This is a genomic window from Neptuniibacter sp. (assembly GCF_024231755.1).
In the GTDB taxonomy this organism is placed as follows: Bacteria; Pseudomonadota; Gammaproteobacteria; order Pseudomonadales; family Balneatricaceae; genus Neptuniibacter.
Window position 1 is genome coordinate 1 of the sequence record NZ_JAAEQH010000214.1, and the last position, 47,078, is coordinate 47,078.

62 protein-coding genes are annotated in these 47,078 nt (G+C 46.3%); 21 read left to right on the forward strand and 41 right to left on the reverse strand.

Translation table 11 applies throughout. The features are described from left to right. The 6 genes from GY843_RS11125 to GY843_RS11150 all read right to left on the reverse strand — a co-directional run. Positions 1–605, reverse strand: a 605-nt coding sequence (locus GY843_RS11125; RefSeq protein ID WP_297309540.1) for a hypothetical protein, incomplete at its 3' end; no start/stop codon positions are given. 221 nt (positions 606–826) lie between these two features. After that, positions 827–1,402 carry a hypothetical protein gene (locus GY843_RS11130; protein ID WP_297309542.1) on the reverse strand — a complete coding sequence of 192 codons (576 nt, stop codon included), beginning with the start codon at positions 1,400–1,402 and terminating at the stop codon, positions 827–829. A 394-nt stretch (positions 1,403–1,796) separates the two neighbouring features. Continuing rightward, entirely contained in the window at positions 1,797–2,000 is a 204-nt protein-coding gene (locus GY843_RS11135; RefSeq protein WP_297309544.1) for a hypothetical protein, read from the reverse strand. Continuing rightward, positions 2,000–2,662: a hypothetical protein gene (locus tag GY843_RS11140; RefSeq protein WP_297309546.1), complete on the reverse strand. Its 663-nt coding sequence runs from the start codon at positions 2,660–2,662 to the stop codon at positions 2,000–2,002. Before GY843_RS11140 ends, GY843_RS11135 begins: the two co-directional genes overlap by 1 nt. A 281-nt stretch (positions 2,663–2,943) precedes the next feature. Beyond that, positions 2,944–3,165: a hypothetical protein gene (locus GY843_RS11145; RefSeq protein ID WP_297309548.1), complete on the reverse strand. Its 222-nt coding sequence runs from the start codon at positions 3,163–3,165 to the stop codon at positions 2,944–2,946. Between the two features lie 14 nt (positions 3,166–3,179). Beyond that, positions 3,180–3,404 (reverse strand): TFIIB-type zinc finger domain-containing protein, encoded by a 225-nt coding sequence (locus GY843_RS11150; RefSeq protein ID WP_297309550.1) that lies wholly within the window; start codon positions 3,402–3,404, stop codon positions 3,180–3,182. Positions 3,405–5,124: 1,720 nt separating this feature from the next. On the opposite strand from GY843_RS11150, the gene GY843_RS11155 reads away from it, so the two are divergent. The 11 genes from GY843_RS11155 (at position 5,125) to GY843_RS11205 (ending at position 11,923) form a co-directional block, all read left to right on the forward strand. Continuing rightward, on the forward strand, positions 5,125–5,478 hold the full coding sequence (locus GY843_RS11155) for a hypothetical protein (protein WP_297309552.1): 354 nt from the start codon (positions 5,125–5,127) through the stop codon (positions 5,476–5,478). 86 nt (positions 5,479–5,564) lie between these two features. Beyond that, positions 5,565–6,065: a hypothetical protein gene (locus GY843_RS11160; protein ID WP_297309554.1), complete on the forward strand. Its 501-nt coding sequence runs from the start codon at positions 5,565–5,567 to the stop codon at positions 6,063–6,065. 83 nt (positions 6,066–6,148) lie between these two features. Then, positions 6,149–6,322: a hypothetical protein gene (locus tag GY843_RS11165; RefSeq protein ID WP_297309556.1), complete on the forward strand. Its 174-nt coding sequence runs from the start codon at positions 6,149–6,151 to the stop codon at positions 6,320–6,322. Positions 6,323–6,509: 187 nt separating this feature from the next. Continuing rightward, positions 6,510–7,331 (forward strand): hypothetical protein, encoded by an 822-nt coding sequence (locus GY843_RS11170; protein WP_297309558.1) that lies wholly within the window; start codon positions 6,510–6,512, stop codon positions 7,329–7,331. Positions 7,332–7,370: 39 nt separating this feature from the next. Then, the gene (locus GY843_RS11175) at positions 7,371–7,667 is read left to right on the forward strand and encodes a hypothetical protein (protein WP_297309560.1); all 297 of its coding nucleotides are present in this window, start codon (positions 7,371–7,373) and stop codon (positions 7,665–7,667) included. Positions 7,668–7,967: 300 nt separating this feature from the next. Continuing rightward, positions 7,968–8,552, forward strand: coding sequence for a pentapeptide repeat-containing protein (locus tag GY843_RS11180; RefSeq protein ID WP_297309561.1), 585 nt, complete (start codon positions 7,968–7,970; stop codon positions 8,550–8,552). 403 nt (positions 8,553–8,955) lie between these two features. Then, positions 8,956–9,144, forward strand: coding sequence for a hypothetical protein (locus tag GY843_RS11185; protein WP_297309563.1), 189 nt, complete (start codon positions 8,956–8,958; stop codon positions 9,142–9,144). 317 nt (positions 9,145–9,461) lie between these two features. After that, positions 9,462–10,157 (forward strand): metallophosphoesterase, encoded by a 696-nt coding sequence (locus tag GY843_RS11190; RefSeq protein WP_297309565.1) that lies wholly within the window; start codon positions 9,462–9,464, stop codon positions 10,155–10,157. 385 nt (positions 10,158–10,542) lie between these two features. Continuing rightward, positions 10,543–10,926: a hypothetical protein gene (locus GY843_RS11195; RefSeq protein ID WP_297309567.1), complete on the forward strand. Its 384-nt coding sequence runs from the start codon at positions 10,543–10,545 to the stop codon at positions 10,924–10,926. Positions 10,927–10,959: 33 nt separating this feature from the next. Continuing rightward, positions 10,960–11,508, forward strand: coding sequence for a crossover junction endodeoxyribonuclease RuvC (locus tag GY843_RS11200; RefSeq protein WP_297309584.1), 549 nt, complete (start codon positions 10,960–10,962; stop codon positions 11,506–11,508). A gap of 82 nt (positions 11,509–11,590) precedes the next feature. Continuing rightward, positions 11,591–11,923, forward strand: coding sequence for a hypothetical protein (locus GY843_RS11205; protein WP_297309586.1), 333 nt, complete (start codon positions 11,591–11,593; stop codon positions 11,921–11,923). 68 nt (positions 11,924–11,991) lie between these two features. On the opposite strand, the gene GY843_RS11210 is transcribed toward GY843_RS11205, so the two are convergent. Then, positions 11,992–12,153, reverse strand: coding sequence for a hypothetical protein (locus tag GY843_RS11210; RefSeq protein WP_297309588.1), 162 nt, complete (start codon positions 12,151–12,153; stop codon positions 11,992–11,994). A gap of 28 nt (positions 12,154–12,181) precedes the next feature. On the opposite strand from GY843_RS11210, the gene GY843_RS11215 reads away from it, so the two are divergent. From GY843_RS11215 to GY843_RS11260, 10 genes are all read left to right on the forward strand, one after another. After that, a complete protein-coding gene (locus tag GY843_RS11215) occupies positions 12,182–12,559 on the forward strand; it encodes a single-stranded DNA-binding protein (RefSeq protein ID WP_297309590.1) in 378 nt (125 codons plus the stop codon). A 1-nt stretch (position 12,560) separates the two neighbouring features. After that, positions 12,561–13,280: a Rad52/Rad22 family DNA repair protein gene (locus GY843_RS11220; protein WP_297309592.1), complete on the forward strand. Its 720-nt coding sequence runs from the start codon at positions 12,561–12,563 to the stop codon at positions 13,278–13,280. A gap of 332 nt (positions 13,281–13,612) precedes the next feature. After that, entirely contained in the window at positions 13,613–13,813 is a 201-nt protein-coding gene (locus tag GY843_RS11225) for a hypothetical protein (protein ID WP_297309594.1), read from the forward strand. A gap of 223 nt (positions 13,814–14,036) precedes the next feature. Further along, positions 14,037–14,219, forward strand: coding sequence for a hypothetical protein (locus GY843_RS11230; RefSeq protein ID WP_297309596.1), 183 nt, complete (start codon positions 14,037–14,039; stop codon positions 14,217–14,219). Next, a complete protein-coding gene (locus tag GY843_RS11235; RefSeq protein WP_297309598.1) occupies positions 14,203–14,457 on the forward strand; it encodes a hypothetical protein in 255 nt (84 codons plus the stop codon). Before GY843_RS11230 ends, GY843_RS11235 begins: the two co-directional genes overlap by 17 nt. Continuing rightward, on the forward strand, positions 14,438–14,608 hold the full coding sequence (locus GY843_RS11240; protein WP_297309601.1) for a hypothetical protein: 171 nt from the start codon (positions 14,438–14,440) through the stop codon (positions 14,606–14,608). The genes GY843_RS11235 and GY843_RS11240 overlap by 20 nt, the downstream gene beginning before the upstream one ends. After that, a complete protein-coding gene (locus GY843_RS11245) occupies positions 14,605–14,787 on the forward strand; it encodes a hypothetical protein (RefSeq protein WP_297309603.1) in 183 nt (60 codons plus the stop codon). Before GY843_RS11240 ends, GY843_RS11245 begins: the two co-directional genes overlap by 4 nt. After that, entirely contained in the window at positions 14,787–15,260 is a 474-nt protein-coding gene (locus GY843_RS11250) for a conserved phage C-terminal domain-containing protein (protein ID WP_297309605.1), read from the forward strand. Before GY843_RS11245 ends, GY843_RS11250 begins: the two co-directional genes overlap by 1 nt. Positions 15,261–15,711: 451 nt before the next feature. Beyond that, a complete protein-coding gene (locus GY843_RS11255) occupies positions 15,712–15,945 on the forward strand; it encodes a hypothetical protein (protein ID WP_297309607.1) in 234 nt (77 codons plus the stop codon). 49 nt (positions 15,946–15,994) lie between these two features. Beyond that, the gene (locus GY843_RS11260; RefSeq protein WP_297309609.1) at positions 15,995–16,213 is read left to right on the forward strand and encodes a hypothetical protein; all 219 of its coding nucleotides are present in this window, start codon (positions 15,995–15,997) and stop codon (positions 16,211–16,213) included. Between the two features lie 1,552 nt (positions 16,214–17,765). Here the strand turns inward: GY843_RS11260 and GY843_RS11265 are convergent. The 34 genes from GY843_RS11265 to GY843_RS11430 form a co-directional block, all read right to left on the reverse strand. After that, positions 17,766–17,939, reverse strand: a complete 174-nt coding sequence (locus GY843_RS11265) for a hypothetical protein (RefSeq protein WP_297309611.1) — start codon at positions 17,937–17,939, stop codon at positions 17,766–17,768. A gap of 43 nt (positions 17,940–17,982) precedes the next feature. Next, positions 17,983–18,261, reverse strand: a complete 279-nt coding sequence (locus tag GY843_RS11270; RefSeq protein ID WP_297309613.1) for a hypothetical protein — start codon at positions 18,259–18,261, stop codon at positions 17,983–17,985. An 8-nt stretch (positions 18,262–18,269) separates the two neighbouring features. After that, positions 18,270–20,180, reverse strand: a complete 1,911-nt coding sequence (locus GY843_RS11275) for a hypothetical protein (protein WP_297309615.1) — start codon at positions 20,178–20,180, stop codon at positions 18,270–18,272. Positions 20,181–20,213: 33 nt separating this feature from the next. After that, positions 20,214–22,127: a hypothetical protein gene (locus GY843_RS11280; RefSeq protein ID WP_297309617.1), complete on the reverse strand. Its 1,914-nt coding sequence runs from the start codon at positions 22,125–22,127 to the stop codon at positions 20,214–20,216. A gap of 3 nt (positions 22,128–22,130) precedes the next feature. Further along, positions 22,131–23,567 (reverse strand): hypothetical protein, encoded by a 1,437-nt coding sequence (locus GY843_RS11285; protein ID WP_297309619.1) that lies wholly within the window; start codon positions 23,565–23,567, stop codon positions 22,131–22,133. After that, positions 23,564–24,478, reverse strand: a complete 915-nt coding sequence (locus GY843_RS11290; RefSeq protein ID WP_297309621.1) for a hypothetical protein — start codon at positions 24,476–24,478, stop codon at positions 23,564–23,566. The genes GY843_RS11285 and GY843_RS11290 overlap by 4 nt, the downstream gene beginning before the upstream one ends. Positions 24,479–24,486: 8 nt before the next feature. Next, complete coding sequence (locus GY843_RS11295) at positions 24,487–25,089, reverse strand: hypothetical protein (RefSeq protein ID WP_297309623.1); 603 nt, start codon at positions 25,087–25,089, stop codon at positions 24,487–24,489. A gap of 13 nt (positions 25,090–25,102) precedes the next feature. Continuing rightward, entirely contained in the window at positions 25,103–25,786 is a 684-nt protein-coding gene (locus GY843_RS11300) for a hypothetical protein (protein ID WP_297309625.1), read from the reverse strand. A 3-nt stretch (positions 25,787–25,789) separates the two neighbouring features. Next, positions 25,790–26,203 (reverse strand): hypothetical protein, encoded by a 414-nt coding sequence (locus GY843_RS11305; protein ID WP_297309627.1) that lies wholly within the window; start codon positions 26,201–26,203, stop codon positions 25,790–25,792. Further along, positions 26,200–26,565, reverse strand: a complete 366-nt coding sequence (locus GY843_RS11310) for a hypothetical protein (protein ID WP_297309629.1) — start codon at positions 26,563–26,565, stop codon at positions 26,200–26,202. The genes GY843_RS11305 and GY843_RS11310 overlap by 4 nt, the downstream gene beginning before the upstream one ends. Before the next feature lie 11 nt (positions 26,566–26,576). Beyond that, positions 26,577–28,100 carry a hypothetical protein gene (locus GY843_RS11315; protein WP_297309631.1) on the reverse strand — a complete coding sequence of 508 codons (1,524 nt, stop codon included), beginning with the start codon at positions 28,098–28,100 and terminating at the stop codon, positions 26,577–26,579. Continuing rightward, complete coding sequence (locus GY843_RS11320) at positions 28,100–28,597, reverse strand: hypothetical protein (RefSeq protein WP_297309633.1); 498 nt, start codon at positions 28,595–28,597, stop codon at positions 28,100–28,102. Before GY843_RS11320 ends, GY843_RS11315 begins: the two co-directional genes overlap by 1 nt. Beyond that, positions 28,597–30,318 carry a hypothetical protein gene (locus GY843_RS11325; RefSeq protein ID WP_297309635.1) on the reverse strand — a complete coding sequence of 574 codons (1,722 nt, stop codon included), beginning with the start codon at positions 30,316–30,318 and terminating at the stop codon, positions 28,597–28,599. Before GY843_RS11325 ends, GY843_RS11320 begins: the two co-directional genes overlap by 1 nt. Further along, positions 30,315–31,262, reverse strand: a complete 948-nt coding sequence (locus GY843_RS11330; RefSeq protein ID WP_297309638.1) for a hypothetical protein — start codon at positions 31,260–31,262, stop codon at positions 30,315–30,317. Before GY843_RS11330 ends, GY843_RS11325 begins: the two co-directional genes overlap by 4 nt. Before the next feature lie 3 nt (positions 31,263–31,265). Next, positions 31,266–31,604 carry a hypothetical protein gene (locus tag GY843_RS11335; protein WP_297309640.1) on the reverse strand — a complete coding sequence of 113 codons (339 nt, stop codon included), beginning with the start codon at positions 31,602–31,604 and terminating at the stop codon, positions 31,266–31,268. Between the two features lie 8 nt (positions 31,605–31,612). Beyond that, positions 31,613–32,374 (reverse strand): N-acetylneuraminate synthase family protein, encoded by a 762-nt coding sequence (locus tag GY843_RS11340; protein WP_297309642.1) that lies wholly within the window; start codon positions 32,372–32,374, stop codon positions 31,613–31,615. A gap of 41 nt (positions 32,375–32,415) precedes the next feature. Continuing rightward, positions 32,416–32,901: an HNH endonuclease gene (locus GY843_RS11345; protein WP_297309643.1), complete on the reverse strand. Its 486-nt coding sequence runs from the start codon at positions 32,899–32,901 to the stop codon at positions 32,416–32,418. A gap of 195 nt (positions 32,902–33,096) precedes the next feature. Then, positions 33,097–33,759, reverse strand: coding sequence for a class I SAM-dependent methyltransferase (locus tag GY843_RS11350; protein ID WP_297309645.1), 663 nt, complete (start codon positions 33,757–33,759; stop codon positions 33,097–33,099). After that, the gene (locus GY843_RS11355) at positions 33,713–34,222 is read right to left on the reverse strand and encodes a hypothetical protein (RefSeq protein WP_297309647.1); all 510 of its coding nucleotides are present in this window, start codon (positions 34,220–34,222) and stop codon (positions 33,713–33,715) included. Before GY843_RS11355 ends, GY843_RS11350 begins: the two co-directional genes overlap by 47 nt. An 89-nt stretch (positions 34,223–34,311) precedes the next feature. Beyond that, on the reverse strand, positions 34,312–34,884 hold the full coding sequence (locus tag GY843_RS11360) for a hypothetical protein (protein WP_297309648.1): 573 nt from the start codon (positions 34,882–34,884) through the stop codon (positions 34,312–34,314). Beyond that, positions 34,877–35,674, reverse strand: coding sequence for a radical SAM/SPASM domain-containing protein (locus GY843_RS11365; RefSeq protein ID WP_297309651.1), 798 nt, complete (start codon positions 35,672–35,674; stop codon positions 34,877–34,879). Before GY843_RS11365 ends, GY843_RS11360 begins: the two co-directional genes overlap by 8 nt. Continuing rightward, positions 35,643–36,599 carry an aminotransferase class IV gene (locus GY843_RS11370; protein ID WP_297309652.1) on the reverse strand — a complete coding sequence of 319 codons (957 nt, stop codon included), beginning with the start codon at positions 36,597–36,599 and terminating at the stop codon, positions 35,643–35,645. The genes GY843_RS11365 and GY843_RS11370 overlap by 32 nt, the downstream gene beginning before the upstream one ends. Further along, complete coding sequence (locus GY843_RS11375; RefSeq protein WP_297309654.1) at positions 36,568–37,296, reverse strand: sulfotransferase family 2 domain-containing protein; 729 nt, start codon at positions 37,294–37,296, stop codon at positions 36,568–36,570. The genes GY843_RS11370 and GY843_RS11375 overlap by 32 nt, the downstream gene beginning before the upstream one ends. A 128-nt stretch (positions 37,297–37,424) precedes the next feature. After that, positions 37,425–38,444: a 6-hydroxymethylpterin diphosphokinase MptE-like protein gene (locus GY843_RS11380; RefSeq protein ID WP_297309656.1), complete on the reverse strand. Its 1,020-nt coding sequence runs from the start codon at positions 38,442–38,444 to the stop codon at positions 37,425–37,427. Next, the gene (locus GY843_RS11385; RefSeq protein WP_297309658.1) at positions 38,425–39,102 is read right to left on the reverse strand and encodes an acylneuraminate cytidylyltransferase family protein; all 678 of its coding nucleotides are present in this window, start codon (positions 39,100–39,102) and stop codon (positions 38,425–38,427) included. Before GY843_RS11385 ends, GY843_RS11380 begins: the two co-directional genes overlap by 20 nt. 22 nt (positions 39,103–39,124) lie before the next feature. Further along, positions 39,125–39,583 carry a hypothetical protein gene (locus GY843_RS11390; protein ID WP_297309660.1) on the reverse strand — a complete coding sequence of 153 codons (459 nt, stop codon included), beginning with the start codon at positions 39,581–39,583 and terminating at the stop codon, positions 39,125–39,127. A 1-nt stretch (position 39,584) separates the two neighbouring features. Continuing rightward, on the reverse strand, positions 39,585–40,046 hold the full coding sequence (locus tag GY843_RS11395) for a hypothetical protein (RefSeq protein ID WP_297309662.1): 462 nt from the start codon (positions 40,044–40,046) through the stop codon (positions 39,585–39,587). Between the two features lie 9 nt (positions 40,047–40,055). Further along, complete coding sequence (locus tag GY843_RS11400; protein WP_297309663.1) at positions 40,056–41,069, reverse strand: 6-hydroxymethylpterin diphosphokinase MptE-like protein; 1,014 nt, start codon at positions 41,067–41,069, stop codon at positions 40,056–40,058. 3 nt (positions 41,070–41,072) lie between these two features. Further along, positions 41,073–42,287 carry a DUF5309 family protein gene (locus GY843_RS11405; RefSeq protein ID WP_297309664.1) on the reverse strand — a complete coding sequence of 405 codons (1,215 nt, stop codon included), beginning with the start codon at positions 42,285–42,287 and terminating at the stop codon, positions 41,073–41,075. A 31-nt stretch (positions 42,288–42,318) separates the two neighbouring features. Further along, positions 42,319–43,146: a hypothetical protein gene (locus GY843_RS11410; protein WP_297309666.1), complete on the reverse strand. Its 828-nt coding sequence runs from the start codon at positions 43,144–43,146 to the stop codon at positions 42,319–42,321. A gap of 20 nt (positions 43,147–43,166) precedes the next feature. Then, positions 43,167–43,460 (reverse strand): hypothetical protein, encoded by a 294-nt coding sequence (locus tag GY843_RS11415; RefSeq protein WP_297309668.1) that lies wholly within the window; start codon positions 43,458–43,460, stop codon positions 43,167–43,169. 217 nt (positions 43,461–43,677) lie between these two features. Then, positions 43,678–44,040 carry a hypothetical protein gene (locus GY843_RS11420; protein ID WP_297309669.1) on the reverse strand — a complete coding sequence of 121 codons (363 nt, stop codon included), beginning with the start codon at positions 44,038–44,040 and terminating at the stop codon, positions 43,678–43,680. After that, positions 44,018–45,928 (reverse strand): hypothetical protein, encoded by a 1,911-nt coding sequence (locus GY843_RS11425; RefSeq protein WP_297309672.1) that lies wholly within the window; start codon positions 45,926–45,928, stop codon positions 44,018–44,020. The genes GY843_RS11420 and GY843_RS11425 overlap by 23 nt, the downstream gene beginning before the upstream one ends. After that, a partial coding sequence (locus GY843_RS11430; RefSeq protein ID WP_297309674.1) for a hypothetical protein occupies positions 45,929–47,078 on the reverse strand: 1,150 nt, incomplete at its 5' end.

Genomic DNA, 47,078 nt, shown 5'->3' on the forward strand with positions numbered 1-47,078 from the left:
ATGTACGCCTCTTTAAGTGGCGTCATCGTAAACCACGACGGGGCGTTCGTGACCACCTTACCACGTTCCGCCGCCTGGAGTATCGCCTTTGGTGGCGGTTCGTCCCAATGCGCCCAATGAACGTCAATCCCCTCAAAATCATCCGGTTGCTGGTCGTAAGACCTGATGAAGAACTCTGAACCACACTTCCGACCGTTGTGGTCAGTGAAGAAGGTGATGTGCTGAACCACACCCTGTGGGTTCTTCTTAGCCTTGTAGACGCAGGTTTTCGGGATTAGGGACTTCAGGACCGGCCAAATCTTCTCTGGCACGGAGTGGGACAGGGTTTCACAACCTATCAGACCGCGATTGGGCACCTGAATGTCTATCTTATAGTCAGGGTCGTCTTCGTCAAGCCATATACGCGCACCAAGGGCGTGGGCGATGTCCTCAGCGAGTCCGATGTGGGTTTTGCCGGACTTATTGCCAAGTTCGCTTAACCTTCTGCGCGGTGTGATCCCCTTCCCGTTTTTAGCCCTGACGAATCGGCTTTGAGCCTCGTTCATTTCAAGGAAAAACAGGGGGTAATCACTCTCTAATCTTTCGTCAACTTCTCGCTGGTCCAATTACCACCCGTCACCGGACGTCCAAAGACCACGTTTTTTCGCCTGTTCCTTACAATATGCTTCCCACTTGGGGTCGGTAAATTTAGCTACCCTATTATCAATCACACCCTTCGAGGTTTTTACGGGAGGGGCGTGTTTTGGTCGAGGATCTTCGGGCACATCTGTAGCGTCGGTGTACCAAATACGGTTCCCATTCTTGGTCATAAATTTGAAAACATCCATCAATGTGCCATTCCCTTCAGTTTGCCAGCCTTCTTCTTCTTCAGGTCACGGATGGCGGTAACTATTACTGCAACGTTTTCGGTAGATTCGCCCCTCTCCAAGCGTTCCTTATCAAATTTAATGCCGTAATCCACACTTATAGCCTGAAACCACGCTTTCGCCTGATTGTTGTCCATGAGCGCTATCTTGCTTACAACCTCACCATCCTTCTGGACTTCCTCACCATACACGTGGTGATCGAGTATCCGCTGCTGCGCGGTCATGGCTCTCGCCTGAGTGTAGGCCAGGAGGTCTGCTTTCTTGGATTTGTACTCGTCAACCACACCCTGATAATAGTTCAGGGTCAGCGCCTTCTCAGCGACGTGTTCCCGGGTCACTCCGTTCTTACCTAGACCAGATTCCGCCCTCTTCTTGAGTGATGCATCAATATTATAGCCGTGCCGACACTTGACGAGGTAGCCCTGCTTCTTCCACTTCATAATCGTCTGGGGGCTTTTTCCAATCGCTTCGGCGAATGCACGTTGTGTTTTGGCGTACTTTGGTATCGGTTTTGCTTCCTTCACTTCTGCTCCCATATAGCTCCGCAATCAGGGTCTGCACATTCCAAATATATAATTTCACACCTCCCATTAGTGTAGGCTCTCCACTCGGTGCAACCACATTCTCCACACTCGGATAGAAATTCTGTCATGTCTATTATTTCAGCGGTCATTCTTCTCGTCTATTACAACCAATTACTAAATTGTCCAAAATCTCATAACCAGACGAACTTGAAGTCAAAAACAGACAAATTCGGATTTTCACGACAACACCATATTTCCCCTGTTCTGACCGAAAGTATAGGTGGCGACATCCCATACATCGCGTTCCGTCCATCTTCTCCCCCCAAATTTTCAGCGTATAATTCCCCTACGACCCAACTGGTCGCAATCATTAGAGAAGTGTTATTCCCTAATTATATTAGATACCTCACTCCAGGCAGGAGGAGGGATCTTCACCTAAGTATCCTTCCTCACTCGGCTTTGTCTCAACCGTGATGATGGATTCACAGTGAACCTCAACACCATCTCTCATTATAGGAGTATCTGTGCAGTTTATACCCCTCTGATGAAGGATAAGTCCAAGTTGCTGCAAAATCTTTGACTCTTCTGGCATATACCAAGGGTTACTCATCAAAACCTCCCTGAAACACCCGTGAATACCCTCAATCCACCCGGTTTCCACTTCGTTTTCCGAAATATCTCAGACTCCATAGGGTAACTTGAGTAGTTCATCTCTAAATTAAGTCCGAAATGGTCAGAATCCACCCCTGAATTCAACCCGAAATCCCACTGATAACCCACAATCGCCTCTGGGCCGTACGCAGACAGCTTCTCAGAACCCCCTGGAACGCGATTTTTAAGGGTGGCATCACACAAACCCGCCCCAACGTAGGGGTAGAGTACCTTTCTAAGTCCGTTATCCCCTCTAAAGCGGTATTTCAGCCCTAAACCCCACCAGTAAGTCGAGGCGGAGTACTTGTAACCCTCCATCGGATACTTCGAAATACCCCTATCTTCACCGTACTTACCGTACACACCGAAATTCCTGAACCATTCAGTCACTCCAATCTGCCAACACCACCCTGAAAGCTCAGTATCACTCATCTTGTGCAGGAACGTCTTGTGTGAGTTCATTCCAGCGAATTTATAGCCGTATTGGGCGGTTACTTCCGTTTCGGCGGGGTAGGCATTTTTTGCACAAACAAATCCACAAACATAACCCATGATTCCTGTTAGGGCGACTATAAAAATTAAATCTTTTGTTTTTAAATACCACCACTTATTGTTTTTCATCACTCTACCTCCCCCCTCTTCACCACGGCGACCCCGCCTCGGCGCGTCCAAAATACCGTATATCCATCATATTCAGTCGCGTAGAGCGTATTTTCCCACATATTGGTTCTGCCATTATTTTCGGAAATTACGACGGGTGGATTCTCCGGTGTACGCTTGGCTTCAGCACAGTTACAACCCACACAGAAAAGTAACAGTAAAATACTAATCCCTAATTTTTTCATGGCTCCCCCCACTTTTACGTACGAGTTATGTGCAGAAAATCACACTTCACGCCCCAATCACGAGATGTCGTCAAGCGATATGCCACGTTCTTCGAGTAGTTCACACATCTTTTCCCTTACTAGACTGAGCCTGTATTTGTCTATATCAAAGTGTTTTATCATGCTTCTAGCCCACTGATCCAGATCCCACATAGCAAGCGCCCAGTCCATAGCCCTATCAGTCACTCGCCATTCAGACTGCTCTTCAGGTAGGTTGAATTCTAGGGTTGCTTTGGGCATTAAAGAGACTCCTTTTAAATTTTGGCTAAACGCTCCCTGACCATGGCCAACTGTGCCCGGTCTTCATCGTCTAATTCGTAGGAGACTTCGATCCACTCAATCCCAACGCCACAGTTCGGGCAGTATTTAAAGCCATCACCAATAGCCCAACCACAAATAGGGCACCTGTACCATTCACAGTACAACTCGTCCGCCCCAATACCACTGTCAGTCTTGATTTTTACCGGTGGTTGGCACATAGTTCCTAGACCTTTCTAATCCTATAATCTCGCAGTAAGTGTCATCCGGTATTCTTTCCCAAAATGGTTCATTATATCCCATTGGGGTATCTATCCTGCAACCCCCAACACATCCACATGGTTTTCTTTCTGGCTTTTCTGGCTTGGGTCCATGACCTATACTAACCCCGTCCTCCAAGTTGTGCAGGTTGCCATAATCATCTTCCCATAGACAGTCATAATACACTCTCAAGTCGTAGTGATTACATTTAGGCGTGTAGTCAACCTTTATTAGTGTGTAGGAAGTAGGCATAACCCTTTTGAATTTTTCAGTTTCTTAGGCAGACATATACACATATCCATCCCCCCCATCCCCCCAAGCCGCCCCATCGCCTACCGGATATCGCCTCTATATTATTATAATGGTATCCAGATCCCTCTCTATATACTGCCATCCAGCTCACATGAACATACAGCTCACATACTTCAGAGTATGGGCCACTGTTTTACACATATGACAATAAGCCACTAGTACGCATGGTACATAATGAGTAAGGCTCAGTGATAGGCTGTATAGGTACTGCTATCAACACTGGATCACAGCACACACTATCACACTAACCAGACAACACGCTAGTGTGAGTAATATAGCTCCCCATATAACCCCGATTATTCGTATTGCAACAGGAACCATAATATAGCCTCTATATTATAGATATGATAATAAGCCACTGGTATGCATGGTACATAGTGAGCAAGGCCCAGTAATAGGTCGTAGGCTATAAGAGCCATATAACCAGTAGTATCATAATAATACATCCGATAATCAAGTCAAGTAAAGGAGAGTAAAGCATTGTATCACCTGATAAGCAGAAGGATATCAGCATGCCTACGGTCCAGCCTATGAATGTTCCTATTATAATAGCTGAGAGCATGATAACCACCTTTTTTGTTTGGTATCAACGAGCCGGTGAAACATATGATCCAGTCCAACCCCTATAACTTTAGTTATACCTAATGTGTAAACTAACTGAACACTTGCGCCCCATTGTTACACTTATGTAACCTAACACTTATAACCTATGTTATAGCTATACACTAATATAATCACTAAAAACAGTTTGTCAAGGGGTAGCTGCAAACTATTTGCATAAAAGCCTGATATACTTGCTAATAAAAATGCACTTCAGCCCGGAACACAACTAAACGTCAATACCTCAAAACCGGGCCTTGAAATGATTGCCTTCATTGTTACCTTGTTATAATGATATACTGGCAGACTGTTTTAAAGGTGTAGGCTTGACAAGAATAGAAGTCGAGCTTGCTAAAGAATTAGCTTTCAGTAGCTATTCTTTCAAGCTACTTAAAGATAATCATTGTTTAGTCGTTTGTCAAGTACCTAAAGTAAAATAGTTGGCACGCTTCTTGCGTTTTAGCCATAAACCTATGATATCAGGGACAATAAAAATTACATTTATTTTCACTACAACACTTAAAGTATCACTTCAACCCAGGTGATTCTCACTAGTGATTTTCACCGGTCTGCATTGCTAATGATACTTGATAGTTAGCATGGTTAGTACACAAAAGGATACGTAATTCTCACCAGGCAACCCCCATAACTTTAGTTATACCCAAAATAATACTAAACAATATCAACACCTTGTATTCACCTGCACTATTGGCACGTATCTTGCTAGTAATATTATCAACTATCAATTATAATAAAGGAGAGTGAACAATGAAAACAGATAAATTTTCAGACCGGATAGACATGACAACAACTATATCTTTATATGAGTATAAAATTATCCGTAACCCAAAAACCGACAAATGTATTATCTGCTATAATTGCCATGCGCTTGAAAATATTGGCAGTGTTGTAGACTATGACAAGGCGGTTAAGCCGGACATCGGTGTTGAGTATATATCTTTTGATGACGTTAAGGAAGAACTTGAGAATGTTGAGCCGGGATACTTTGACTTTATTGGAGCTGATAGGCAGACTGAAATAGATGATTTAAACAACGACTATCTGACTAATCATATTTTTTCGCTTGATATGTATAATGGAGCGTTCCGGCTTGTAAGATAACCTCTCAATTTCAACACGCTCTGAGGCAGTGTGTTGAGATGGCAAGGTTATTGAATATTAATCATTTATTAAAGGGAGAATGAATAATGGCAAACCAAAACGTAGGCATTAACTATGCTGGAAAGTATGATATGACAGTGAATAGGGATGCCGAAGCTGGAATCAGGTTTGGAGTGATACATCAGAACGAAGTCATGGAAGTATGGTGCGAAGAAAGTGAGGCTGAGTATGGGGTTATCGAATGTTCATCTTGCGGTGACGATTTGTCCATCGACATGGATGAATGCCCTAATTGTGAAGCAGATTTGGTTTCTGAATTTGACTTTGCAGAGCCGATAGCGTTTAGCTATATTAAAGACGGTTATAAATGCTTCTCAAATGAATATGGGGATATATTTATTGAAAAGGCTCCATATTACACTTACGCCCAATTCTGCTCGCCTTGCGCTCCGGGAGCATGTCACTTGAGTAACCCGCTTGATATGCCGAATGACAATAACAAATGCTACTGTTTTGGGCATGATTGGTTTGATAACGAGAAAGCACCATATCCTGTTTATGACGTGGAAACTGGACAATTAGTGTAATAACCTCTCAATTTCAACACACTTTCGAGTGTGTTGAGATGGCAAGGTTATTAACTATTAATCTTTAGATTGGAGGGTAAACAATGAACTTTTTAGTCGAATTTAATATTGATAATGATGCGTTTAAAATAAGCCCAGAAGAGGAAACCGCTAAACTGTTAAGGTTGGTTGGTGAAAGAGTCCTTCAGGGTGAGGTTGTTGGCCGGATTAGAGACACTAACGGAAACACTGTCGGGGAATTTGAGTTTATAGACTAATGAAACACAACGCCACATATAAAGCGCGATTTGTGGTTTGGTTGAGATACCTGCCACAAATCCGCCAACATTTAACAAACGGAATTCACGTCTATTGCCGCTTGTGTGATCTTGGTTTGTGTCCTAAAAGAGCGTGGAAGGTTGCACGGGTGCTAACTTATAACCTTATTTAATGGAGGGTTAAAGCATGGAAACAACGATCCACTATTATTATTACAACTTAGACAAAGAGGCCGACAGGAAAGAGTATTCTGCTTTGTGTGATGCACTATTGAGAAGAGGTTCAAAGCTGTTTGACTCAATTTCAGCAGACCATTATACATATTACCGAGATAAAATAAAGCCGCTTGACGGTCAAACAGTGACGCTCGAACCTAAACACCTATTTGATAACCAATGGAACACAGCACCGACATCAACAAGTGAGTCAGGTTTACGTGTGTTTGATTGGGCTGAAGGTATCCTGCCAAACAGGAACATAAAGCAGGGCCAATGGTTAGGGCTAACACCTAAAATGGTAGCTATCAGGAAAAACACCTTGAAATGTGGTTATTGTGGCAAGCAATATCAAGCCCAGCAGGGGTATGTATTCTGTGGTGCGTGCCTTGACAGTGAATACCTGGAAGAAAAAGAGTTGCACTTATTGCGTCTTATGCCAATCTGTGAAACATGGGATAACCGGGCCAAATTGACACAAGCTGAGAGGGGGTGGCTTGTTCCTCAATATGTTAAAGCACAAACAGAGGGTTTGACTGCCAGGGGCAAAGCAAGAATTAAAAAGAAATATTCAGACATTAAAAAGCATCGGGACAAAACAATCCAGAACGCTAACAGAGAATATGACGGCTTCAAATGGTTGATGGACAGGGGCGTAAACACAGATAACTGTATCTACTACGATCACACGGGGCGCTTCTGTTTTGGTTGGCGGAAACTGGTTGAAGGTGATACCAGAATCGCACTTCTGGAAAAACTCTCAGACTTCCCTTTCGACTATGATATTAAATAACTGGACTGGAGGACAAATAAAATGTTACAAGGAATTTTGATGGCAGGTGAAAAGAATAGGGATATGGTTTTGAACGGTTCAAAAACCGTCACAATCAGGGAGGGCGAACGGGCATGTGTTTGCGGGCCTGTTTTGATTGGATGCCCTGAATTGGGGTGGTGTGTGCTGAAAAACATTATATCAGTGAAACATACGACTATGGATAATATATTTATTGATGACGTTTGGAAGGGTGGGCATCGGACTGAAGATGGATATATTGAAGAACTAAAGCAGTATTATCCTGACTTTAATGAATATTCTGTTATTACTGTAATAGAATGGGAGGACAAATAAAATGATGACAATAATAAAATGCTCTAATTGTGGCAGGGAATTGAAAGCGGGCGAACGGGAGTATTGCGAAAAAACCTGCTCGTCAGAGTGCGCTGATTGTGTGTGGCACTCTTTAAACCAGTCGCGCATAATAGGAGATTACAATAAATGGTTGAGGGAGGACGAATAAAATGTTTCAACAATTTATCGAGTTGTCTCTATTCCTGATAGCGGTAACACTGTTCTGGTGTGCTGTTTTGGTTCCCATTTTTAAATGGGTAGGGGTTTGGATATAATCTAATTTAATTGGAGGTGTTTAAAATGATTGAGATAAAAGATTTTAGTGGTAATGTGTTGAAGGTGGTCGATGCCGATACGCTTTACGGAGCGAACCTTTACGGAGCGAGCCTTAACAGAGCGAACCTTGACGGAGCGAGCCTTTACGGAGCGAGCCTTAACAGAGCGAGCCTTAACAGAGCGAGCCTTGACGGAGCGAACCTTTACGGAGCGAACCTTTACGGAGCGAACCTTAACGGAGCGAGCCTTAACGGAGCGAACCTTTACGGAGCGAGATTGCCCCATTTTTCAATCGTTCCAGAAGTGGGTGGTTTCTACGCATGGAAAAAAACCACGAAAGGCATCTGCAAAATATATATTCCTGCCGATGCTGAGCGCATTTCATCTTTGGTGGGCAGGAAATGTCGTGCAAGTAAGATAAAGATTGTATCCGGTGGCGGTTGCGGTGGTTCAAGCCCTACACATACAAAACAAAACACATATTTTAAGGGTGAAACATATCACAGTGAAAACGATGCCGGTGAACGTGCTTTCGATCCTGACATTCGTGTCGAGTGTGCCGTTGGTATCCACTTTTTCTTGACTAAAAGAGAGGCTAAAGAATGGTAGACATACAACCACGTTGTGCAAAATGCGCACGACCTGAAATGATATGTCTTGACGGTGCCAAAGTTGAGTATCGGCATCCTAAGACTGCCAGATCAGGCCGGAAATCGACAACCTATATTAAACAAATCCTCTGCTCACAGTGTTGTCAGAGGGTTAAGGGGGAGATAAAATGGGAAAGCTGAAAAAAGAATGGCTTTCAGAAGGGGGTGAATAAGATGTGGGTGAAAGTGGTTGACCAACACCGGGTAGCACTCCAAAAAGTGTTTGACAATAGACACAAATTTGAAATATTGGGGCAGGAACTCACTACACACTGTATCGGGATATTGCTCGGCAGAGAGGTTGAAACTGAACGTAAGCGTCTTAGAAACCGCAAATATAGCTGGAAATACAGGGGGGTAAAATGAAACCGCTGAATATACATCAAATGGCACAAGTAGCCATGCAGATTCATCACGTCACATACTTTGCCGGGCTGGAAAAAGCCAATCTCGATTTAGAGTCGGTGGGTGAGTTTGAAACGGTGCAAGACTATTTTAATTACTTGGAAGGTGAGAAAAATGGTGTTAAGGGGTTGACAAACTTTAAGTAAGTCTTATCTTTAAATAGTGGAGGGTGAAATATGGAATATATACTGGTGGGATTGCCAGAATATGAACTTGTGCATTTAGAGGGTTGGTTGAACAGTGTAAACAATTGCCCGTTTTTTAGGTGTTCTAATTGCCTAAAAGTTCTCCCCACGATGTCGTGGAGAGATAGCGAAATCTTGGGATGCCAAATCTGTGATGAATCTCCATGTGACGAATTTGGTTGTTCCGCGCTAGTTGACCTGGCCCTGGAATTATTAGAATATAACAACTATGAACTACGGTCAGATAATCCTAAAGATTACCCTAGACTGGAGGCAGTATGAAAAAGCACTTACTATTCGGAGATGTCCACGGAGAGTATTCGGCAAAAGATGTGTTGAATATCATTCACGCCTTCAGTCAGGATTGGCAACCGGACAGGGTATGGGCGATGGGTGATATTGGTAATTTTGATTGGGCTTCGAAGTATAATGACAGGCACGAATTTACAGCCCGAGAGGAATATGCGTTTATTGATGAACTGTTTGAGAGCTTGGGTGTCACTGATTTCTACTTTGGGAACCATGAGGAACGGTTAGAACGTGATGACATCCCATCTGATTATCGAGAACTGTTCAAAATCGGTGAGCATGTCAACCTGAAAAATGTCAACACGTATCCATACAGTATAGAGTGCATCCCAAAAATTGGGAGGGTGAGTGTGACACATGGCTTTAACTGGAACAAGCATGTCGCCTGTACAGCTTCGGAGGACTTCGGGCGGGTTATTGTGTGGCACGCACACAGGTATCAGGTTTACACTCACTGGAAAACCGGCATGAAACAGGCGGCATACTCGATACCGTGTTGTTGTCGGTTGGTGATGCCATTTGAGAAGAAATTGAGGCCCAGAGGACATTCACACGGTTTCTGCATCCTCTATGAACACTCAGACGGCATTGTGGATGTCAGGCCGATTCCAATCATTGGTGATTCGGTTGTAATCGAGGGGCGAGTTTATAAGCGAAAGTCGTAATGTAAATCTGCGCGGCTAACTTTACATGAGGATTAAATGCCAAGAAAACCTAAACCACCCAGGGTGGTGAAGTGTCTCAACTGTGGTTTCAAATATACGCTGAAACCCAAACTTCACTCCACCAAATATCCGTACTGTGCGAAACCTGAGTGTCAGGAGGCACAGAGGAAGCATCAACTGGAACTATTGAGGAAAGCCAGTCGTGAGTATAAAAAAAGGAAAGAGAACGGCACGGCAGCTACATACAACAGAAGGCGGGTGGAATATACGGGGAGAATGTGTCACCAGTGCGGCAGGGAAATATATCGGCAGAAAAAGGGTGGAGTGTGGTTTGACCCGTGGTATAACTGTCTCGACTGTAGGCCACTAACGGAGGGTTTTTCATATGGAATTGACCGAAATCAGGACGCATTTGGTAACAGCGTTAGACGCTTGCAGTCCACCGGAGAGGCAGACGATGATCGAGAAGGTGGAGCAGAGTGTGACTTTTTTGAATGGCTCGAATCGGAAAGGGAACGTTTTCATATTCCAGAACATGGATGTACAGGTGGCTGTGATTGGTGGGATAGTGAAGGCGATGAGTGGGATTGATGAGTTAATGACGGCAGAGAGGGTTAACATGCCGCTTAAAGAGGAAATCGCAGAACTCACACGGACCAGGGTTCTGGGTATGCTGGATGAAACCGGAGGAGCCAAAACGGTATCAGCAGATAGACTTGGCATCCCACGGAAGAGAATGACTGAACTTTGCAAGAAATATGGAGTGTGAAGATGGCGACAAGGTATAACACAGGAGGGTAAAATGCTTTTATCATTAGATGTTGGTTTCAGTAAGTGTGGTTGGGCGGTTTACAAACACAGACAACCTGTCGCGTGTGGTTGCATTATCACTGAAAAATCAAAGAAAAAACAGACCCGTGTGAGCGATGATTATGCGTACAGAAGTGCCATGATTGCACAAGGCTTGCAACAAATAGTCGGGCATTATGGAAGTGGTGGCATTGTTGGTGAATTGCCGTCAGGTGGGGCGCAAAGTGCGAAGGCGATGGTACAGATGGGCATGGCTACTGCTTCTGTTGCCTCTGCCGCAAGTATTATGGGTTTACCGGTTGAGTGGACAAGCCCTAGCGATGTTAAGTTAGCGGTTACAGGGTCAAGGAAGGCCACGAAAGAAGAAATTATGGATGCTATTGCAACTAAGTATGATTGGGAAAAAATGGTGAAAGGGAACAGAACGAGCTATATTGTTCTTGGTGACAAGATAACTAAGGGTGTTTTTGAACACATTGCCGATGCTTGTGGTGCGTACCTTGCTCTTATCCACGGTAATCTGGCAAAAATGTTCGGGTGAGGATACCAGGGAGAAAAAACCGAAGAAAAAGCCTTGACAACCGGCTTTGAGGTCTTAGATTAAGTGTAAAGGAGATTCAACCATGAAACTAGACGAAGATATTCAGACATATGTAGACGATTTCTGCGGGGATAATCCCGGTGAGAAAGCTGGCCCCATAAAAATGATGGGTCAGTTGTGGCAGATTGACAGGGACGAGAAGAATGCCACAATTAATGAGAAAGACGAAACTATCGGACGATTAACTGAGGCACGTCAAGCCGACCTGCTGGAAACCGAGAGGAAGAGGGAGGTTATCAATGAAGTCACTGATGCAATTAATGCTGAGAAGGCTCGTCTTGGCGGTGATCCTGATACTCTCACACCTAGCGGCCTGCGCAGGGGTATTGGTCGTGTGTTCGGTCTTGACGACTGACCTAGACGTAAGACACATGCCGCCTTCGCCGGGGGTGTGTCTGGATTGGGAGGATTATAATGGAAAGACTACAGGGTAGCAATAGGGCGTACAACACGCCACCGGGAGTGGGTAATAATCTCTGCATTTGTAAGCGGTGTGTCCACAAGGGTAGTCAGGAAGTCGAGGTCAGGAGGGGTGTGATCCACACAGAATATTTTTGCACCCACGAAGAATCTCCATGTTTCCATATTATTCCGCTGGACTTGATGGAAACGTGTGAACACTGTAAACTTTTTTGAGGAGGGTGAGATGCCAGGGATAAATAAGGCCGTGTTGATTGGCAGATTGGGGGGTGATCCAGAGGTCAGATATATGCAGGACGGAACTGCGGTCACGAATTTTAACATCGCCACATCGGAAGAGTGGAAAGATAAGGAATCTGGTGAGAAGAAAGAGAAGACCGAATGGCACCGGATTGTGGCGTGGCGCAGATTGGGCGAAGTCTGCGGTGAATATCTCAAGAAGGGCAGTCTGGTCTACATTGAGGGTAAAATCCAGACGAGACAGTGGGAAGATTCTGACGGCAACAAGCGGTACACCACTGAAATAAACGCCAACCAGATGCAGATGTTGGGGGGCAAGGGAGGAAATTGATATGGAGGGGAAAATAAAAACACTCCCAAAAGATGTCAGGGAAAAACTTAGAGAACCAATGCCACCTGAGTCTATTTCACAGCATCAATCTAAGAAGTATCTAAGCACTATAAAGGCTATCTATATTGTCGAGAGGTTGAACGATGTTTTCGGTATCGGTGGTTGGACGTTGGAGCATGATGTCTGGTTTGATGAACCGGGTTACGTTGTCACACGTGGGTGTATTATAATCGGGGAGCCATACAATTTTTCCACCCCTATGCAGTATGGTGGGCATAAGAAAACTGGAACCGGTACAGAATTGGCAGACGGGTATAAATCTTCTGTCACGGACTGCCAGAGTAAGTGCGCGTCATACTTGGAAGTGGGCATAGACGTTTTCAAGGGGCAGAAGGAGCAACCCAAAACACAGGCGAAGAGGGATACCCCACAGACACAGCAACAACCTGCCAACGCGCAAGACGATAAAGAGTGGGACGATGGCGAGAGGAAAAACTTCTTCGGGCATTGTGCCCACCATAAAGTGGAAGACAAGGACGCTTTCAAGGAATGGTTGAAGTCTGCCACTGACCTTGACGGCAATCCGATTGTCGCTGTTATCATGCGGGATGGTCTTCCAAAGATATCTCAGCGTGGTTTCAGGTATGTGATGAAAAATTTTCAAGACCTACTTTCTCAATACAAACTGTCTAGGGTTCCAGAAGATGACATACCATTTTAACTGAGCCAACCCACGGAACCGTGGGCATCAGGCAAGAGAGTGGTGCCTCGTTTAATGTCTGATGTCGCACGGTTCCGACTAACTAAATATATTTGTGGGGATTGGAGTTGCCATCCAATCTTAGGGGAGCCTTGTACTAGCTAGTGTCCCGGGAGACACGTGAGAGCATCCTCCCAACCGAAAGGTTGAGCGCCAGGAGGGTAATGCGGCAAGCAAGCTCAGGTGACGAAGCATTTATTTGGCATGGACCGAAACGTCTTGACGGGCGGTTGTTAGGTGAACTGAGGACTGCGAAGATACCCCACCCGCAAATAATTTTATAGGAGTAACCTATGTGGACATCAGCAGATGATAATCGGAAGGCGTATGTCAAGGCTTTGGAGAAGTTAATCGTGAAACATGCCGGGAGTCTCGCCAATGATTCTGACATGAAGCAGAAGATTGACGGGAAGTTGGTTAGTTGTGCCCACATCCTGTTCGATGAACTGAAGGAAGAGGCTGTGACCATTTCACAGAAGAAGAATGTTGGCTAAAGGATCACCCTGCCCTGAATGCAGTCTAGGCTTCCCCTATCCGATACTTACTGAGGCGGGGGTGGACACACACCTGAGATGCCCTAGATGCAAGAAGGTTTGGACACGTAAGGGTGAGTTGTGGAAGAAACCGCCGCCTAGAAGGAAGACAGCCCTGGAGAAGTGGTGGGATGAGAATGGTTGGGCATAGGAGATTAACAGAAGTGTTAACTTGGAGTATCCGATGACAATGCTTGAATACAATATAGCCGACCACTTCCCACCCGTCAGTTTTGATGATGTCACAGTGGAACAGTGGAGCTACCTCTACGGTTCCCTGTATGGTGACAGGCTCTATCGAGCTAGGCGTATTGAGAGGATGGCTAGGCGGATTGAGGAGGAGAATAACGATGCCAACCGGGACTAAGTTTCTTGTTTTTAACTATCCATCAAGCGAAGATACGGACAAATATCGCAAACCATCTCTTTTCGCCTTCACGAAAAGGGTTAATGGGTTTTTGGAAACCCACGAAATTATTGATGTGCAGTTTAGCCATAAAATTGCCCAAGCCTCAACAAGTTTCTCGTTTGCTGCTGATGCGCGGGATTTTGTTTCTTATGTTGTGCGATATAAGGAGAATGACGATGCCACTGTCAGGATTTGATAAGAAAATAGAAGGGTTGAAGCAGATAGTTAAAGTAATCGAAACCTATGCCCCAGTTAATGACAGAGGGGAGAGGGTAGCCGTCTACCAGAGGGCTTTGGACGCGGCTACTGATACCATCAAAAAGGCCGGTAGGTGGACTGCAAAATGATAGACTTCGAAGAGTTGGGGCAACAGGCATTCACTGCTGGTAAAACTAGGGAAGAGTGGATCAGGGAGCGGCTTACTGCCGTGGAGAGGACGTTCACCATACTGAGGTCGCGCCTACTTGACCTGCAATCAGACAGAGATGAGCTGAGAGCTGAGGTGGAAAGCTGGAGGACTAAATAATGCAGTGGCCGATATTCAGAAGTGAGAAATCAATGGCAATACCACTAAACTCACAGGTTAAGGTAGCCAAGAAGGTTCTAGCCTACCTGAATGAGCGCAAGGGGTCAGGGTATGAAAACTATAGCTTCATACTTGCCCGTATTAAAAGTGGTAGAACTTACGATGATTGTGTGAAGGTGATAGAGACTAAGATGCAAGATGATTTCTTTATCAAAAATCCGAGGAATCTTAACCCTGAAACCCTGTTCAGACCGGGTAATTTTGACAGATATGTGAACGAAACAACCGGTTCTTTTGGACGTGAACCGTCTAAAAAGCAGGGTAAAACTCAGAAGATATGCGACAAGTGCAGGGCACAGTTCATAAATGGCAAGTGTGAGTGTGATTTACTGTCGCCTGAAGAGTTGGCGGCGGGCAGGAAGAGACTTATTGAGATATTGGGCGGCGTTGGGAAGTCAATTGAATGGGAATAGCCATGTTGACGGCGTGAGCAAACCACGCGGACATAAAAGGCGCGTTCCTACAAGGGCGGTTCCGTGGGAGGGGTGAGGTATGATTTTTCTATATATCACCCGATTTCGGACGCTATATAGACAAATCGCGGGATAATCATTGTTCGGTTTCTCGGAGGTTGAAACAACAATGGGAGATGCGCTAACAAGGTTTTTGGCGAAAGCAGAGGATCATTATTGGGACTCTTTCGAGGAAGACAGGCGAATAGTCTTAGCCCATATCAACGAAATAGCAATACAAGTTCGGAGGGAAATCCTCAACGAAACCGAACCCATCGCTGAAGTGGATGCTCGGGGATATCTTGATAGTTGTAGCCACTGTGAGGGGTGGCATAAAGACGGAAACATTTGCGGGTGTTGTGGGACCCCTCCCACCACTTAGCTCTAACCGTTATACAGTGGGAGGTTTGGAATGAATGGTATCAAAATTAGCGAGAAGGCGTTGAATCGTGCGAGGCTATATACAAAAAAGCCGCTACCGGTTCAGGCGCAACAAATTAATCAGACCTTTTGGGTGGAATCATTAGAGGGCGACTTTCAAGGTAAAGAAGGTGATTATTTAATGCGCGGTGTTCGTGGGGAATTATATGTTTGCGACAAGGGAATATTCGAGGAAACTTACGTACTGTATAACCCGCCAGTGTAGCCGACAGGAAGACACTGCGGCTAACCGGCAATCGTTAGGAGGCAGAAAAATGAGTACTTGGGGTGAGGGATACAAGTCTGGTTTTCAGGCAGGGGCAAGAAAAGCTCTGCGACTATACAGGGCAGACAAGTCCAAAGGGGACAGGGAGAAATCTATTAAACTGGTGGTAGCCCAGATTGGTAAGTCAGAAGATGGTGGGCCGTCTTTCTATGCTGTGGCAAATAAATGCTGTGGTGGTGTCGATGCTCACGATGTAGGTTGCAAATAACCCAAGCGTCCAGTCCGACCGGCAGAACACTACCGTTGCTGGCGGCTGACGCTAACCGTTATGAGGCAAAGAATATGGACAGATTAATGGTTATACATAACTGCCATGAGTGTAAGCATTCCAGTGTTGAGGTTGGCAATGAGAAAGGGTGTTTTTTGGAAGACAGGCGGATAATAAAAACAAATTACTTTCAAGAGATCCCCGGTTGGTGTCCTTTACCAACTGCGCCTCATAACCCAGCTCGTTGTCAACATTGGTATTATAAAAACAAGTGTATCCACTGCGGGGAGATATTTGAGGATTATCCCCGCGCCTGACCAGCAACGTTAGAGGGACGAGGTGAAATTACTTAAAATAAATTATTGTGAAAGTTGTACCTTCTTCGATGAGGTGTCAGCAGTATGCACAAAACTATGGAAGGATATAAAACCTGATAGTGGTGGTACGATAATCCCCTCTTGGTGTCCCCTGGAAGATGCCCCTCTAACCCAAGAATCGACCGGACAGGATATAAAGTGCGGTTGTCCACATGAGGATAATTGGGATTGTAATCACAATGAAGACGGTGTTTGCACAATAGCCGGTCATTCTTAACCGTTATGAGGCTAAGCGTGAGTGACATACCACAGAATGGAAAACGTTATAGTTTAAGATCACGACCTTGGGATGTAAGCTATCTGGAAATAATTGAAGATTCAGGGGGGGACTGGGTTTATAGCCCTCACACTGAACCACATGCGCCTCATAACCCTGCGCTTGAGTCTGACGGGGCTAATGAGTGCGAGTGTAAAGTTCCTATCCCTTCAAAATACCACCCAGTATGTCGTAATTGTGGTGGTGATTTACCGCCCCGCAGCACAGCTTAAACCGTTATGGACTAAACCCAATGGTTACAATAGTGGGTTTGTCAAGGATAGCGCATGAAACCTCATCCGCATAGCCAGACTCTCCATACTGATTTGATGCCGTTACGGTAAAATAATATACCCCGCTATCTAGGGGCACTGTGTAAGTTTGCACGTCCCCTACCGGTATGCCGGGGTTGTATTCGCCCGTGGCATGACCCCAATAGACCGTGTACTCTTGGGCATTGACTACCGGATTCCATTTTAAGGTAACCTCGGCACCGTGGCAAACTCCAGTCAGCATCACAAGGCCAATAAACAGGAAGGCAATTACCCTACACATTTGCGAACCCCCACTCGACTGTTATGGTGTCACCGATCTCTGGTAATTTCATCTCCGCCTCCTAGTGTTCTCGCAAACCTGAAAGTGGAAGTGACAGCCCGGTGTGTCCCGGTTCTCATGCCACAGGCACACGTCATACTTCCCAGGTCTTGTCGGGTCATATTCCCACCGGTCGTTCATGGCTTCCTCAATAACTTCAGGCGCATCGTATTTTTTACTGCTGCCATCAAAAGACCTCAGTGGTAGAAAACTGTGCATGGAACCGTCCCGTCTGAACCCGCTCGTTATGACAGGATTATTGACAATTTTGCACCAGTCAGAATAGACTTCGAAAAGTATCGGACTCCACGGAACCAGGAAGCACTCACCGGCTACCTGAAGGTTTTTTATCTGTAGGCTCATAGTCCATCACCTCAAATTGTGTCTCATCGTCTACATCACACCCACGAATGTAGATTGATTCCACCAACTGCATGGCGTGACCCTCACATTTGACCACAGTACCTCTCGGAACCTTAATAATGTGCGATTTATCCATAGTAAGGGTCGCCTTCCACTGAGTTTTACGATTGTCGTTGATCCTACGGCTTCGGTTTCTCCTGTGATTTCGGTGAGTTACCGTTTTGCTCAATCTTTAAGAGAAGGTCATACATCTTGTCCTGTTTTCGTTCCAAACGGTCAATATGTGTCTTGACATTGTTTTCAGACAGCATCAATCTGCTATTGCACCTCTCTTCCACCCTGATAACGTCCGTCTTGCTCGCCTTACCCGCCACGATACCGCCGCAGGTTATCATTAGGGCTATTATGCTGAGAATCACTACCATCTGTTGCCACGTCACACCATTTCCGTTTGGCATTTAGTCTCCTATGAATTAGTGCTTCTTGATACTTCATACCAGTTTGTGCCATTGCACAATAGCCTGATTGTTGAGCCTGCCGCTGTAGTAAAATTTGCGGCACCGGCTAAAACCAAGTTATTGCCGTGTGTGACATCTAGTATCCCGGCGAAAAGTAGGGTCATCTCTCTCCCCGCCCTCACTGGGCCTATAGATGTTATATTGACTGTACCAGTCACATAGAATACATCCCCGACATTTGGTAGGGCGCTTAGTGAAGCGTGAGAAGCCACCGTCTGATAGCTGGAGATTAAACCCTGCTGTATCTTACAGGCGATGCCCCCTGCATCGGTGAAATTGTTGCAATGTATGAGGGTGATTGAATCGCCTGAAGACAGATTATTGGTATTAACATTTCCACTGTTGTTTATAAATATGTATGCGTCACCTGTGGCCCCGAATGTTTGCAGGAGATTGCTATTTATTGATGTCACCCTGTTTGTATCCCAAACATTCGTACCAATACCCGTTTGGTAGACCACATTGGAGATATAAACATTATTGCCAACCGTGCCAGACGCCGTGATAAAATTGAATGTATTTTGCACCTTTATCCAGACATTCTCAATTATGATACCTCTTGGTGTGTCCTTTAAGACAACCATGTTTCGCCCTGCGGTTACTGCCGCCGCCGCATTATCTTTGATATCTAAATCCCTAATTGAAATATCGAAACACCCATCTAAGATAAATAGTTCTTGATCTTGGTCGCCAGTATCCCCGAGTGCAACACCTTTGAAGTTAATACCCCTGCACGCTGTCATCACCTTTATCAAGGCATCGGTATATTTAGTTAGGCTTTCAAACTTTACTCCGTTAAAGTCCACATTGTATGATGTGTCTACGTAAATTGATACGTCATCCAGCGAGTTTTCAAACCCAAAAAAATCAAATGTCAACTTTTCGCATGCCGTGACGTGGAGAACATATCCACCTATCCCGCCCACCATCCAGATGTGTCTGAAGTTTGAATATAATGTTGTGTCAACCTTCATATTGTAGCCGGATATGCTGTCGAAGTTGGCTATATTTCCGCTATATGAGTGTAGGGAATATCCAGTTGCACCTTGATTGACTATATTGATATTAGAGGTTGTCGAATAGTGGCTCGTCACGTAGAGTCCATCCCCCCCCAGGGAATTATTATCTATCGTGAGATTTCTGACAATGCTGTAGTCTCCAGTTTGGGTGAGGTCGTCAGTCGTCCCAGACAGCTTAACCAACCTAGTGCCAGATACATCAGATGATATGGTATCGTTCTTCCCACTACCTTCAAATATCTGCCCGAAATTATTTACAGACAACCCCCCAGTGTGACCATATTTGGTGTCTAAAAGTCTAACGTGCCTGTTCGTATTTATTGCCGATGTTATGGCGTCTGTCATATCCGTGGTGCCAGGGGTGGTGTTGACCCCAAACCATTCTGCGTAAACCCAGTCAGTGGCCGCTGCACTAAGCGCGAAAGTCCCAGAGTCCGTATCATCAATCCAGTAGAACGGTCCTGTCGGGGCTAGCTTGTTGATTGTCAGGTTAAACGTCACCCTGTCCAGCACAGCACCGGGTAGTGGTTTGAGAATAATATTCGAAGGGATAGTCAGCGCACTCGTCAACGTCCAAGTCCCAGGCTCTAAAACTATTGTCCTAGTATTAGAACCCTGCGCCGTGATTGCCGCTGAAAGTGTGGCATGACTCGTAGTATTGTCCCCATAATACCTCGCATTAACCTCCCCCGGCAGGTATTTGTATATGTTGGGTGACTTGGTGATTGTGTTAGTCCCACCCGCAGAACTTGTCCTGTCAAATGTCTCAGTCGGATAGCCCTCAGTCACCTGTATGGCGAGGTCTTCTTTACCGATTAATCCTTTTGTTATTGTGCCCATTTATATTCCCGTTAGTATAAATACACCCACTTTTTAGTTATTGTCAACCCACGCATCGGCCACTGCGTTGGTGTTGCTAGAGCCGGTTACAACCCAATATGAATCTGTAACAGCCCTTAATGTTATGGAGTTCCCAAGTCCAGCGCTCTGTATGGAATCACCATTCGCATTGGTTAACCCATATATCCTGTCGGCATCATCGGGATTAATATTCAGGAATTCAGCAGTTAAAACTACAAACGTAAACTCTGCCCCCCTACAAGTAGACGCCTCTGGTAAATTAAATATGATAGCGCCACCTGCACCCTGGTTTGAATGAGTTGAACCCGACTCAGTGAGAGATAGGGTGTCTCCTGCTGTGTGGTGTTCAACAGTGCTTGTCATCCCATCTATTGACCCCAATCCATCGCCAACAATGTCACCATCAATGTCGAGATTAGCATCTATCGTAATTTTGCCGGTGCTAGAGCAATGTTTTATTGATTCTGTACTCGTTGTCACACTGTTCCCGGCGTAAGCGCTGTTCCAATAAAGATTGCTTGCTGTTAAGGTGTCTATCAACACCTTCGTGAACTCTCTGATATTGGAGAGAGTAAGCGTACCGACATCAATCCCCAATCCTCCACAACTGTTATGCTCAAAATCTAATTGTTGAATCGTTAGCCCAGCGGGGGTGGACAGGGCGTATGTCGCCGGATTCCAGTAACCGTTTCTGATGCTCCAGTGGGTGCATGTTGTAGTGTCTCCGAAAAGCACACCATAATCAGGTCTTTTAGTCCCATAGATTTCACCACGGAAGCCGTCAATATTTATAAAGTTACATGCCGCCGATGCTTCATCGTTGTCAACATATATATATGACCTCGCGTTTTGTTGTGTGCATATGAAAAATGACCCATACATATTAATGTTTAATGCACCTCGCAGTATTATATTGTCAACCTCTCCAGCGTTTTTTGATCCTGAGTGCTTAAATGTGCAACCGAAGAACTGATTGTCTGAATTGGATTGATCCCCCGTAACGATTGTGATATTGGGACTGCTTAACCCTTCTTTGTTGTCGTGCGTTGACCAAAAATTACATGAATCATCTTCGGAATTATTAAAGTAGCAATTATAATATCTGCACTCCTCTGCGGCATATGAGTAAACGTTCGCTTTTGAAAACGCACCGCTAAAGATAATGTTATAAAAATAATGGAATAAGCCGTTCAACGCTGCATCTCTAGCGAAAAAGAATCCTGTTTGCGGTGTGGTTGTCGTATCACCGATTACAGTAAAATCTTTAAATGTAATATGATTACTCCCCGAGCAATCTATGCCATGAGTAGCTACAGCAAACGTTATTTTGGTGCTATTACTTTCTCCCACCACTTCCCAATAATATCCCTGTAGTGATGTCATATCAACGCATGTTGTGGAGGTAGCTGCACCACCCGGAAGTCTGACCGTCCCACCAACTGCGCTGATAGATGCTATAGCATTAGTCCATGCGACTCCGGCAGCAGTTGTCCAGTCGGGCCACCACCCTGCGTAGACTTCTCTTGCTGTGCTGAACACTACGTCACCCACACCGGCGAATATCTGATAGTCACCAGCCAAAATACTACCCGATATAGTGAACGTTCCCCCATTCACGGTCAACACGGCACCCCTCGGGATGCTCAACGTCACATATGACGGGATGGTCATACTGGTCGTAATCACCCATGAACCGTGACTCAACTCTATCACACGTTCCTCGGAACTCTCGTTAATGGCATTCTGAAGTACAAGCTGGGTACGTGTCGTGCCGTCACCAAACATTACGGCGTCAACCACATTACCCATTCTGGTTAGAGCCTGAGTGCTACCCGTGGATGTACCCCTGTCATACGTGTAGGTGGTGCTACCCGTCCATCTGGCTAGATCCTCTCTACCGATAAATCCTTTGGTTATTGTTCCCACATTCTATCCTTCTGGCATTACTGGTGATGTTGGTTTTTTGGGTTTCCGTTCGTCTGACCAACCTTCTTTCCACTCTTTAGCCGCCTGACCTGTCTGCGAAATCCCTAGTCTTGCGAAGGTTGTTTTGGCGTTAATTTTGTACCCCTTCTGTCTCATTCTATTGATGAGAAGGGCTAAATGGGCCTTGATTACTGGTGTATCGTAGATGCCAAGTGCTAAGCCTAGCACTCCACCGATTTTTCCACCCGTCGGTCCACCCATCCAGTAACCCACACCAGAGCCGATACCCATCTTTACTGACAGTCCGAATGAAATCACATCACGATTTGAAAGCGTCATCGCCTTTGTTTCTAGCGCATCCCACAGGTCTATTAGGGCACCCTCATTCTTGTTGAGAGTTTTGATTTCAGGTATGATATCCTGTAACATTTCCTTAGTGTTTCTCGCCACACGTTTTTGTAGTGCTACATTGGCAGGAGATGACTTTACTTTTTCATAATGTGTTGCAAGGTCCGTGTAAATCTTTTGTTTTATTTTTTGCATCTCCATTGGTGTTCTGTAAATCCCGACTCGAAACGCTTCCTGCCATTCTTTTCTCATGCTGGCAAAAGCTTTATCCACTTCTGTTGGTTTTGCAGTAAGCCTTTTCATTTGATTTTTCATGTCTTCAAGGCCATGATAAATCTTTGACACATTTAGCTTTGTGCCACTTTCTACGGAGTCATTTATCAATTTAGCTATGCGAGTATTGTAACCGTCTATCATCGAACGAAGTTTTTTAAGCCCACCAATCGTTGGTGCAATCCCAAATTTAAGTGCTGTCTTCGTGACCCTAATTTGGTCTGCCGGACTTAACTTTGAGCTAAACTTAACGACTTTCTGATACTGCCTAATGGGAATCTTTTCCGGGACTAATCTAAAGGGTGCCTTTGATATTTTCCCCGCAACATTCAGTGGCTCAAGTGCCCTAGTGACTGGGAATGTGACGGTCGCCAAGTCAGTCAGAAACTCTACGGGGTGTTGAGCCAACTTCTTCTTGAACCCCTCGATGGAACCGTACTCTTCCTTATATTTCTTTACGAGAGCGTCTACATACTGCTCCTGTGGTTGGACACCCGGCATCCCCTTCTGTGCTGCACCCTGCACCAATCCTCCAAGACCCCGTGCAGTTTGCTTGTAGTTCACGATAGAGTCTATAATATTCCCAGCAATCCCGACTGAATCCTTTGGAATATTATGGAAACCTGACCTGATAGCTTCGGACCAAGTTTCAGGGTCCAACTCTTCCCTTGTTATCGGAGTGAATGATGCCCTCGCGGTTTCATCACGCTTTGCAGGATCAAACTGTGCTATTTCCTTTAGCACGCTTGTATTATTTTGGGGTGGAGCCTGTTCTGCCCTAGCTGGATCATACTGCGCTATTTCTTCTAGTGCATTCATTTGATATATTCCATAATCTCTTCTAGTTTTATAGCTTGGTTGGAATTAATTAACCGAACAATGTCTTCGGGTTCCAGTCCTTTTTTTAAATAATAGGTGAATCTTGCTTCTGCTGCTCTTCCCGCCAACGTTATTCTGTCTGCTTTTGCCTCGAATTGTGTTGGTGAATCCCCATCAAAAATTCCATCACCGGCGTCTGGAGGGACCAGTCTTAATCTCTTGACCTCGACATTCGACATTTGGGCACCTGTGATTTCTTTCACATATAAATTAAGATTCTCTGCTGCACTCGACCTAAAGGTTTGCATTTTTGACAATCGTTCTACTTTTTCTTTTGGTAATTTTTTCCCCATCTTTTCTTTTACAGAATCCCACGACCCCCCCAATCTTGTTGGCCACTCCAACCACTCTCTCTTGTAGTTGCCCATAATTTCGCCAACCCGTGACCGCTGCTCTTTCACGGCATATAGTTTTGTCTCTATAGCACCCTTGACTTTTTTCTCCATTCCCCCCATGCTAGACCCGCCGATAGAGAGATTTTTTATTTTTCCATCTGCGTCAAAACCAAGCTGGATGCCCTTTTGCTTAATTGGTACGGCACCTTTCGGGGGGCGTTGGCCCCTCTGGATGTTTTGGACTGTGCCGTCTGGTAATTTCCAAGGTTCAAACGGTTGCCCACCACGTCTTAGGCTCTCCTTATAGTCTGCCAACGCCGCCGCGTCTGTAAGTTTTTCCTCTCTAGTTGGAGTTCTAAGGAGTTTTTCTTTCTGGGCATTAACCCCCTCTTGCTGCAAATCCAACCCCTGCTGCCTCAATATCTGGTTAAGCATGGCGTTGGCCTTGTCCTGCTTTACACCCTGCGCCCGGAAATACATATTGGCACCGGCTATGATATTTTCTCTAGTTCCCATATTACCTTCTATTGTATGCCAAAGTCAGGCATACCAATTGTTTGATAGGTCCCCATTGCGTTAGGTGCAAGACCTGCCCTCACCCCAGACCCGGGCATTCCAGTTGGTTCACCACCACCAAACAGATTCGAAAACACATCCCCTTCTCCGAACTGTCTTGCTAATCCATAACCTGTCATCATTTCACCCATTGCGCCAAGAGTCCCCACTCCACCGGGACCGGCAGATGACGGGTAGGCGGCACCGGGAGGAGCGAAGAATGGTGTGTTCCTGAAAATCTTGTCGGCGGTGTCTGCCTCCCCAAGGGCACCGACGTAGGCGCGGTCAAGTTCTGCCGTCCTACCGGCTATTGTGTCCCCCGACAATCCAAAACCACTTGTCCCTAGTCTATTAATAATTTGACTTTTTGCGCCTTGGTAAGCTCCAGACAACTCTCCCCTACGTTTTGCAGCAGTCGCTGCCATAAGTTCCGGGTCAGGTTTTGACTGTTGTTTGTAAAATGTCTCCGCATCTTTCTGCGCTTTCTCTTGCTTGTCCATCTGGCGCTCATTACTCCACACAGATGCGGCAGATCCTAATACCATAGCAATCGGCATTGCCCACGGTGCCATTGTTGTTACCTCCTTAAAATAGGTCACTCTCATTTCCGGGAAAAATATCCCCCGGTATTTTATTCAAAATATCCTTGAGCGCCATCGCCATTTCAGGTATCCCGCCCTCATCTTCCCCAAGCTCACGCGCTTTCTTATAGTACATCTCATCACCACCGGGCAGACCCTTCAATACGTTTCCGTAAATCCCAGACCCGGGACCGAACCCTCTCCCCGCTGCGGACTTCCTCGCCGCCCCATACCCCGCTATTTCCTTCACCTTTCGGTTATATTCTGACTGCTGTTTCAGGTATGCATCCTCCTGCCACCGATTCCAGACGTCTTTCCAAACCCACTTCTGCCCCGCAGCCCCTTCTGGATTATACAACACGCCAGGAGATATTTCCCTTGCAAACCAATTAAAAATTGGTCGTCCACCGGGCCTTCCCCTAGTGCCGCCACCTTTTACTCCCTGGAAATCTTGGAACAACCATTGAGCCTGTTTTTCGGTTAAGTAGGGAGAGTTCTCCATCCGGTCCTCCAGACTTGGGAACCAACTCGCACCGACTCCCTCCCGGCCAACCTTCGAAAGTATGTTATACTTTTCACCCCACCCGATTAATTTTCCCTCCCAATCCCTATCTTCCTGTAACATGGGACTGTGTTGCCACTGTCTCTCATAGGTTCTTTCACCCTTCCCTGGTGGACGTGCCGCCATATGCTACAACTCCTTTTCCATATTTACCGAAACAACTTTAAAACCGTGTCTCCGCCTGAAAGCCTTAATGTGCCCCTTGGCTATCATGGCGATAATCTTGACGCCCCATTCTTTAGCAAATTCCCCTCCAACCTTCTCAAACGCTTCAAATACTTCACGCTGTTTAGCGTATATTCTCAATAGATTTAACCTTTTGGCTCCGGGAAAAATTGTTATTAATGCAGAGAAGTAGCCAATGACCTCCCCCCTATCGTCGTACGCTATCCAGAAACCAAACTGTGGGTTACTAATGAGGAACTTAATAGAGTACAGCATGTCAGATATCTTGGTGTCGTCCCTCCCCTTGTCACGAATCTTCTGCTCAAAGGGGACACACCTCTGTATCTCTGCCATATCTGTGGCTCTCTCAATTCTCATTCTACCGCTACCAATAGATCGGTGCCAGTATAACCCTTAATGTCAGCATTAATTTTCGTTTCTAGCGATTTTGCGTATGTTGCGAACAACTTCATAACCTGAAGTTGCGTCAATGGATTTTTAGATTCCGACAAAACATAACCTGACTTTTTAATTCTTAAAGTACCCCCGCCCGAGTCAAGAAGTCGATAGGAAAGGGATGCCTCCGTCCGATAGCAAGTATCTTCGCACTCTTCGGAAACATCGCGGTTTATCAGAAATTCTACCCGGACTAATTTTGCTGAATCAACGATTCTGGTGTCAAGTGGCTTTCCCGCTATGAGAAATGGGATAAGCAGTAATAGTAGAATGTATTTTTTCATAATTCTCCTTACTATGTTGCTTCACCGAGTTTATTTGATGTGTATTCAACCTCTATATGAAATGCTATAGGTTCTGCCGTTGGGTTAGTGCCTCCGTCAAGTGCAACTCTTTTTACTTGGAAACCTATTAAATCACCAGCAGTTAACGAGGCGCTTGCAATTGTACCACCAGATGTCTTTGTGAGATATTTTGCCGTGGCGGGAAGGTTTTGATCCCCGAAGTCGATTGTGCCTGTGTGTGTTGGCGCATCAATAGCCTCGGTTGCACCTGTAGGACATGCAGACCAGTTTATTTCCCATTGAATTTCTCCATTAGGTGCGTCTCCGTAAGCTTCATCTATGGCCCAATACACTTTAAGCTCTATAGCTGTTGAAGAATCCCAATCAAAAGGTATTTCAAACTCTGTAAGCATATCATCATTAATGCCAAAAGCCCACCCAGCATATGTACCAAGGCTTGTTTGATTCGCGCCACTTGCACCAGGGGCAAGACTAACAATATTAACCTTTGCTTCCTTTACGACTCTAGCTGTTCCTGATAGCGTAATTTCACCATCAGATGCAATATTTACTTGATTTGTCCCATCTCCAATTTGAGCATCACCCTCCACATCTAGTGCAGTAGCAGGAGCCGTAACCTTACCAATACTAAAATCGCCAGCGTGCGCACTTTTTCCTCCTTTTGACATTATGGCCCAATTGTCAGTGGCGGCAGTTTGCGCTTCTAATTCTAACAGGGTTGCTTTATCTAATGTATTATAACCAATAGTTATAGTTACTTGTTGGATGTGTGCTTGTATAGCCTCAGTAATTGTAGAGTTAACGGCATTCATTGGCTCTATATTAAGAGATTTTGCAAGAGTTATAGTTCCAGTTTTTCCAGCTTGCGACTCACCAGCAAGAGTCAACGCAGATACGCTACTTATGGTTCCATTTCCTCTATGCTCCCAATGCATTCTTCCTGACCGATGACCGCCCAAGGCTACTCCTGTAAAAGCATTATCACCATAAAAGTACACATGCGAGTTAAATGCGCCTTGACTTGTTGCAGAAACGGCACCGTCTGAGGAGTCTGCATAAATTTGACAGTCCATCGCCCTAGTGTTTAATGAATTGTCATCCATAACTGATATTACAGAAAGAAACTCCCGTATCTGGTTAGGAAAACTGCCTGAGTAATCAGAAATAGTTAGCCTATTTGAACTGGCATCCCAAAACGCGCCTGGATAACCAACCGTTGTCCCCCATATAGATACATCTTGACCAGCACCACTAACACCAACATTGAGCGTGCCAGCTTTTATGTCAACATTTCCTCCTGTAATATCCAAACCTTTATTCAAGGAAAACTGATCTTCGCTTTCATCCCAAAATATCTTTGGGGTTCCGGTAACATTGACCTCAACAATGTCTTCGTCTTGGTCTACACCTGTGCCTATTAAAATTCCATCTAAAACAGGCCAAGCACAGAAAGCTACCATTGGGAAGATAAAAATCCACCAAAATATTATGAGAGAACTTTTGATTTTCTTCATTAGACTATCGCTCCTGAAGCATTTACCCAATTACTTCCATCATAATCAATTCTGTAACCAAGATCTGTATCAAAATAATGCTCAAATTGGATTGGCGTAGCCGGTCTGTCAGCGGTGGTGCCACCATTCCCAACTGTTCTTGTGGAAACCTTCAAGCCAGAAGCACTCAGCGAAAGGGACACCCCATCAAGTTTGATTTGTTCGCCAGAAGCATCTGACTCCAACCCGCCAGTGGATAGGTTCTTAATTGACGCGCCACTAGAAGTTACTTGCAAACCACCATCAGATGTCGGGTCAAGTGCGAGATCGTTCCCCGATTTAGTCAAGCCGGAAGACGATGCTAACTCAAGGGTCAGAACATCCCCCGTGATGGAGAACACGTCCCCGAGCGCGGCACCACCGATACGCTCCTCATACAGTTCACGTATCAGTTCACCAACCTGCCTTCTAAGGTCTGCTATAGTCTCCCCCGACAGGGGGTAGGGTACATTAGCCATTAATCACCAACCGCTGATGCTTCAAGCGCCCAGGGAGCATATATCACGACATCTTCTGAGTCAGAGCATGTAATCTTTATCGAGTGTCTGTAACCCTCCATCAAATGGAGATGTGTGGACCTCTTCCTCTCCCTGGAGGTTGTGTTCAATGTCATGGTGGTTGAGTCCGCCGTCCCGTCAACGTAGAATGTCACCACAACGTCAGCGCCACCCGTGTCTATATCGTAATACAGGTATTCCAGATTCTTCTTCTTCAGGGCTTCCTTGAACACCCTGTCACCAGTCTGGAGTGTGGTGGAGATGGTTTCAGTGCCGGACTCGTAGTATTCGTAACCACTCTTCGTCAAGTATCTTGTACCGTTGTCTCTGTCATATTTGTGTGCGTCAGCTATGAAGTCATCGTGGAAGAACACCATCTCTGGCCATGCGTTCATGTCGAGGACCAGGCACTTATCGACTGTCGTACTGCTTGAGGCGTAGTAGAAGTAGTACCTGTCCCCATCATACTCTGAGAAACAGACCGTCAGGTCATCGAGGTCAGTGAAGAACTCTGTGCCGAGGTACTTCTCCGTAATATTCTTATTGAACACCCCATCAAACAGGTAGATACCGTCATACCACAGGCCCAGGATGCCGTACTTGGTCTTTTCTACTGTGTACCGGTTAATAACGCCATTATCGGCGAACGTGTACTTCAACGCCCAAGTGTCAGGGTCGTTACCCTGAAGTCTCTTCCACTCCCTGGTTGTGGCGATGTAGAGTTGATCTCCCCACTCGACACATGCCACCAAGTCTTCACCATCTGTTGAGACTGTGGCGTTATTACCAGCGAGGTAACTGAAGGGGGCGTAGGTTTCCGTCCAATACAGTTTTTCCCCTTTAATACCGAATATCCTCTGGATGTAGACTGCAACGTCAACGAAGTCGCCCGGGACGGGGTAACTCTGTGAGGATGCCAGGGTGGAGGATGCCTGGAGAGTGGCGTCGGTAGTAACATCTGAGAATGTCGTTGTCGTGTTGTCCATCAACTCTTTAACGAGGTAGTTAATCCCTGAAACAGACCGATACAACCTCCGTCTAATGTCAAGACCATCACCAGCATACCCGCAGGTCGGAATACCAGACCACTCCACCGCATTTTCCGAAGGTTCAACAGTCCCAACGCTAGACGCGCCAGTCTCGTAGGCGTGACCGTTCGGGAATATGACGTAGAAAGTAACGTAGCAGTAGTACGTTCCGTCAGGCCCACCTACTTCCGCTGCTCCTACGACAACCTCTGGTGCTGCGGTTGGGTTTTCAACCCCCCACGTGTAATCCTCATCGTCAAGGAACGCCTTCTGATTGGCTCCACCATCAACTGCGAAGGTGAACCCAAGGTAGTTGGCCCATCTGGGTTTTGCGTTTCCACCCATCAGACCTACATTAGTCCATGAGGTTCCTGTCGTAAGTCTATGATATATGTAATTGAAATACGCCTGATCCCCGAGGCAGTAGGCTTTAGAGGCGGCGTAGAGGGAATCATCGTAGACCTGAAATCCGTGGACGGTGCTGTCAGAATCCGTGTCGATGGAGTAGAGTTGGTTCCTCGATGGCCTTGCGGAGAGTTGTCCAGCAGTCCTGAAATCCCACCCCGAACATGATATCAACTCATCTTCTCCAAGGAACAGTGGACCCTTCTTGAGATTAATCCCCTTATCGAACGTTATTGGTTCTCTGCTCATGGGAGGCTCTTCTGGTGTGGCATGTTAGTCATCCAGTTCCAGACCGCAGCCCTCCTCATTGGCCTTTGACCATCAAAGTTTTTCTTCCTCTTCCTCTTGTACGTTTCAATCTCTCCGAGGAATCTCTTGTGATATCCCGGTGCCCTCTTATACTCAGCGGAGTCCTCCGGGTTACTCGCCAACAGGTCAGCGGTGGCATAGTACACTAGCGCTTTCTGGTATTCTCTTGGTATTTCAGGGTATTGAGCGCCAGTTACCCCCAACCCTTCGGTCGGCACAATCAATTCTTCGGGGAACCTGTAGTACTCTAGGAAAACGTTGCCATCCATTTCTTCGGCTTGAGCCACGACGCCGGTATCGACATTCATCACAAACTCATCCGTATCAGTCATGCGGATTATGACACCATACTCGCTTGCGAACGTGAACGTGGGACACACCCACTGGACCACCTGCCCATATTCTGAGTCAAATGATATCTCACCACCGTCAGTATCAGGTATTGGAGTTAGACCGAACATACCGATATTGCCATACGTCCTGTCAACGTACAACTGCTTCGGGTTCCCGGTCGCAGTTCTCCAATCCCCATACTGATAGTTTAACTCATTGTGGGTTGTGATAACCAACTGCTCGTAGCCGTAGGTGTAGGAGGATTTGAAGAAGTACGCTGCCTCAAGGTCGAGGAAATTCCAGGGGAGTCTGTACGTCCGATAGTTCGCCTTCATCTCGACTATAGCATATGTAGCCAGGCAGAGAGTTTCACGAACGAAGTCTTCCTGTCCCCTGTTCAGGGCGTCGTCCACCCAATCGTAATCTGCCGCCCCCCCGGTCGGGGAGTACCGGACAGTATTAGTGGCACGTAGGTTTTTCAAGACAAGTGCCCTCAACTCAGTCAGGGTATATCCACTGAATTGCCCTGTCTGCTGTGTGACAATTGCCATGGCTTACCTCACATAGACTTTTATGGAATTTGCTACTAAGTTGGTCGAGTTCATAATTGACAGACCGTGCCGAGTTTTTATGGCATGACCACCCGGGGCAGTCCACGTCAAGGTTCCATCCACACCACCCACGCCATTTATGTCTATAACCGCACCCTGCAAGTCATAGGTGCCATCATATATTTTTCCAACTTTGGAATTGGTTGGGATGGTGTTATCATCTATGAGTGTCAATCTTGAGTCTGCCGCATCGTTATCAACCGTTGCAGATACTGCTACAATCTCATGTTTACCTGCCCTTAATGGATTAGGTATATTCCCGTAACACTGGAGGGGGTACATATTCTACCTCATGTTCTAAGTTTTTCGATTATTGGGAGTTCGGAATCGTACACGACCTTCCGGCCATCTCCCATCATTTTCTCAATTAGTTCAATCCTTCTCATTAATTCAAACACACCAGCGGGTTCGATGCTTGCGGCTTGATCGCTACCGTACATCGTCCGGTCAAGTGTCACGTGCATCTCAATCATCTCAGCACCGTAGGCGACTGCGAGGCACATAGCCATGAGTCCCGGGTAGTGATTCGAAAAGCCAATCTTCGAAGCGTACTTCAGGTTCCTCATATACCCCACGTTAATCTCTTCCGGCACTGTCGGATAGGTGGAGGTACAGTGCATCGTGCAGTATTCGAACGGGTGGAGCAAGTCCTGCGCTGCCGAAATCTCATCCTCAGTTGACATACCGGTTGAGAGTATGGTTGGAATCTCATTCGCCACACACGCCTTCAGTATGTCAGTGTCGGTTATCAGAGCAGACGGCACCTTCATCATCGGCACACCTAAGTCCATTAGAAAGTGGAAACTGTCCACATCCCAAGGACTTGCGAACCATTTGATCTTGCCGGTGCAGTATTCGTTTATGGCGACGTAGTCTTGGAAATTAAATTCAAGACCCTCTTTCTGTTCCCTGTTCGTCGTGCCCCACGGAGATTGTCTTGGAGCGTCAAGTTCCTCCTTGGAGTACACCTTGTCAACCGTACGTTTCTGGAATTTTACGTAATCACAACCCGCCGCATACGCCACATCAATGAGTTTTTTGGCTATCCCCAAATCTCCGTTATGATTGATGTGTCAAATACCTATCTCGGCAATTACTTCGATAGGCATATAGCATCACCCCCTTCCATTTTTCCGGTAAATCTACCGGATTTGTCCCTAACCATATTCGCTACGGACTGTTTGTGGTGAAAACTTAAATGTTCTGACTTTTGCATGAGCATCAAGTTTTCCAGTTTGTCATCATCTATGACACCGTTCACATGATGAACAACCTCATCTTCAGTCAAATACCGCCCCAAAGACTCTTCCATGACCAATCTGGACCTCAAAACATATCCCCTGCCTTGGGCATTTCTGGCTGGATGGTCAGGACTATAAACTAAAATATAGCCGTTTGAGTTTTTAATTTCGCCACCCTTCCAACCACGTTTGTTGCCATATTGCTGATGTCCCTTAATATATTTTGGAAATTGTCCTAAATGCGACGGGAAATAATGGCGTTTTCTCAGGACCAGTAGCCCACCACATCCACAACCACAACCTGCGTAACCAACAATATCATTATCTGCTTTCCCCATTTTTCCCCTCCTGACATCTTGGACACGTTGGTCTTCCGTTAACAGACTTCCAACCGTCTTCAAGTGGTTGACCAATCTTATGTTCCAGAATATTCACATACGCATTTGTCGTTTCTTTCTTCCCATCACCGGCGAAGAACCTTTGGGTACAAAGTGGCCCATTGCATCGTAACGTGACGTAAAGACGATTATCCATCACCCCTCCTTCCTGCAAATACCATACATGAATGTCGTTTCATCCCCTCGATGATTCACGTCCTTCACCTTCAATATCTGATAACCATTGAACCAGAAACCCAAGAGTTGTCTGAACCTACTCTCAGTGAGTTCAAATAGATGGTACTCATTAGTATCGCTCGGTCCGCCTGACTCTGTCAATGGTGTGCTGATAACCAGAGTACCACCGTCCTTGAGGGCAGTGAGGAATTCTGTTATTAGCTTAAACTGTTGGGCACCTGCGATATGTTCCAGACCCTCGATACATGCAATAACATCGTACTGCTGATCCCCAAGGTAGGCATCCTCAAGGTCTGCGACACTAAACATCCTGTCCAACGGGTCGTGGTTATTTCTGCGACAGTATTCAATTGTTACGGGGTCAATGTCCATCCCACGATACTTGACACCGAACGGTTTGAAAATGTCTGCGGCGTAACCCGACCCACACGGGAAGTCCAACACCTTCATCCCGGGTCGCATGAACATGGCTGGAAGATGGTATCTCGCACGATGTCGCGCTATCAGATCCGCCATTTCCGGCATGTTAGTCCTACTTATCTGGACATCCTCTCCACTGAATGTGAAGTTCATGTCATTCAGGTACAACCTCTCCTCGTTCGCTCCCCCTCTCCAGATCATAACCTAACCTCCTAAGTGCGCTTTCAAGTCTCCCCTGTATTTCCTCATCCGTCCGTCTTTCGGACATTTCCATAAATACAACTTTACGCCCCTTGAGCAATACCTCTGGACCCTGATTATTTATGTAATATACTCCCTCTGCGGCTACAGTATCCGGCAGACCACATTTTTCGACCAGGCTTTTGATCGTTTGTTTCTTGCTTCTTGAACATCTCACCCAAATAGGATCTGGATAGAAGCATATAAGTGCCCCTAGTATGTGCGGTAGCGAGTTGTTAGGTTGTTTGAAACCCCACGGCGCACCCTCTTCTAGTCGCTTTCTAGTATAATCTGATAGGGCGTTGTGCCAACCAGTATATACCAACTCCCCATATGTGAACTGTTGATGTATGTCTGAAATAACCTTCTCTTCGTAGTGCCCGTCTGGAGTAATGGGATCGTATGGTTTAAAATCATTTCCCATACAAATACCCATCCTCTCATGTAGAACCCTAGCGACAGCACTCGTCCCAGAACGAGGACATCCGAGAACTATGACTGGATTCGGATACTTCATCCCACATCCCACGCCACTACACTATCCCCACCAGCCTTAATCCTTTCCTCTATCTCTGTGTCCGTCGCTCTTTCAGACATATCCATAAAAATAGTCATATTGTTTGGCAGAATTTTATCCATCGAAGTATTCCTGAAGTGGTACATGCTTTCACCTTGGGACTTTTTCGTGCCGAAAGCAGCAGTACAACTTTTCACCGTCTGTTCTCGCGTCCTATGGCAACGCACAAAAACTGGAGCAGCGAAGTAGGTAACAAGAGGACCAAGGACTATCGGATGGGCAAATTTGGGATCTTTCAACCCCCACGGAGACTTCAATTCGTACATCCTTTTGGTATAGGCGACAAGCCCCTCGCCCCAATACGTATGGTTACAGTGTGCCTCAATTAGTAGTGAATTAATCCGGTGTATCTCTTCTGACTCGTAGCTGCCGTCAGGCGTAATGTCTATGGATTTCTTGAGGTCGAACCCCATGAATATCCCCATATTCTCATGCAACACCCTCGCTACAGCACTTGTACCGGATCGTGGCGGACCCAGAACTATTACAGGTTCCTGATATTCACCCACGCGGTATTCCCCAATAGTCACACCCGGAACACAGCGGAACCTCATCCCGCCTGCCCTGGATGTGTCTCTCAATTATTTCCCTGCGCTTCACAGACTTCCAGATAGAAGCCAGCGATTTACTCTTGATATTCCCCAATCGTCCTTCGCCTTCAGGGTCAAAGCGAACGCAATGGGCAACATTACCCCATCTGTCAATCGCAAGATGACTAAGCAGGTCAAGGCAGATACCGTGTTCTGGGATCGTAACAGTCTTTTCATAATTGCGACTTCCCATCGGATCGTGAAGAATACGCCTCGCAACAGTGCCCTCCAGTTCCTCCCATCTATCAGACCGTTCAACCCCGCCAAGTAGTCGATAAACCATGTAAGGTCGCCGAGATTTTTTTCTCTTAACAAAACTTTTGACGATATCATATTGCTCGTCCCCCTCTGGATCGTTAGGAATTACTGACACCGTTAGAGTGTCGAGGTTGCCGATGATTTCGTCTGCCTTCTCAAGCAGGAGTTTCCCGTTCGTGTTCAGGCACCTGATATTCTGGTTGAAATAGGCTAACGCAGTCCCGAGGTTGGGGTACATCAGGGGTTCGCCGTTGTTGTGAAACTGGATCAGAATCCCTGACGGTATCTGGCTGGTAATCTTCCTGACCAGTTTCAGGGGCATATTGCCAAAATCCCTCGCCAGTTTGGGATGGTCACGCTCTAACTTTCTGCGACCACACATCCAGCAGGACTTATTACACTTTGACGTTAGTTCAATATTAACTGTGGTTAGACCGTTCATTGAACTCATAAGGCGACACCCCCTCTTTGGCACCCTCGTCCCACGCTTGGATTTGGGCTTTGATGTCTATGCCGTTACAGAAAACATCTACCAATTTACGGAACCAACACCCAGGATCTCCATCTCCTATCTCTACGCCGTTATATTTTGTTACTGGCAATATGCAAAATGGCGTTCCTGTAAAGAAAGATTCATCGGCATTGTAAACGTCGTACGGCTCAATATTTGTTTCTTCAACGGGGTACAACTCAAATATACGATCTCTACTAATCCCCCTTAAAATATTTCTCGGTTCTGGTGTTTTTATAACACTATCTTTTACAATAAAGAAATTAGCCCCAGTCCCCTCAGTGACAAACCCATCCTCATCAAGCAGCAGCGCCCAATTATTGTCCCCCCGATATCTGGACACCTCAATATTAGCCATCTGATAATGAAGACGACTCCGGTTCTTAACCTTCGGGTCAAGGAGGTGAGCGGGTATGGCTCTTTGGGAGGGGGTCACGGCGTTAATGCCCGTGTCAAAGAGTTTGCCCATACCCGCTGTGGTCCACCTCAAGGGGAAGTCGCTGATAATCACGTTGGTCCCAACATGACCCCCAGAAACATCCCCATATATACCCAATAACCCCCTCGTAACATTAATCATCAAACGGTGTTCGTCATCGGGTTCAAACTGGTTTGCTGCCTGTACTTCATCACATGCCCGGGTCAACTCGTCAATCCCCATTGACATCGGGATGTGAACATACCGAGCTGATCTAAGTAGTCTTTCAAGGTGTTCGCGTAATTTAAACTGGACACCATTGAAGGATCTTGACATTTCAAAAATTGTGTCGCCAAACTGAAATGCACTATCGTATATTGAAATACGAGCTTCTGACTCGGGAAGGATTTCCCCGTTAATCCAAACCTTCCTTGAAGAGTGCTTCATTTAATAATTCCCCCGCTAAATTATATAAAGCAATATCTGGTTCTAGTTGATCTCTAATTATCTCTAAATCTTCCTTGCTTACATCGACCTTATACTTTTTAGGTGTAACGCCAACGGTGTCAAGATCACCACCAATTCCGTACCGATGTTGGAACAGTTTCAACGTATCTTCCGGTCTTTCAAGGATGCCGACAGAATCGTAGTTCTGGCAAATATTGTGGCACGCACTGAAAAACATATCCCTTAAATCATATACCAACTTCCCCTCTTCATCCACCATCTCTAAACTAGAACAGATATATCCGGTTTGTGCATTTACCCAGAAAAGGATGTTTGGGTCTTCATTATCAATAAATTCCATGAGAGAGGGTTTTTCCTCCCGCATCTTTGCGGCGACCTCCATGTTGGAGGGCATATTTATGAAGTGATTATATTGAGAAATAGTCCTAGCCACAGGTTCTCTTAATATCGTTACATATTTGAAACTTCTTGGCAGGGGGATTTGATCGTAACCAAAGTGGCCGATAAAAAGATTGTAGTACCCAAAAACTGTGTCATGTGGCATGTTTGTTTGCCAAGCGTTGGCACTGTTCATTATTTTATAACGCTGGAACTTTTCCCTAAAAAGTTTTTTCCAGCTTCTCCCACCCGTCTTCGGAATGTGAGTGAAGGCTACTTTAAGTTCATTTGTAACCATCTGGTCCCCCTCACTCATCTTCCCTCTCTGGCTTTATCCCCAATGCCCCCCAATCCATTGAGGTACATCTCAGATAAACCTTCGTTCCTGCGGAACCCAACAGATTAATTGCCGCCATAAATTCCAGATCAATTTCTGGCAAGCTGCAATAATTCTTCTCTATGTGCCTGCATGTCGTAGCGCAACACTTTACTTTCGTCCCCGTCATATCTTTTCACCACCCTCAACTCGTCTATAGTTTCCCCCGCCTTCATCCTATCAAAAATCTTGTCGATAAGTGTTATAGAATCCTTAATCGGGCGGACATTAATTGCACTCCCACTCTTGCCAAGTAACCCCACCGATGAATCAATGAAAAATCCAGGCGGTGTCAGGTCAGAACAAACTTTTTCTATCCACATGGAATACATAAACAGCGCCGGTAGGGTCCACTTCTCCTCCCCCGCAACATCAACAACGGGGAATAGGTTCTTCAGTTTCTCCTGTTTCGCGGACTCCTTATCCGCGTAATAGTCTTTCACTCCCGATAGACAGAGTTCGTTCCCGACAAAGACGCAAATTTTCACACCAAGCACCAATGTAACAACGAAAAGCGCAGACGAAATCGAATTGCCACCGCTTCCCAACTGTCTGCCAAGTTTTCCCCTCACTTTTTTTCTCAACTCCTTGCCGATGCTGTAGTACGGGAGAAACCAAACATCACCCTGCCACTTCTTAACCGTGTCGTGATCTATAACTGAACTGGCAAAAAGCGTAATCCCCCTACTATCACAGTCAAGATGCTGTGGTATGTCTACGTCGTCGCTATCGCAAGAAATGACGTAGTGTGGCTTGACACCATGTTTTAATAAATACTTCAGTGAGCTGTTCGAACATAGAATCCGAAAGTTGTCACTGATACCCTTCAGGGCGTGGACATCCCGTTCCAGGGAGGGAGAAGACCCGACAAGAATAAAGGCTTTTGGATTGCCCTTGTCGTGCTTGTCCTGCAAGCGCCATATGCTGTTTTCCTTTTTCAACAGGGGAAGATTTTTTATGGTGTTCGCTTCCCACTGTTTCCGCATAATCTTGTAGCCTTCGTTGCCCTCAAACCCTTTATTGAAGTTCTTTATTATCTTTCTGTGCTGATTAACGTTGTAAATACTCATAAGCCCTCTCCGCCATGTACCAATCAAAAGGAGTATCTATCTCAAAACTTCGTTCCCTACTCATTTCATAGAGCTTTGCCTTTTCAGGGTTGCCAATGAAATTACCGTAAGCTATCAGCACGTCCAACATACACCAATAAATGGAACCGTTCTCCATGAAGAAATCATCTCGGGTCTGTCTGTTCGGTCTTTGAGCCACATTGTAAGTACAGGCTGGACCCTGGTTGGAGGGTTTCCCAATCCATCCCATCCAGTCGTGCCATTGTACACTGACGACGGTTTGGTATTTCTTCATCTTAATGTACTTAGAAGATTTCGCTATATCATCTGCTGTTCTCAGCGGTGACGTTGGGTTCAGTAGACAGAGGTACTTGTGTAGATAGGTCTGCCTCGCGAAGTAATCATACAAGACTTCCGAAACCTGCACGTCATCTCCACCCAGTTCGTCCAATCTCCTGTGACTATCGACTTCGCACTCCCCTGCGATCTCCAGAATGTCTTCATCATCCGTTGAAACAAGAATTTTATCAAACACACCTGAATCTTTCGCTTGGTCGATTGTGTGCTGGATGAGAGGTTTACCGTGAAAGATTTTTTTATTCTTCCCCGGCAACCCCTTGCTCCCTTTCCTAGCTGGAATAAAAGCTATCGCATCCATATCCCCTCCTCAGTCAAAATGTTTACGCCTCCCTATACCTCACCATAAGATCGTAGTTGCCAAGGTGCGCCGCAGTAATTGTGTTATGCCCCATATCCAACACGGCGTCAGAGGTGAAGGTTGTATTTGTCGTTGCCATCTGCATGTAGCACAGAGGGTGCTGGACATCATCTGTTACGCTAACGGTCAATAGTGCGAACCGAGATGGTGTAGCCGAGGCAACAGTTCTCATCCCCACACGTATTTTTTGGGCTGCACCATTAATGGCACCTGTAGCATTTATATTTCTCTTTAGGAAACAGTCTGTCACGACAACTGTTCTGCCAAAGGTCCATCCATTCGAACCTGAACCAGCAGACAGAGAAGTTTCCAGCATATTCATGGAAACTGCAATGCCCGTGTGGAGGTCAATATTGCGGAACGTTACTTCATGAAAGACCCCCGTGTCAAACAGGGGGCAAAGTTCGCTGAAATCTGACATTTTATGCCTCCCTGTATCTCACCATCAAATCATAATTCCCCGTGAAGGTCGTAGTCTCTGTAGCATGATTGAAATCTAGCACAGCGTCAGAGGTGAAAGTGGTTGAGGTTGATACTGTCATAGCATTGTAACACAGGGGATGTTGAACATCCACCGTCACACTAATTGTTATCAACGCAAAGTTTGTTGGTGTCGCTCCAGCGGTGCTTCTATGTCGCAACCTCATAATCATTTCTGGGTCGTTGGTCGGCGCTGTCGCGTTTACATACCTCTTTAGAAAAGCGTCAGTTACAACAACAGTCCTGCCGAATGAAAAACCGTTCGCGGCAGTACCAGCAGTCAGAGAACTTTCCAACAGATTTGACGTGAAAGAAGTCCCCGTAGTTCTGCATATATTGTAGAAAGACACTTCATGGAATACCCCTGTTTCAAAGATGGGGCAAATTTCTGAAAAATCACTCATTGTTAACTCCTAATCGTAGACTATATCTCCTAGCCTAGCTGTCCTATTTGGATGCACCACATCAATACTCCGAGTTTCACTTAGGAAAGGTTGCCCTGCTCTCATAATCTGCTTCGCCTGGGCGACCCCGTTCTTCAATGTCAACTGCCAGATGTTGGGTTCGTTGCCACTCTTACTGACCCCGAATATTCCCGCCTCCGTACAATTAAAAAACCACGCCGCCTCTGCCATCTGCCCGATAAACCACTCAGACACGATCTTCAGCGTAAACAGCATTCGACTTGTGTAGACGACCCCGCCGTAGATGTCCACAGCGGGTTCGCGCTTGTACTCGTCCTTCTCGTCTGTACGATCAACGTAGTACGTTGTTTTTTTATCCTTATAGCTAAGTTCGTTTCCGACAAAAATAATGACCCCGCATCCAAATATTAGTATGGCAATTGCTATGCCTATATTATACTGACTGCTCAAGGCCGGGAACAATTTCCCAATGCCGTTCACGGGCCTGTACCATTTCTGGAGTCTTGTCATCCACGGCTCGATGTCGCTGGCGAGGGCTAACCACCTTAATGGTCCCTGCCATATCTCCAACATCTGGGGGTAAGCAAAAACGTTCGCTATAAGGGTTATATCCTTAGTTAATGCCATATCCAAACCATCAAAAAAGTCCCCCTGAGAATGGTGTGGATCGACGGTTATCACGTAGTCAGGTTTGATGCCACTGTCGAGCAGGTACTTCACGTTGCAAGAGATTGCGAATAGTACGAAATCCTTGTCGTGCTGTAACTCTCTCAACTCATCGAGTTGGTTGGCGAGGGCGGGGCTTGCACCTATCATCACGCAGGTTTTGCCCTTGTGGGCATCCTCCAGTTCTGCCGCCCACCGCTTCCCAGACTCCCTGAATAGTTTTCGGTTTATTCGGGTATTTTCTTCCCACAGAGCGCTGCCATGCTCACCAGTCGCTTCAGCGGCCAACTTCGCATAACCCATCCAACCTTCATGTCGCTCTGCGTATTCAACCATTAACTACCCGACATCGACGAGCAGGCCATGAGCAGCGTCAGCGTTCCTGATTTCCAGGGTGTACTGACCTGAAATCTGCCATTTCTCATGCCTACCGGTTTTTGCCATTTTCTCCAAGTGCCACGAATCCCCGGCCAACGGCCTGAGTGCTACCCTGGACCTGTCCATAATCATCAACATACCGGCAGGGAACCACCTGTCAAGGACGACGGGCATTTCAACACCCATGTCAGTTATGAGAACATCTTTGTAATAACCAACCTTCCTCTCTCCCGGTTCCGCCCTTCGGATACCATTCTCCATCGCAGCGATAACTCTCTGCTGTTTTGGTCCGACAACAATGATGGGGTCTGCCGAATCGTCAAGACCACCCGCATCATAAATCTTGTAGGCGAGGTCATTGATGTCACTCAAAACAAGGGCGTTGCCACTCCTTGCCGTGACCATCGTGTCCTCACGGGTGGCATCGTAATCAGGATCTCGCAACCTGTTAATTATACCAGTCATCGTCATCAACTCTGACGCGGCATCAGTGTAAATCACACCCGTCTGGGATATGCCCTGCGTGACAGAGAGCGCAAGTTCGCGCTTGATCTCCATCGTCCTCCGTTTAATCTGCAACTGGAGTTCACTGACGACCGCCTCCATGTCCATCCCCTTACGAGTCTGGGTAATGGAAACCGCCCTCTCGAAGACCTGCATAAGATTGCTTCGCTTAGTCCTCGCTACAGACGCATCGGAACTCGCGTCGTCATCATCGCTGTATGGCGATGCCACAACGTGCCATGTAGTAGTTAGCCCAGCCGTTACCCAAGTTGTCGAACCATAGGCTCCAGCAAGTTTCACACCAGCGGTCCCGAGAACACTCGTAACCTGTACGAGATAGTCAGTTCCACCACGCGGATCGACAGGTGCCAAGATCGAACCGTCACGGATCATAGCCTTACCTGATGCCTGACTGGAAAAACTTGTGATAAACGTCAGGGTGGTACTCACTTCAGACGAGTAGGCTTCAAAAGAAGCCGGGTTAAGACCATCTTCGATCCAATCGCACATAATATTATGTGCAGGCGGTCCCATTTTAATATGTCCAAGAATCTCCCTGTCTCCCTTTAAGACAGCGGCCAACACCTGGGAACAGTCTACCTTGTCTAACTTTGATGCCAGAGTCGCGGTCCACGCCGAATCCGTCATAAAGCCTGTACTCAAAATACTCATTGTCTATTACTCCTATTCTGCCAACCTGACACTAATCTCTAAAAATTTCTCCAAACATAGTGTCAAGCACACCATCTGCATCACCTTTCTCCACAGCTTCCGCTATTGTAGCCGATGTATTCGGCTTCCGATCAACATCCCGTCCCGCTACCGTACTAGAATCAACTTCTGGCATATAGGCATTATTGTTTTGTGTTTTAGTTTCTGTCGTCTTTCCCGCGCCCATGAGTTCACGTAATTTGGCGAGTTGCTCATCATTCGGAGTCTCACCCAACAGGTAACCGAGCGCCTGCATGGAACCTTCCTTGACCTGCTGCTTCTTCAACTTCTCACCCTCCTCGAACAACTTCTTCACTCCTGCTGCCGAAGATCCAAGGTTCGGGTTTAGTGTCGCGGCATGTTTGGCCCATGCGTACTTCTCATTGAAATCTTTGATATTCTTACTGTCTAACTTTATTTCCTCAAGGACTTCCTCGATCCGGGTCAATCTCGCAGCTTCCATAGCCTTACTGGTTACTGCTCTCTCCGGGTCTGCGTAGAATGCCTCGCTGAAATCTTCAGGGGTGGTGTCAGTAGATTGTGTCGTGCTATACGACATACGCTGGTTCTCTTCAAGTTCATCTATCTTAGCCTGAAGTTCCTCGTTCGCCTCTGTCAACCCCTTATTTTCCTGTGAAACCTTCGTTGAAAAACTCTGGACATTTTTGTATCCTTCAAGAAGCGCATCTGCCGTCTTGAACTGTCCAAGATCCCCTTCCGCTTTTGGTGCTATACCTTCGCCTTTGTCCTGTGCGCTCTTGAGGTCCGCTTCGATGGGTCCAAGGTCAACGTCAGGGAGGTTACTAATATCGTCTGCCATTTTCTGTTTAACTCCTCCTGTTAATTAATCTTTATTCGTGCTGTAATTATCACTTCCTTAGTCTTACCACCGTTTTCTTTCGTTTCGATAGAAAGATCGGACTGGTGTGATCTCAACACATCCCTAACCTTTTGAATTATTTCCTGTATCTTTTCTTCGTTGATGTAACCCAAAGTAAGATCAATTTTGTCTTTACAGTCACAATGTATTTCTGGTAATACCGAATCTTTTGATCCTAACTCTATTTTACCGACAACAGGGACCGGGTTCTCCATGTCCCTATTTTCTCTCTGGCCAAAATATTTCTTTCCCATATCCCCTCCAGAATGCCGTTAAACTTTAATATTTCCTGCCGGGTCGTTACCGTTCCCGGGTGCCACCTTCGAATCCTTCGGGCACGTGCCAATGGAACTCATCGGACCGATTATGGTCCCCTTACACTTACCTCCGCCAGCGTTCTTCTTAAACTTCGCCAGGGCGGTAGCCTTGGGTGGCCTTAAAGTTCTGTAAACCCCGGGTCTTTTACCCTGATTATTTTTCGGATGTCTCTGACTGTGCATGTTTCAACCTCTCTTCTTCTAAAATTTTGTCCTTCGCCTCGATGGTGATTAGAATCCACTGGTAGAACTCTATCAGACCCTTCGCAATCCCCTTGTCTAAATCACTAGACAGAGTATTTGTAGCAATATCAATAAGGCGCATATGATTAAAAAAGTATTCCTCGATGTATTCCCAGGCAGAAGACTCAACCAGTCGAGACAGGCCGTTACCCGTTTCAATGATTTCTCCACGTCTGTCTCCGCCAGTAGCCGCCAAAGTCTTCTTGCGAACAGGATTATCATTGATCGTCTTAAGGATCTGTCTCTTTATCCTATGTGGTGGTAGCGCCCCCATTCCCTCCCCCTAACGATGGTCTACCTGCTGCCATCTTCTTAATCTTAGCCTCATACGCCTTAATCTTATTAGCGTCGATGTCAACTCCGACGTCCTTGACCTTCGCATATGCGGTTGCGATATCCTCCACCGCACCGGTGTACGACTTAACAGTCTCAGCGAGAAGTTTGTGAGTCTCCATCTTCTTCTCTTTAGTTTCAAGTTCGACCACCAAATCTTTGATGAACGCCTCTTTCTGCTGCTGTTTCTGCATACCCTGAACCTCTTCAGGACTTAATTTCCTGAGAATCCTGTCGGCATTCTTAATGTCAATAGCGTCATACGCAGTAGTCAGGAGTTCAAACAGGTCCACCTTAAACGGTGTGTGGGCGCTCATTGTCGCCTCTGGCGGGATACTGACGGTCATATCCATAGCCGCCTGAATCTGCTGTTGGCGGAGTTCCTTGATGTGTGTCACGGAACTGCCCATAGGCTTAAACATGAAGAATCGTCTGATCTGTTCTTCTGATAATCTGTAGAAACCGGCGTCCGGTTCACCGACAATCGCCTCCCAATCGTCCTTCTCCATATAGCGTCTATTGAGTAGGACAACCCTTGTGGCGATGTTCTGAAGTGTCGTAAATTCCGCCATCTTCACAGCAAGGTCCAACCTGTTCATGGAAGCCTGCTGAAGTTTCATGACTGTGGTAGGTTGTTCCTGATGCTGTGGCGTCATCCCCCTAGCATATCCGAAGAAGGATAGAGCATTTTCCATGTCATGCTCACGCTGTGCCTCCTCCTGATAGGAAGATTGTGTAACATCTGGAACAACGAGTGGTTCAACATCATTCAGATTCTCCAGCGGCCATATGGCACCGGGGCTGTAGTTCATCAGGTCATAGTTAATGTCAGCACCCTGTCTCGCCTTGATAATCTGCTGAATCACCAAGTCAATATTGTCCCGCCTCGCGGACCTTATCAAATTCTTATCTTCCTGAAGGTGTTCCAGCACTTCTGGAATGCCCATAGCGAAGAATTCCAGGGGAAGTGGCATGTACTTATACTGCACGACCGGCATGTCATAGGGATATGGTGTTTCCACGTCACCTCTACTGTCCCTCAATATGACCCCCCTGTCAGCGAATGATATGACGTGACCTCCCGAAAGGTAGTGGATAGTTTCCACATTGTCCGGGTCAACCTCAAATGCCGTGATACCACAATCCTGCAATAACCTCTCATGCCACTTATTGTCGGAGCTGGACTCGTTGGGTGATCTCACCTTGTTGGCATTCTTGAATATCCCCTTCTTCCCGAGTGTCTGAACATCTTCGACACTCATAAACTCCCTGACGAAGACACCCTTGGACTTTGTGACCCTTCTCGCACCAGCGATTGGGAGTACATTCCAGAAGTCATGTGTCTTCAGGAGTGGTAGACGATACCTGCCGTCGCGGTCCCACTTCGGGTAGACCCCGAGGTAGGAGTTGCCAAGCATGGCACCACCCTTGTAGAAGTCAATCATCTCCTCGAAGAACTCAACATCTTCATGGCTAACCTGATGGTGCAGCACCTTCGAAACCTGATCGGCCAGTTTAATCGGGTCTATGCCCTCTTTCTTCAGGGTTAGAATCTCAGTTTCCCGAGGTTCCGTGGCGAAGAAAGGTATCTGAGCAAATAGGGTCTGCACCATGAGTGCGGTCGTGTCCTCGACAAATGCGAGGATGTCCCTCGATCTCGTCCTGTTCACATATGGCCAATCCGCCTCTGATACGCCTGAACCAAACCGGTACAACTTGTAGTGTCTCTGTGCCCTGTCAAAATAGGGTTCACACCACTCTTCTGAGGCGTCAAATCTCTTCAGCAACCACTCTAATGTTTTCAGATCCTTCTTGGATGGTTCTCTCATCTACATCGTTCCTCGCCGTCTGACGGCATATGCCTTTTCCTGTCTCGCCTTAACCATGTCAATCAGCTTCTTCTCACTCGCCTGTGACCTGAATACCGGTTCTTCCATACAGATGTAGCGGACAATATCGGCAAAATCTTTAAATTCTTCCAGGGGTTTGTCATTCTTCGGGTTGTACTGGTAGTTGAATAGGTGATGAATCGGACCACCCTTGCCCTTGCATCTGTCCATAAACAGGATGCCAGGCTTCGACTGTCCGGTCAGGACTGAGTAGTGGTGTGACACATACTCCCTAACCACCTTATGTCCCAACTCAACGTCACCGGGTCTGGACTGAGACAGGATAATGTGTCCCAACCCACGCTTTCTCAATTCACCTTCCCACGTCTTCCCCTCACGATCTTCTCTCACACCATATTTAGAGTCGAGTATTATCCACTTGGGTTTAGAATACCCGTGTTCCTCACGTTTCATCCGAATTTTCCTGACCGTAGAATCAAGGTCAGGGTCTTTCAGAAGGAGGTAGTCATACACGTAGATGCGATTACGTGGTTTGTCGTAAATCTCAATCTCTTCCGGGGCTACCGCAGCGAACAGGTAGCAGGATGCTCGGGCGTCGTGTGGGTCAATACCCTCTATTTTCATCCAATCCCGAGGCACCGTGAAGTCTTCGCAGATGTGTACATCTCTGTCAAGCATCTTATAGACCAACCCTGAAAGGTGTTTCCAAAGGCCCTTCTCTCGGGCTTCCCTCTCTTCAGGGTCCAGAGTCTTCAGATACTCGTCAATACCCGCCTTCGGGATGAAACCCATCATCCTGCCACACGTCGGGCAGGTCTTAGTCGGTCTTAGGAGGTTATAATTGTCATCAAGTGTCCTATTTTCCGGTATATCCAGATCGCACTTGAAACACCAGTCAATACAGTTCTCCCATATTTCGCCACGCATGACTGCGATTTCATCATCATCACCACCATTATTCGCGGCTTTCAGGGAGTATTCGTCATAAATGTACGCCTCTTTAAGTGGCGTCATCGTAAACCACGACGGGGCGTTCGTGACCACCTTACCACGTTCCGCCGCCTGGAGTATCGCCTTTGGTGGCGGTTCGTCCCAATGCGCCCAATGAACGTCAATCCCCTCAAAATCA

Bases quoted from the DNA above. Each gene is read 5' to 3' on its own strand.
- GY843_RS11325 (WP_297309635.1), bottom strand. From the start codon at position 30,318: ATGAGCAGAGAACCAATAACGTTCGATAAGGGGATTAATCTCAAGAAG.
- GY843_RS11320 (WP_297309633.1), bottom strand. From the start codon at position 28,597: ATGGCTAATGTACCCTACCCCCTGTCGGGGGAGACTATAGCAGACCTT.
- GY843_RS11415 (WP_297309668.1), bottom strand. From the start codon at position 43,460: ATGGGAAAGAAATATTTTGGCCAGAGAGAAAATAGGGACATGGAGAAC.
- GY843_RS11375 (WP_297309654.1), bottom strand. From the start codon at position 37,296: ATGGTTACAAATGAACTTAAAGTAGCCTTCACTCACATTCCGAAGACG.
- GY843_RS11420 (WP_297309669.1), bottom strand. From the start codon at position 44,040: ATGGGGGCGCTACCACCACATAGGATAAAGAGACAGATCCTTAAGACG.
- GY843_RS11240 (WP_297309601.1), top strand. From the start codon at position 14,438: ATGCCACTGTCAGGATTTGATAAGAAAATAGAAGGGTTGAAGCAGATA.
- GY843_RS11310 (WP_297309629.1), bottom strand. From the start codon at position 26,565: ATGAAAAAATACATTCTACTATTACTGCTTATCCCATTTCTCATAGCG.
- GY843_RS11185 (WP_297309563.1), top strand. From the start codon at position 8,956: ATGAAACCGCTGAATATACATCAAATGGCACAAGTAGCCATGCAGATT.
- GY843_RS11270 (WP_297309613.1), bottom strand. From the start codon at position 18,261: ATGCCAAACGGAAATGGTGTGACGTGGCAACAGATGGTAGTGATTCTC.
- GY843_RS11225 (WP_297309594.1), top strand. From the start codon at position 13,613: ATGTGGACATCAGCAGATGATAATCGGAAGGCGTATGTCAAGGCTTTG.
- GY843_RS11140 (WP_297309546.1), bottom strand. From the start codon at position 2,662: ATGAAAAACAATAAGTGGTGGTATTTAAAAACAAAAGATTTAATTTTT.
- GY843_RS11290 (WP_297309621.1), bottom strand. From the start codon at position 24,478: ATGGGAACTAGAGAAAATATCATAGCCGGTGCCAATATGTATTTCCGG.
- GY843_RS11305 (WP_297309627.1), bottom strand. From the start codon at position 26,203: ATGAGAATTGAGAGAGCCACAGATATGGCAGAGATACAGAGGTGTGTC.
- GY843_RS11210 (WP_297309588.1), bottom strand. From the start codon at position 12,153: ATGGAAACATGGAGATTCTTCGTGGGTGCAAAAATATTCTGTGTGGAT.
- GY843_RS11295 (WP_297309623.1), bottom strand. From the start codon at position 25,089: ATGGCACCGTGGGCAATGCCGATTGCTATGGTATTAGGATCTGCCGCA.
- GY843_RS11205 (WP_297309586.1), top strand. From the start codon at position 11,591: ATGAAACTAGACGAAGATATTCAGACATATGTAGACGATTTCTGCGGG.
- GY843_RS11170 (WP_297309558.1), top strand. From the start codon at position 6,510: ATGGAAACAACGATCCACTATTATTATTACAACTTAGACAAAGAGGCC.
- GY843_RS11410 (WP_297309666.1), bottom strand. From the start codon at position 43,146: ATGGCAGACGATATTAGTAACCTCCCTGACGTTGACCTTGGACCCATC.
- GY843_RS11165 (WP_297309556.1), top strand. From the start codon at position 6,149: ATGAACTTTTTAGTCGAATTTAATATTGATAATGATGCGTTTAAAATA.
- GY843_RS11285 (WP_297309619.1), bottom strand. From the start codon at position 23,567: ATGAATGCACTAGAAGAAATAGCGCAGTATGATCCAGCTAGGGCAGAA.
- GY843_RS11275 (WP_297309615.1), bottom strand. From the start codon at position 20,180: ATGGGCACAATAACAAAAGGATTAATCGGTAAAGAAGACCTCGCCATA.
- GY843_RS11190 (WP_297309565.1), top strand. From the start codon at position 9,462: ATGAAAAAGCACTTACTATTCGGAGATGTCCACGGAGAGTATTCGGCA.
- GY843_RS11255 (WP_297309607.1), top strand. From the start codon at position 15,712: ATGAATGGTATCAAAATTAGCGAGAAGGCGTTGAATCGTGCGAGGCTA.
- GY843_RS11395 (WP_297309662.1), bottom strand. From the start codon at position 40,046: ATGAGTGATTTTTCAGAAATTTGCCCCATCTTTGAAACAGGGGTATTC.
- GY843_RS11130 (WP_297309542.1), bottom strand. From the start codon at position 1,402: ATGGGAGCAGAAGTGAAGGAAGCAAAACCGATACCAAAGTACGCCAAA.
- GY843_RS11135 (WP_297309544.1), bottom strand. From the start codon at position 2,000: ATGAGTAACCCTTGGTATATGCCAGAAGAGTCAAAGATTTTGCAGCAA.
- GY843_RS11145 (WP_297309548.1), bottom strand. From the start codon at position 3,165: ATGCCCAAAGCAACCCTAGAATTCAACCTACCTGAAGAGCAGTCTGAA.
- GY843_RS11200 (WP_297309584.1), top strand. From the start codon at position 10,960: ATGCTTTTATCATTAGATGTTGGTTTCAGTAAGTGTGGTTGGGCGGTT.
- GY843_RS11385 (WP_297309658.1), bottom strand. From the start codon at position 39,102: ATGGATGCGATAGCTTTTATTCCAGCTAGGAAAGGGAGCAAGGGGTTG.
- GY843_RS11175 (WP_297309560.1), top strand. From the start codon at position 7,371: ATGGCAGGTGAAAAGAATAGGGATATGGTTTTGAACGGTTCAAAAACC.
- GY843_RS11380 (WP_297309656.1), bottom strand. From the start codon at position 38,444: ATGAGTATTTACAACGTTAATCAGCACAGAAAGATAATAAAGAACTTC.
- GY843_RS11335 (WP_297309640.1), bottom strand. From the start codon at position 31,604: ATGTACCCCCTCCAGTGTTACGGGAATATACCTAATCCATTAAGGGCA.
- GY843_RS11155 (WP_297309552.1), top strand. From the start codon at position 5,125: ATGAAAACAGATAAATTTTCAGACCGGATAGACATGACAACAACTATA.
- GY843_RS11150 (WP_297309550.1), bottom strand. From the start codon at position 3,404: ATGTGCCAACCACCGGTAAAAATCAAGACTGACAGTGGTATTGGGGCG.
- GY843_RS11350 (WP_297309645.1), bottom strand. From the start codon at position 33,759: ATGATCTGGAGAGGGGGAGCGAACGAGGAGAGGTTGTACCTGAATGAC.
- GY843_RS11250 (WP_297309605.1), top strand. From the start codon at position 14,787: ATGCAGTGGCCGATATTCAGAAGTGAGAAATCAATGGCAATACCACTA.
- GY843_RS11195 (WP_297309567.1), top strand. From the start codon at position 10,543: ATGGAATTGACCGAAATCAGGACGCATTTGGTAACAGCGTTAGACGCT.
- GY843_RS11365 (WP_297309651.1), bottom strand. From the start codon at position 35,674: ATGAGTTCAATGAACGGTCTAACCACAGTTAATATTGAACTAACGTCA.
- GY843_RS11425 (WP_297309672.1), bottom strand. From the start codon at position 45,928: ATGAGAGAACCATCCAAGAAGGATCTGAAAACATTAGAGTGGTTGCTG.
- GY843_RS11400 (WP_297309663.1), bottom strand. From the start codon at position 41,069: ATGGTTGAATACGCAGAGCGACATGAAGGTTGGATGGGTTATGCGAAG.
- GY843_RS11405 (WP_297309664.1), bottom strand. From the start codon at position 42,287: ATGAGTATTTTGAGTACAGGCTTTATGACGGATTCGGCGTGGACCGCG.
- GY843_RS11235 (WP_297309598.1), top strand. From the start codon at position 14,203: ATGCCAACCGGGACTAAGTTTCTTGTTTTTAACTATCCATCAAGCGAA.
- GY843_RS11260 (WP_297309609.1), top strand. From the start codon at position 15,995: ATGAGTACTTGGGGTGAGGGATACAAGTCTGGTTTTCAGGCAGGGGCA.
- GY843_RS11245 (WP_297309603.1), top strand. From the start codon at position 14,605: ATGATAGACTTCGAAGAGTTGGGGCAACAGGCATTCACTGCTGGTAAA.
- GY843_RS11300 (WP_297309625.1), bottom strand. From the start codon at position 25,786: ATGGCGGCACGTCCACCAGGGAAGGGTGAAAGAACCTATGAGAGACAG.
- GY843_RS11160 (WP_297309554.1), top strand. From the start codon at position 5,565: ATGGCAAACCAAAACGTAGGCATTAACTATGCTGGAAAGTATGATATG.
- GY843_RS11345 (WP_297309643.1), bottom strand. From the start codon at position 32,901: ATGGGGAAAGCAGATAATGATATTGTTGGTTACGCAGGTTGTGGTTGT.
- GY843_RS11180 (WP_297309561.1), top strand. From the start codon at position 7,968: ATGATTGAGATAAAAGATTTTAGTGGTAATGTGTTGAAGGTGGTCGAT.
- GY843_RS11355 (WP_297309647.1), bottom strand. From the start codon at position 34,222: ATGGGAAATGATTTTAAACCATACGATCCCATTACTCCAGACGGGCAC.
- GY843_RS11220 (WP_297309592.1), top strand. From the start codon at position 12,561: ATGGAGGGGAAAATAAAAACACTCCCAAAAGATGTCAGGGAAAAACTT.
- GY843_RS11390 (WP_297309660.1), bottom strand. From the start codon at position 39,583: ATGTCAGATTTCAGCGAACTTTGCCCCCTGTTTGACACGGGGGTCTTT.
- GY843_RS11230 (WP_297309596.1), top strand. From the start codon at position 14,037: ATGACAATGCTTGAATACAATATAGCCGACCACTTCCCACCCGTCAGT.
- GY843_RS11330 (WP_297309638.1), bottom strand. From the start codon at position 31,262: ATGGCAATTGTCACACAGCAGACAGGGCAATTCAGTGGATATACCCTG.
- GY843_RS11315 (WP_297309631.1), bottom strand. From the start codon at position 28,100: ATGAAGAAAATCAAAAGTTCTCTCATAATATTTTGGTGGATTTTTATC.
- GY843_RS11370 (WP_297309652.1), bottom strand. From the start codon at position 36,599: ATGAAGCACTCTTCAAGGAAGGTTTGGATTAACGGGGAAATCCTTCCC.
- GY843_RS11265 (WP_297309611.1), bottom strand. From the start codon at position 17,939: ATGGATAAATCGCACATTATTAAGGTTCCGAGAGGTACTGTGGTCAAA.